Here is a 57671-nt window from a genome sequence, read left to right on the forward strand (position 1 = left end):
CGCCGGTGCGCTCTGGCGTTAAACGTCACAAGGAAGTATTCGTGGAATTTCTGTTAATACTGCTCATCCCACTTGGATTTATTGGAGTTTTCCTTGCGGCTCCCTTTTGGATCTCTCGGGTCACGAAAGCCGAGCATGAAGAGGTATTTATTGAAGCCCAAAACTATGAGGGAAAGTAGAGAGACGAGTTCATAGAAGCACAGCGAAAAGACAAACGCCTTGGCGAATACAGCAAGAGCCTCTCTGGAGGAGCGGTACTTATCTTCATAGCCGGATTTGCTCTGCTGTCAGGGGAGCTTTCGATTCGCGGAGGCGACCCAATAGTAAGCCAAGCTAATGGCGATGATCGATTCTTTGCTTTTGTAGGGATTATTTTGGTTTTGGGTGTTTTGCTTGCTGGATACGGGTTGATAGGGAAGTGGAAAAATGGAACGTTAAACAAGTCACGGAAGACGGACGCGTAGGACGCGCCGCTTTGCGACCGTCAGCTTGTCACACAGGCGGGCAGAAAACCTCTTTTTGAGCCACCTCACCTTCCGAAGCAAGTCCATCGCGCATGCGTTAGGCGTTACTTGTCGATAGAGACAGAGATTCGTTTAAGAACAGATAGCGTCGTTTCGAGCTCTGCCTGTGTGATGTCCGCTGAGCATTTCACTGCCCAACCAGATTGCTTTTCGCCCAATTTCGAATATGCAATTGCTCCAAATTCAGAAAGACTTACCAGCTTCGCACGTTTGTGGTCCGGATTTTCGTTAAACAGCAGTAACTCATCGTCATGCATAGCATCCACGAGTCTTTGTACCGCTTGTCTTGTCAGTCCCATTCTCCGTGCTATTTGCGGCACGGTTTGTGGCTCACCGGCGAGAGAAAGAGCCCCCAAGATTTTCCAGCGAGCGCTCGTAATCCCATATTCTGATCCCATCTGATCACCTTCGCTTACAAGGAGTCCTCCGAGCTTAAACACCTCAAGGACAATATCGGTAAACACTCGGCCTTTCTGAGAATCGGTCATCTGGCGCCCTTCTAAGTTGACAACGTGTTGACAACATGGGTTGTCGTATACAGAATGACAACATGTTACCAACTAGCCTTCCTGGGGGAAACCATGATGCTCACCCTTCATCGTCTTTCTGCGTCAATAGCAACTCTGTGCATAGCCATCTTTTTCTCGGTAACAGTTTTGGTCGAGCTCTTCGGCTCGCCAGGGTCCATCGCAACTGTGAAAAGCCTTATTGTATGGCCAGGTCTGTTCATTCTGGTGCCTTCCATTGCACTAGCTGGTGGTAGTGGTTTCACCTTGGCCAAAACCAGAAGTGGAAAGCTGGTTTCACAAAAGAAGACAAGAATGCCTGTCATTGGCATGAACGGAATTTTGATATTAATACCGTGCGCTGTATTTCTTGATAGATGGGCATCAGTAGGCGCTTTTGATGCGCGTTTTTATACAGTGCAAGGAATTGAACTGCTTGTGGGGGCAGTCAATTTAGTGTTGATGGGGTTGAACCTGAGAGATGGTTTAAAGTTGACCGGAAGATTTGGGCAATTGACGGCACGCAGCAGGTAAGAGCTCGTCAACTCTTGCTGTCAGACGGTTACGCTTGGCCTCAACTTAATGGGCGGAGGTCAGCGTGGATCAAATTTCGCGGACTATCAGGTATGGATTATTTATGGCCAAGCCGGATGGGGAATTATGATCACATCACTGCTCATCAACATGCCCGTATCGTCAAGAAGTGGATAACCAGTATTGGACTTGATCTTTCCGTCTATGCCACCCACTCAATGAGACGCAGCAAGGCAACACTAATCTACAAGAAGACCAAAAATCTTCGAGCAGTCCAGTTGCTATTGGGGCACACAAATATGTCCAGTACCGTGCGATAGCTTGGTGTCGAGGTGGAGGATGCTATGGAGATAGCTGAGAGTATTGAGATCTGATTGCTGTAAAGTGGCCCTTCAATTCGAACCACTGGGAATCGAAGCCGCTCTCTGAGTCAGTCGATAACCATATATCTGGTTTTCTCAGACATCCTCTGATGTCTAAACAAAAGTGAGCACTCGTGGCGCCTCCTCAGTGCAACGCGACCGAACTGGTGGCCTGGAATGTCAGGCCACGTCTCCGAAGGTCCTGCGCCAGTCTCGGGGGCTTACGTGGTGACGTTGCTTGAAATGCTGCCGGAAGGATGTTGCTGTGTGAAAGCCAATTCTTTCCGAGATGACCTCCACAGAAAGCGATGTGGATTCCAGCAGTTCCCGCCCGCGCCGTAATCGTTCACTCACCAACCACTCCATCACCGTCATGCCCGTTGCCTTCTGAAAGTGGCGGGTGAAGGTGCGCCGACTCATGGCGGTGCGGGCGGCCAGGTCATCGAGGGTGTGGCTTTCGGCCAGATGTTCCCGCAGGTAATCCAATAACCGATTGATGTGCGCGTCCTGGGTGGACATCGCGACTGGCTGTTCTATGAACTGAGCCTGTCCACCTTCCCGGTGTGGTGGGACCACCATAAGGCGGGCAAGGGTATTGGCGGTCTTGGCACCGTAATACTCCCGCACCAGAAACAGGCAGCAATCCAGCCCAGCAGCTGTACCAGCGGAGGTAACCAGCCGGTCATCCTCCACATAGAGGGCGTTGGTATCCAGGTTCACCTGCGGAAACCGCTTGAGAAAGTCCTGCTCTGCTAACCAGTGGGTTGAGGCCCGTTTGTTATCCAGCAAACCCGCATAGGCCAGTGCATAGGTGCCGTAACAAAGGCCCACCACATGGGCACCGTGCTTATGGCAACGGATGAGGGCTTCCGACAGTTCGGGAGGTGGCGCTTCAGTTAGATCGTGCCAACCGGGTACTACAGCAATATCAACCGCATCCAATAGATCCAGGCCTCCGTCCGGCTGCACGGTCATGGCCCGCTCGGATGCCAGGGGCTTCCCGTCCGGCGTGATTATCAGCAACTCGAACAAGGGGCCTTCGGGCAGGGCAATGCTGAACACCATGTAGGGTACGGAGAAATGGAAAGGGCTGAATTGCGGGTGAAGAACAAGCCCGACTTTCGGTAGCGCCACGGTGTCACTCCTGCGGTTTATTTAACCTGATAATACCTGCGTGGCCCGATTCTTTCGATCATTGTCTTTCAGGTCAATATTGGTGGTGATCAGATCTCCGTAGACTTTATTCCATCAACGAACACCTTGTTGGAGGATAAGCACCATGTTGATCAAAACCTTTTCTGGCGCCCTGATGCTGGCTTCGGCTGTTTTTGCTGGCGTTGCATTCGCCGAATCGGATTCCCGGGAATCCAGCCACCAGATACAGCAAATTCGTAATGCCACCATCAAAGTTACATACGGAGAGACCACCTTTCTGATCGACCCCATGCTGGCCGACCAGGGGGCTTACCCGGGCTTTCCGAACACGTACCGTAGTGAGCTGCGCAATCCTTTGGTGGGCTTGCCCATGGCCGCTGAGGATGTGATTGAGGGTACCGATGCGGTGATCGTGACCCATACCCACCTGGACCACTGGGATGATGCCGCCCAGAAGCTGTTGCCGAAGAGTATTCCCCTGTTTGTGCAGAATGCGGCGGATGCTGAGATGATCCGCTCACAAGGCTTCAAGGATGTGCGCATTCTGAATGGTGAAGCCGAATTTGGCGGTGTGACCATCCATAAAACCGCCGGACAACATGGCTCCAATACCCTTTATGCCATTCCAGAGCTGGCAAAGGTGCTTGGGGAAATCATGGGCGTGGTTTTTGAGGCAGAGGGGCAGAAAACCACTTATGTGGTAGGCGATACCGTGTGGCGCGATGAAGTTGTGCAAACACTGGAGCGCTTCCAGCCGAATGTGGTTGTGCTGAATGCCGGGGCGGCGGAACTAACAGGTTTTGAGGGCGACCCGATCATCATGGGCACAGAAGATACCCGGCGGGTGCACCGGGCTTTGCCGGACGCGGCCATCGTCGCCGTGCACATGGACGCGGTGAACCATATGACTCTGAGCCGTGAGGAATTGGCCGAATTCGTGCAAAACGAGGGAATTGAAGAGCAGGTTCTGATCCCGGCCGATGGTGAGATTCTTTCTTTCTGACCCAAACACACCTGAAACATATGACCCAATGAGGAGCCGTCTAATGCGTAAGCGAGCCGTTATTGTTGTGGATATTCAGAATGAGTACTTTGCTTCCGGCAAACTGCCGCTGGTGAACATTGAACAGGCAGCCGCCAACGCAGCAAAGGTGATTGACGCAGCGCGTCAGAACAAAGACCTGCTGGTGCATGTTCACCACGAGTTTCCGGACCCGAATGCGCCTGTGTTCACGCCGGGCTCAGACGGCATCAACATCCACGAATCCGTGGCACCGGAAGGTGATGAGCCGGTTATTCTCAAGAACTACCCCAACTCATTCCTGAAGACCAATCTGAAAGAGTTGCTCGATTCTAACAACATCGAGGAGGTTGTGGTGATTGGTGCCATGAGCCATATGTGCATCGAAGCCACCAGTCGTGCGGCCTCGGACTTTGGTTACAAGGTCACTGTGTTGGAAGATGCCTGCGCCACAATGGATCTGGAGTTCAACGGCGGGAAGGTGCCTGCGGCACAAGTTCATGCCACGGCTATGGCGGCGCTTGGGTTTGCCTATGCGAGTGTACTGTCGACTGGGGAATACCTGTGAGGATACTGCTCTTCGTATCTATACTGAAAAACCGGCGTCCAGTCTGTCTCGATATCAATGATTTGAGCCACACCCCAAATGTCGGCCATGAAATCGCAGATGCTGCTCGATAAAGCTCGAGATAAAGAAGTAGCTGTGGTCGTAGCCCTCCCGGAAATTGAGCTCCAGCGGGTAATTGCTGGTGCTGGCTGCGGCCTCAAGCGCCTCTGGCCGAAGTTGATCAGTCAGAAAGTTGTCCGCGTCCCCCTGGTCGACCAGTGCCGGTACGAACTGTGTTGCATCCCGCATCAGCAGGCTGGCGTCGTATTCGGCCCAACGCGAGCTGTCTTTGCCCAGGTAGGCAGTAAAGGCCTTTTTGCCCCATGGGCAGTTTACCGGGTTGCTGATCGGGCTGAAGGCCGACACGGACTGGTACCGCGCCGGGTTGCGCAGAGCCAGAACCAGGGCGCCATGACCACCCATTGAATGGCCCGCAATCGAGCGTTGATTCGTTACCGGGAAAACAGATTCGATCAGTGCAGGCAGCTCATTCAGAACATAGTCGTACATGCGGTAGTGGGGATGCCATGGGCTTTCGGTCGCGTTCACATAGAAGCCCGCTCCCTGGCCAAGATCGTAGCTTTCATCGTCGACAACGTGATCGCCCCGGGGGCTGGTATCCGGTGCCACGATGGCCATGCCCAGTTCTGCAGCCGCGCGATGGGCGCCGGCTTTCTGCATGAAGTTTTCGTCTGTGCAGGTGAGGCCGGAAAGCCAGTAAAGCACCGGCACTTTCTGTCCGTTGGCAACCTGCGGTGGCAGGTAGATGGCGAAGCGCATAGCGCAGCCAAGGCTTTCAGACGGATGGCTGTACTGTTTGTGCCAGCCACCAAAACTTTTGTTACTGCTCAGGTTTTCAAGGGTCATTGGACACTCCGTTGCGGGGCGGCCCGCCGAAGTGGCGGGCCGCCCTCACCATCACTTGTCGAAATGGATAACGCTGCGAATGCTCTTGCCTTCGTGCATCAACTCAAAGGCTTCGTTGATGTCATCGAGGCCCATGGTGTGGGTGATGAAATCATTCAGCTTGAACTCCCCTTGCAGGTAGCGTTCAACAATGCCGGGTAGCTCGGAACGGCCTTTGACCCCACCGAAGGCGGATCCTCTCCAGACGCGACCGGTAACGAGCTGGAACGGGCGGGTGGAAATTTCCTGGCCTGCCCCGGCAACGCCAATAATGACCGACTCGCCCCAGCCCTTGTGGCAACATTCCAGTGCGGACCGCATGACATCGACGTTGCCTATGCATTCGAAGGAATAGTCCACGCCACCGTCAGTCAGTTCAACGATCACTTCCTGAATCGGCTTGTCATAGTCTTTGGGATTGATGCAGTCGGTTGCGCCAAGCTGTCGTGCCAGGTCGAATTTGCTGTCATTGATATCGATGCCAATGATTCGGCTCGCCTTGGCCATGGTCGCGCCAATAATCGCAGACAGGCCGATGCCGCCGAGACCGAAAATGGCCACCGTAGCGCCTTCTTCCACCCTGGCGGTATTCATGACGGCGCCCATGCCGGTGGTTACGCCGCAACCCAGCAGGCACACCTCTTCCAGCGGGGCTTCCTTGTTGACCTTCGCCAGCGAAATCTCCGGCAGAACGGTGTACTCGGAGAAGGTCGAGCAACCCATGTAATGATGAATGGGCTGGCCGTCCTTGTAAAAACGGCTGGTGCCGTCGGGCATCAGCCCCTTGCCCTGGGTTTCGCGGATTTTCCCGCACAGGTTGGTTTTGCCGGACAGGCAGAATTTGCACTCGCCACATTCGGGGGTATACAGGGGAATAACGTGATCGCCGACGGCAACACTGGTAACGCCTTCACCAATCGCCTCTACAATGCCGCCGCCTTCATGGCCAAGGATGGCTGGAAAGTTGCCCTCGGGATCCTCACCCGAGAGGGTGAATGCATCGGTGTGGCATACACCGGTTGCGATCACTTTTACCCGTACTTCCCCCGTTTTCGGGGGCATCACGTCCACCTCTTCAACCGACAGTGGCTGACCCGGGCCCCAGGCAATTGCTGCTTTTGATTTGATCGTCTCAGCCATAACGTTCTCCATTGGTCATTCAGGAAGGGCGGGACGCCCAAACGAAGGCCATATTGTATTTATGGCCCTTTGATTGATAATCGCTGTTTTTATCAAATCAACTTTACGTGTGTGCAATAATCGGGTGGTGCAAAGCAAAAAGGGAAAACCATGTATCGCTGGGAAGGGGTAAACGAGTTTGTGGCGGTTGCCGAAACCGAGAGTTTCACGCGTGCCGCGAAGCGACTGGACGTGTCGACGGCACAGGTCAGTCGTCAGGTCAGTGCCTTGGAGGCCCGCTTAGCCACCCGGTTGTTCTACCGCACCACACGCCGGGTGTCGGTAACCGAGGCCGGACAGATCTTTTACCAGCACTGCCGGCAGGTACTAGACGCCCTGGAGCAGGCGGAACGCTCTATTACCAACATGCAGCTGGTCCCGCGAGGAAGACTAAGGCTGACTGCCCCGGTGACCTATGGAGAGAAATCCATTGCGCCGCTGGTCAATGACTTCGTTTTGCGATACCCCGAACTCGACGTGGACATGAAGCTTACTAACCAGACACTGGACCTGGTCGCTGAGGGGTACGATCTTGCCGTGCGCATGGGAAAGCTGCAGGATTCGACCTTGATGGCCCGGCGTCTCGCATCCCGAACCCTATACGTGTGTGCCTCGCCGGATTATCTCGCCACGCACGGCACGCCTCACTCGTTGTCCGAACTGGCGAACCACAACTGCCTGCTGGGAAACCTGGATTACTGGCGCTTCCAGGAATTGGGCCAGCCGCGCAACGTGCGGGTAACGGGGAACATCCGTTGCGACAGTGGCAGGGCCCTGCTTGATGCCGCCCTCAAGGGGATTGGCATTGTTCAGCTTCCGGATTACTACGTTCAGCGCGCACTGGATTCCAGGCTGTTGATTCCGGTGCTGACCCGTTATCAGGAAGACGATGACGGAATCTGGGCGGTGTATCCCCATAACCGTCATCTGTCGCCGAAGATAAGGCTGCTGCTGGATTTTCTTTCGGAATCCCTGAAACCTGGCGGTTCTCCGCCGGACGCAGCAAACGCGGATTATTAAGCAATGAACCGATGGAATTGTGTATTCAAAGAACGGCGCTTTGCGACCGTAGTTCCCGTCTGTACCTCCGCAAGCCAGCCTGAATTCCAAAGGGTGTCAGGAGCACCGACCAAGCTGTCGGCCACACCTCAGCGCCAACGGCCGGCCAAACTGTGGGTTCAAGAACACTTTTGTTATACTCGCCGGATTCGACAATAAACCGGGTCATGGAATGGGCCGAACACGATGATGACCAAAAAGGATCTTCCCCTCCGTCAGTTGCTGAAGCTGCGCAATTCCTGGATCGCCTGGGTGGTATTCCTGGTGTCTGTGGTTGCGACGGTATTGCTTTGGCAGGTCTCCATCCGGCTGGTTGAAGATCGCACCGAGGCCCGATTCCGCACTCAGTCCCTGCAGCTTAAAACCGCGATTGAAGAACGCCTGCTCAATTACGAACAGGTTCTTGCCGGCAGTGCCGGACTGTTTGCTGTCACCGGTAAAGTCACACGCGATCAGTGGAAAGAGTACGTCGACAACGTCGATATCAATCGTTATTACCCCGGTATTGAGGGTATTGGCTACGTTGAGCGTATTGGTGTCCGCGAAATGGCCGATCACATTGCCTCGGTTCGGGCGGAGGGGCTCTACAATTATCTGGTCAAGCCGCTGGGTACCGGGCCCTACTACTATCCCATGGTTTATCTGGAGCCGGGCACCGAGCGTAATCGCAAGGCGCTGGGTTATGACGCTTTCAGTGACCCCATCCACCGCACCGCCATGGAGCAGGCCCGGGATGACGCTATCCCGACGGTCACCGGCAAGGTTGTGCTGGTGCAGGAGTCTGTCGCCGAGGATCAGGCCGGTTTTCTGATGTACTACCCGGTGTTCCAGGGCGGCGAGATTCCGGAGATACGGGCCGAGCGCCGCATGATGCTGGCCGGGTACGTGTTCAGTGCCTTCCGGATGAACAACCTGATCGACGGTATTGTTGGCCTGATATCGCCATTTCTGGATGTGCGCATTTACGACAGCGGGGTGGTGGCACGAGATACGCTGATGTATGGCTCCAATCTCGGTTCGCTGGACAACGAATTCAGCTTTGAAATGAGCCAGACCATCAGACACGGTGGCCGGGAATGGTTGCTGCAGACCCGTTCTACACCAGCCTTTGATTATCTCGCCGCCGATCCACGGCCTCCTATTGTTCTCGGCTCTGGCCTGGCCATCAGTTTGCTGCTCTGGCTTTTTGTTCTGGCCCTGATTCGCTCCCGGCTGATTGCCCAGGTTAGTGCCGGCCGTTATCGCGCCATTACCGAGGGTGCAGCCAACGTTACCCTGGTCATGGATCGTCGAGGGCGCCCGCTCTATGCCAGCCCTTCCAGTCGTGACATCCTGGGATTCGATCCGGACAAGGTGGAAACACTGGAATTCGAGAAGCTGGTGCATATGGATGACTGGTCGCACCTGCAAAGAGGCTTTGAAGAGTCCATGGCCTCCCCGGGCAAACAGATGCCAGTGGTGCGTGCCCGGGTGCGCGATGCCGATGGCCAATGGCGTGATATGGAAGGCACCTTCACCGCGATGCTCTCGGTGCCTGGCGTCAACGGTGTGGTTCTGAGCCTTCGCGATCTTACCCAGCTCAAGGCGGCTCAGTCCGAACTGCACCGGCTGGCGTTCTACGATCCACTGACCGGGCTCGCCAACCGGCAGCTGTTCCGGGATCGGTTGAATCACGTGGTTCGTCGCAGTCGCCGAAGTGGCGAGGCGGCAGCCCTGATGTTCCTTGATCTGGACGGTTTCAAGCGGATCAACGATACCCTGGGGCACGATGCCGGTGACGAACTTCTGCGTCAGGTCGCGCAATGGCTGGAAGGCTGTGTCCGTGAGGAAGATTCCGTGGCCCGGCTCGGTGGCGACGAATTTGTGGTGTTGTTGTCCCGGATCAGCGGCTCTGAATCCGCCGGCAAAGTGGCGGAAAACATTTTGCGGCGCCTGTGCCAGCGTATTCGATTGAACGACCATGAGGTAGGTGTGACCGTCAGTATCGGGATCACCATGATCCCTCACGACAGTGAGGATGCAGGCGCGCTGATGAAATATGCCGACCTGGCTATGTACCGCGCCAAGGAACTGGGGCGCAATACCTATCAGTTCTTCACGCCGGCCATGAACATCCAGGCCGCTCGCCGTCTGCTACAACAGGAAGAGCTGGCCACGGCACTCGATGGCGACCGGTTCGTGCTGCACTACCAGCCAAAAGTGGATCTGGCCACTCAGCGGGTGATCGGTGTGGAGGCTTTCCTGCGCTGGCATCATCCGGAAAAAGGCCTGGTCTCGGCCCAGCAGTTCATCACCTTGGCGGAGGAAACCGGGTTGATTATCCGCCTGGGCGAGCTGGCGCTGCGGCAAGCCTGTATCCAGGTCCAGGCACTTGAGCGGGCCGGGTTCGAGTCGCTGAAGATGGCGGTGAACTTCTCGGTGCGGCAGCTGACGGACTCCGGCTTCCTGGACATGATCCGGCGGGTGATTACCGAGACGGGAGTCTCTCCCGAGCGGCTGGAGCTGGAAATGCCGGCGGAGTTGCTCAATGAAGACCCGAGAATGCTGCGGGAATTGCTGGTGTCCCTGAACGATCTGGGCGTGTGCCTGATTCTGGATGATTTCGGTACCGGCTCCTGCTCACTGGTGGCGCTGCAGCAGTTGCCGCTGGATGTGATCAAGATTGATCATCGCTTCATTCGCGACATTCCCTACAACGTCAGTGCCACCGATGTGGCGTCGGCGGTGATTGCCCTGGCTCACAAACTGCACCTGACGGTGGTGGCGGAAGGGGTGGAAACGCTGCAGCAGCTGACGTTCCTGAAATCCGCCGGTTGCGCCCAGTGCCAGGGCAATCTGTTCAGCTATCCGCTGGACGAAGATGCCCTGATCGGATTCCTGATCCGGCAGTACGAGAAGCCGCTTATTTCCTGATCATGGCAATGGCGGCCTGTAACCGGTAAAATCACGCCGTTCCCGGATCCCGGTAGCGGCCCCTCCGGGCTCAATCCTACGTCTTATATGAGTAATCATTGTCTGTGACTGAACTGAGCCGAATCCGTAACTTTTCCATTATTGCCCACATCGACCACGGTAAATCCACGCTGGCGGATCGTTTTATCCAGATCTGCGGTGGCCTGACAGACCGTGAAATGGCCGAACAGGTCCTGGACTCCATGGATCTGGAGCGGGAACGCGGGATCACCATCAAGGCCCAGAGCGTCACGCTCAACTACAAGGCAAAGGATGGGGAAACCTACAAACTGAATTTCATCGATACCCCGGGCCACGTGGATTTCTCCTACGAGGTGTCCCGCTCACTGTACGCCTGTGAAGGGGCGCTGCTGGTAGTGGATGCCGGTCAGGGTGTGGAAGCCCAGTCGGTGGCCAACTGCTACACCGCTATCGAACAAGGCCTTGAAGTGGTGCCGGTCCTGAACAAGATGGATCTGCCCCAGGCCGAGCCCGAGCGGGTTGCGGCGGAAATTGAAGACATTATCGGCATTGACGCTTCCGATGCCGTGCGCTGCAGTGCCAAAAGCGGACTGGGTGTTGAGGATGTACTCGAGGATCTGATCAAAAAGATTCCGCCCCCCAAGGGTGATCGCAGCGCGCCGTTGCAGGCACTGATTATTGATTCCTGGTTTGATAACTACCTGGGCGTGGTGTCACTGGTTCGGGTGACCGAAGGTGTACTGCGTAAAGGCGACAAGATCGTTATCAAGTCCACCAAGAAAGCCTGGAACGCCGACAAGGTTGGTGTCTTCAATCCCAAGCCGACCGACACCGATGTGCTTGAAGCCGGTGACGTCGGTTTTGTTGTTGCGGGAATCAAGGATATCCACGGTGCGCCGGTGGGTGACACCATCGTGCACCAGAAGTTTGCGGAAGAAACCCCGATGCTGCCGGGGTTCAAGAAGGTGAAACCCCAGGTTTACGCCGGTCTGTTCCCGGTCAGCGCCGACGATTATGACGATTTCCGGGATGCCCTGGAAAAGCTCACCCTCAACGACGCCTCGCTGTTCTTTGAGCCCGAGAACTCGGATGCTCTGGGCTTCGGTTTCCGCTGTGGTTTCCTGGGCATGCTGCACATGGAGATCATCCAGGAGCGGCTGGAGAGAGAGTACGACCTGGATCTGATTACCACGGCGCCGACGGTAATCTACGAAGTGGTCACCAAGCAGGGTGAGACTCTGTCGGTGGACAACCCCTCAAGGCTCCCGGATATTGGTTCCATCGAAGAAATGCGTGAGCCCATTGTCGAGGCCAACATCCTGGTACCCCAGGAGCACCTCGGTAATGTCATTGCCCTGTGTGAAGAAAAGCGCGGTGTGCAGAAGAACATGCACTTCATGTCCACACAGGTACAGCTCACCTACGAGCTGCCGATGGCGGAAGTGGTGATGGACTTCTTTGATCGGATCAAATCGGCCAGCCGTGGCTTTGCATCACTGGATTACCACTTTGTCCGTTTCCAGAGTGCCAACCTGGTTCGCCTGGATGTGCTGATCAACGGGGATCGTGTCGACGCCCTGGCGCTGATTGTGCACCGGGATCTGTCCCACCGCAAAGGGCGCCAGTTGATCGAGAAGATGAAAGAGCTGATCCCGCGTCAGATGTTTGATATTGCCATTCAGGCTGCCATTGGTACCCAGGTGGTCTCCCGGGTAACGGTCAAGGCCCTGCGCAAGAACGTAACGGCGAAGTGTTACGGTGGCGACGTCAGCCGTAAAAAGAAACTGCTTCAGAAGCAGAAGGAAGGTAAAAAACGCATGAAGCAGCTGGGTAATGTCGAGGTGCCTCAGGAAGCGTTTCTTGCTGTATTGAAAGTGGATAACTAAAAAGGCACCTGGATGGACATTGATTTTCCACTGGTACTGGTGGTTCTGACCTTCGTCACCGGAGCGGTCTGGCTGGCGGACATCGCGTTCCTGAGAAAGCGTCGGCTTGCCGGCGCAGAGCAGGGTGGCCAGGTAGACGAATCAGCCGATGAGTTCGAGGACCGGGAACCCTGGCTGGTGGATATCAGCCGCTCATTTTTCCCCGTGCTGGCGGTAGTCCTGGTGCTTCGGTCGTTCCTGATCGAGCCGTTCCAGATCCCCTCAGGCTCCATGTTGCCGACCCTCGAAGTGGGGGATTTTATCCTGGTCAACAAGTACGCCTATGGCCTGCGCCTGCCGGTGGCCGGTACCAAGATTGTTGAGATCGGCGATCCGGAGCGGGGTGATGTCATGGTGTTCCGCTATCCTGAGGATGGCACCACCAATTACATCAAGCGGGTTGTCGGCCTGCCGGGCGATCATATTCGTTACCGCAACAAGCAACTGTTCATCAATGATGAGCCGGTTCCCCGGGATTTCGTTGCGCGCTTGCCCCCCATGGAACGCTGGCGGGAACAGTTGGGTGAGGTTGAACATGATCTGTACCTGACCATGGGGCGGGTGAGCGGTTCCGGTGAGGGAGAATGGGTTGTTCCTGAAGGCCATTACTTTGTCATGGGCGATAACCGCGACAACAGTAACGACAGCCGTTTCTGGGGCACGGTGCCGGATGAGATGGTGGTGGGCAAGGCCTTTGCCATCTGGATGCACTGGAAATCACTGACAAGTCTGCCATCTTTTGATCGGGTGGGTGGCATCCAATAATTCTGATGGTTCCGGAGTATAAGACGATGAGAAGACACTATCCCGCAGGCCTGAACACGCAGCAGGGCGGCGCTTTGACGATGATGATCATGGCTCTGTTCTTTGGTGGCCTGCTGACTCTGGCGATCAAGATCGGGCCGGCCTACCTGGATGACTTTACCATCCAGGAAGCTCTGGAAAGCCTGGATGGTACCGACGGCCTGTCACAGATGGGTCCGGCACAGGTGCGCAGCCTGATTAACAAGCGCCTGAGTGTGAATAACGTTGACGGTTTTGATCCAAAGAACATCTCCGTTGAAAAAAATGGCGAACTGGTCGTAATCAAGGTGGATTACGAGGTTCGCAATAACATCTTCCGGAACGTGGACACCGTTGTGCACTTCCAGCACGAGTATGAGTTTCAGGGCCAGTGAGTTCACAACCAGACCTAGACCAACTTCAGCGCCGCATTGGCTACCAGTTCAAGGAACCGGAGCGGCTTCTGCTGGCGCTGACCCATCGCAGTTTTGGCAACCAGAATAACGAACGTCTTGAATTTCTGGGCGATTCTATCGTGAACATGGTGATCGCCGAGTATCTGTATCTTCATTTCGAGAAGGCCCGGGAAGGGCAGTTGAGCCGGCTTCGGGCCCGTATGGTCAAGGGGGTTACCCTCGCGGAGATCGGTCGTGAATTTCAGTTGGGCCAGTATCTGAGGCTCGGTTCGGGAGAGCTGAAAAGTGGTGGCTTCCGCCGTGAGTCCATTCTCGCCGATGCCGTGGAATCCATTATCGGGGCCATTTATCTGGACAGCGACTTTCATACCTGTCGGGCTCAGGTGTTACGCTGGTTTGAACAGCGCTTGGCAAACCTGGATATTCAGGACACCCAGAAAGATCCGAAAACCCGGTTGCAGGAGTACCTGCAGTCCAGGCAATTTCCGTTGCCGCGCTATGAAGTGATTTCCGTTGACGGCGAGGCCCACAACCAGACTTTTCATGTCTCCTGCGCCTTGCCCTCGCTGGACCGTAAAACCACCGGCACTGGCAGTAGTCGACGTGTTGCTGAACAGCAGGCCGCCCGAAATGCACTCAAGCAACTGGGTGTGGAGAATTCCTGATGACTGATATTACCCGCCCGGAAAACCCGGAAAGCCGCTGTGGTTTCGTCGCCATTGTCGGCCGGCCGAATGTGGGCAAGTCTACACTGCTCAATCACATTCTTGGCCAGAAGCTGAGCATCACCTCACGGAAGCCACAGACCACCAGGCATCAGGTGCTCGGTATCAAGACAGAGGGCCCGGTACAGGCCATTTATGTCGATACACCGGGCATGCATGAGGATGAGCCCCGTGCCCTGAACCGCTATATGAACAAGGCGGCCGCGTCCGCCCTTATCGACGTGGATGTGGTGGTCTTCGTGGTGGATCAGCTGGCGTGGACCAGCGCCGATGAGATGGTGCTGGAGAAGCTCAAGCGGGTGAAGTGCCCGGTTATCCTGGCGGTCAACAAAGTCGACAAGCTGGAGAAGCGGGAGCTGTTGTTGCCCCATCTGGAGGCTCTGTCCAAAAAGCGGGACTTTGCCGAGATCATTCCTCTTTCGGCACTGAAAGAGACCAATCTGGAGCCGCTGGAATCGGCTGTTGGCCGCTTCCTGCCCGAAAGTGTCCACTTCTACCCCGATGATCAGATCACAGACCGCAGTGAACGCTTTATGGCGGCCGAAATGGTCAGGGAGAAAATCACTCGTCAACTGGGCGCTGAACTGCCGTATTCCGTGGCAGTGGAGATTGAAGAGTTCAAGCACCAGGGCAATACCCTGCATGTTTCGGCACTGATTCTGGTCGAACGGGAAGGCCAGAAGAAAATCATCATTGGCGATAAGGGTGAGCGCCTGCGTAGTATCGGTCAGGAAGCCCGGGTTGATATGGAGCGGATGTTCGGATCCAAGGTGATGCTCCGGCTCTGGGTCAAGGTCAAGCGAGGCTGGGCTGACAGCGACAGGGCTCTGAAAAGCCTGGGCATGAGCGATTTCTGAGGCCGCCATGAAGGGCGCGGTGCAGCAAGAGCCCGCTTATGTGGTCCATCGGCGACCCTGGCGCGAAACCGCCTTGCTGGTGGATCTGTTTACTCTGAATCACGGCCGCATGAGTGTGGTTGCCCGAGGCGCCAACAGCACTAAGAGCCCGCTCAAGGCCCAGCTTCAGCCATTCCAGCCGTTATTAGTGGACTGGACCGGCAAAAGTGAGCTGAAAACCCTGGTGCAGCTGGAAGTGCGCAGTGCGCCAGCGGTCAGCCAACCCCGCGCGTTGTACAGTGGTTTCTACATTAATGAACTGGTTCAGCGGGTGTTACCGGTGGCCGATCCCTCCCCCGCGTTGTTTGCCAGCTACATTGAAACGCTGCAGGCCCTGGCGGATCTGTCTTCACAGGATGATGTGGAGCCGTTGCTGAGGCATTTTGAGCGCGCATTTGCCGCCTCGCTGGGCTACGATTTTGCCTGGGACGAAACCACGGATACAGGTATGCCTGTACAGGCAGGCGAGCTCTATGGCTACGATCCGGGCCAGGGCATCGTTTCCAATCTCGCGCCGGAGTTGCCATTGCGCCAATTGCCGGGTGAGGCATTGCTGGCACTGGCGGCCGGCGATTTCATGAGTGAAGCACCCCGTAAAACCGCCAAGCGCGTCATGCGGGTGCTGGTGGATTACCTTTTGCAGGGCCGGCCGCTGCACAGCCGTTCCCTGTTCAGTCATTCGAATCCGTCATCTGGGAGAGAATCATGAATACCCGAGTCCTGCTTGGAGTGAATATTGATCATGTGGCCACCTTGCGTCAGGCCCGGGGCACCCGTTACCCGGACCCCGTGCAGGCGGCGTTGGTGGCGGAAGAAGCAGGTGCTGATGGCATCACCATTCACCCCCGTGAGGATCGCCGGCATATCCAGGACCGGGATGTGCTGCTGTTGCGGGAAGTACTGCAGACCAAAATGAATCTGGAAATGGCGGTGACCGACGCCATGCTGGCGTTCGCCGAGCAGGTGCGCCCGGAATGTGTCTGCCTGGTGCCGGAAAAACGCGAGGAGCTCACCACCGAAGGTGGACTGGATGTGGATGGCCAGGAAGAGCGCGTGGCCAAGGCCTGTGATCGTCTGGCAAAAATCGGCGCCGAGGTTTCGTTGTTTATCGATCCGGACCCGGTACAGATCGACGCGGCGGTGCGCTGCGGTGCGCCGGTGGTTGAGTTGCATACCGGTGAATATGCCGAGGCCGGGGAACCCGAAGCGGTGGAAGCCTCATTCAAAGTGCTTGCCGATGCCGTGGCCTATGCCCGCAAGAAGGGGCTGATTGTGAATGCCGGCCATGGTCTGCATTACCACAACACAGAGCGGGTGGCCGCTATCCCGGGTATCAATGAACTGAACATCGGCCATGCGATCATCGCCCGTGCCGTCTTTACCGGCCTGAAAGATGCGGTCCGGGACATGAAGGCGATTCTTGACCGGGCCAGGGCCTGATCAACAGTCAGGTGGTTTCCGGCTGGCGCTGCTGTTCCCGGAACAGTTGCTGCCAGTCGGTCTGCTCACTCCAGATCTGCAGCCGCTCCATGGCCGAAATCAGTTGATCTTTTAACAGCTCTCGATCCGGAGCCTCGCACTTCAGGGCGGTCTCGAACCGGTTGGCGGCTGTGCGGAGTTCGGGAACGCCGCAGTAGCGGGTGGCCCCGTGAAGCTTATGCACGCACTCAAGCAGGGGCTCGTTGCCACCGGTCTGCCAAAGCGCCTGAATCCGGTCGATATCGGTGTGTAACTGCTCCAGCAACATACTGAACAGCTCCTCCGCCAGATCGGCCTTGCCCGCCGCCAGTTGAATGCTCTCCTCTACACTGACGCAGTCCTGCTGCATCCGGCGATTTGACGGCCGCAGTGTCCGGCGGGTATCCCGTACTTCGGAAATCCGGAAGCGGTCGGCGCTATTGGTGCAGTCGTAGCCGGTGTATTCGCGAATCAGTTCCACCAGTTGGCTGCTGCTGATCGGCTTGGGCATATAGCCGTCGAAGCCTTGTTGCGCCAGCCGTTCCTGTTCGTCCGCCAGAGCGTGGGCGGTCAGGGCAATAATGGGGGTGTGGTGTGAGCCGCTGTCCAGATCACGGATGCGGGCCGTGGTTTCCACGCCGTCCATCCCCGGCATCTGCAGGTCCATGAACACCAGGTCAAACGCCTTCTGACGCACCTTGGTCAATGCCTCGAATCCGCTGGAGGCGCCTTCGGCTTCCAGGCGGCAGTCATTGAGCAAGGTCATTACCAGTTTCAGGTTGGCTTCGTTATCGTCCACCGCCAGAATGCGGGGCGTGCCTGAGCCGCTGTTCTGCCTCAATGGTAGCGCGGCTTCCGGCGCGCTTCGGTTGCCCGACTGAATGCCATGGATCAGCAGCAGCAGTTCATCGTAGAGGGCGTCCCGGCAGACCGGTTTGGTCAGGTGGCCGCTGGCCAGGCCTGACAGCGGCGTGTCGTGGGTTTCCAGAGTGGGCGTCAGCAACAGGGTGCGGCAGTCGCGTTCCACTTCCAGGGAACGCACCAGGTTGCAGTACTGGCTGGAGTTGAGCAGGTGGCGGGTAATGCCGATGATGGCGCCGGCGTAGCCTTCCTGCCTCCGTTGCGCCTCTTCTATCTGTTCCTGCAGCGCTCCGGGTGAGGCAACCCGTTCAACGGCCACGCCCCAGTCCCTTAACAGGTGCTCCACCGCCAGCCCGGTGGTCTTCTGGTGTTCGAGATAGATGATCTTTTCGCCCCGGAGCGCCTCTTTGGGGCTGGAGCTGTCGCCGGTTGAGGACAGTTCCGGCGTCAGGGTAAACCAGAACGTGGAACCTTTGCCCAGCTCACTTTCCAGGCCGATCTTGCCGCCCATTTCTTCCACCAGCCGTTTGGAAATCGCCAGCCCCAGACCGGTACCGCCATACTGGCGGGCAGTGGAGGCATCGGCCTGGCTGAAGGCGTTAAACAGTGACTGCTGCTGGGCACGTGACAGACCAACGCCGGAATCGGTGATGCTCAGGCGCAGTGTGACCCGGTTATGCTCGGTATCTTCGTCTTCCAGACTCGCCCGTAATACCACTTCGCCGGTCTGGGTGAACTTGATGGCATTGTTCACCAGGTTGGTGATCACCTGCTTGACTCGCAGCGGATCCCCCATGATGTTGTCCGGTACATCGTTGTAGACCAGTGGCACCAGGTCCAGGTTTTTAGCGTGGGCAGCCGGTGCCAGCATGACCATCACTTCCTCAACGATATCCCGGAGCTGGAACGGCACGCGGTCCAGTATCAGTTTGCCGGCTTCGATCTTGGAGAAATCCAAAATGTCGTTAATGATGGTCAGCAGGATTTCCGAGGATTTGCGGATGGTGTTCAGGTGGTCGCGCTGCTGGCGGGGCAGTGGGCTTTTCAGCAACAGCTCGGTGAAGCCGATGATGCCGTTCAGCGGCGTCCGGATTTCATGGGACATGTTGGCCAGGAACTCGGATTTGATCCGGCTCGCTTCCAGTGCTTCCTTGCGGGCAAAGTCCAGTTCGATATTCTGGATTTCAATGGTCTCCAGGGTCTCCCGCAGGTCTTCGGTGGCCTGGTCAATGTTCTGTTGCATTTCGGCCTGGGCCTTACTCAATTCCGAGGCCATATCATTGAGCCCCGACTCCAGCTGTTCGAACTCCGGGCCGGCACTGGTGTAAACCCGGGTGTCGAGCTTGCCTTCCTTGAGTTTGGCTACGGCTTCGTTGAGCTGGAATACCGGGTCGGTGAAGGCACGGCTCAGCCGCAGCGCGATGGCAAGACTGAGCAGGACACCACCGATCACCAGCAGCAGCGAGATCAGCAGCGCCTTGTAGGTTTCCTTTTCCGTGCGCACGTGGGACATCTCTACGGCAACCCAGCCCAGCGGGGCCTGGCGTTCCGCCGCAGACTGGCGGGCGTCCGGGTCCAGCATGGTCTCGATCATCAGATCCTGAAGGTGAACCGGCGTGACAAAACGAGTGCTGCTATCGTGGGTCAACCGGATCGGCTGGTTGGGTTCCAGCGGTGCCATCGCCACGGTTTCAGCGCTGCCTGGGCCAGTATGAAGCATGCGCTGGCCATCGCTGCCATAGAAGGTGATGGAGCGAACATCCTGTTCTTCAAGAAGGGCGTTGGAGAGGCTGCTCAGCAGGCTGCGATTGGCCGTGAACAGGCCGTATTCAGAGCCTGCGGCAAGCTGTCGGGACAGGGACTCACCGCGATCCTTCAGCAGGTTCTCAATGTTGTTCACCCAGCTGTAGGTAAAGAATAGCCCTAACAACAGCGTGGTGAGCAGGGTGGGAACCAGAGTTACCACCAGTACTTTCTTGCGAATGCCCCAACGTCGCATACCGAGTTCCTGTAAAATTACCTTGTCCGCCGGCAGGGAGCGCCTGCTGGTGGATACTTCCATGTCAGCATAGCTGAACGGCAATGATATAACCGTGGCCGTTATCCCGGAAACAGACAGTTATAGCCGCAGGTCATGGATATAGCGACAAGCTGTATTGGGACAAGGCGGCCATAACGCGTATGATTCGAATCCGAAAGTGTATCACAGGGTATCAATATGATTTTCCCCACCATTGAAGATTATGTCGGCCATACACCCCTGGTGCGTCTGCAGCGTCTGCCGGGAGACACCAGTAACGTCATCCTGGCAAAACTGGAGGGGAACAACCCGGCAGGTTCGGTGAAAGACCGGCCGGCTTTGAGCATGATCCAGGAGGCTGAACGCCGGGGAGAGATCAAGCCCGGGGACACCCTGATTGAAGCCACCTCCGGCAATACCGGTATCGCGCTGGCCATGGCCGCGGCCATCAAGGGCTATCGAATGGTGCTGATCATGCCTGATAACCTGAGTGAGGAACGACGCGCCTCCATGCGTGCATACGGCGCCCAGGTGGTGAACGTTTCCCGTGAGCAGGGCATGGAAGGCGCCCGGGATCTGGCCATTCGAATGGAGGCCGAAGGTAAGGGCAAGGTTCTGGACCAGTTCAGCAATGCCGATAACCCTTCGGCCCACTATCACACCACGGGCCCGGAAATCTGGGAGCAGACCGCCGGGCGGGTTACGCACTTTGTCAGCTCCATGGGCACCACCGGTACCATCATGGGCGTGTCCCGTTACCTGAAAGAGCGCAATCCCGATATCCGTATTATCGGCCTGCAGCCAGAGGATGGGGCTTCGATTCCGGGTATTCGCCGCTGGCCGGAGGCTTACCTGCCGAAAATCTACGATGCCAGCCGGGTCGACCAGGTTCTGGATATTGGCCAGCAGGAAGCCGAGGACACCATGCGGGCACTGGCCGAGCGAGAGGGCATTTTCTGTGGTGTGTCCTCCGGCGGTGCCATTGCAGCGGCCCTGAAATTGTCCCGTGAGGTTGAAAACGCCGTGATCGTGGCCATTATCTGTGACCGCGGAGACCGTTACCTCTCCACCGGTGTGTTTCCCGGCGCCTGAGTGGCCCCCAATCAAGAGAATTCTATATGAGTAAGCGTCGCCGCAAGGTTCTGCCCAAGGAGCCCGTGCGTTGTGAAATCGAGACCCTGAGCCACGATGGCCGGGGCATTGCCCGCGCTGATGGCAAAACCCAGTTTGTTGACGGAGCCCTGCCGGGCGAAACCGTGATGGCCAAAATGGTCAGCACCCGCAGCCGGTTTGATGAGCTGCGCACAACCGAAGTGCTGGAAGCAGCCCCTGACCGCCAGCAGCCACCCTGTGAGTTTGCCGATCTTTGCGGTGGTTGCAGTCTTCAGCACATGAGCGCCGATGCCCAGATACGGTTCAAGGAAAATACCCTGCGCGAGCATTTTGCCCACTTTGGGGGCATTGAACCGGAGCAGTGGGTGGCTCCGATGCGTTCTCCGGATAGCCTCGGCTATCGTCGCAAGGCGCGGCTGGGCGTACGTTATGTGAAGGCCCGGGAGTCGGTGCTGGTTGGTTTCCGGGAGAAGCGCAATAGCTTTCTGACCGATATTGACCGCTGCGTGGTACTGGATCCCCGGATCGGTGAGCGAATCGAGCCTCTTCGGGAGTTGCTACATGGCATGGCGGCATTTGACCGGATTGCCCAGGTAGAAGTGGCCTGTGGCGATGATACGGCTGCCATGGTGTTCCGGAACATGGATGACCTGGTGCCGGACGACCGGGAAAAGCTGATCGCCTTTGGTCAGGCCCATGACTTGCATATCTATCTGCAGCCCAAGGGCCCGGACACCGTGCACCGGATCTGGCCGGAATCGGGCGGGCGGGACGATGAACGCCTGACCTATCGTATGGATGAGTTTGACCTCACCATGGCCTTCCATCCCATGGACTTTACCCAGGTGAACGCCGGCATCAACCGCAATATGGTACACCGTGCGGTCGAGTGGCTGGACGTCCAGCCCGGAGAGCGGGTACTGGATCTGTTCTGCGGCCTGGGCAACTTTACGCTGCCACTGGCCCGCAAGGGCGGGCAGGTTGTGGGTGTGGAAGGCGACGATGCCATGGTGGTTCGCGGCCGTGAAAACGCCCGCCTGAACGATCTCTCCAATGTGGAATTCCACGGGGCAGATCTGCACGGGGATTTCACCGGGCAATCCTGGGCAAAAGAGGGTTTTGACAAGATTCTGATCGATCCACCCCGTTCGGGCGCGGAGGAGATCTGTAAGTATCTGACTGCTTTCGGTGCCAACCGCATTGTTTACGTGTCCTGCAACCCCGCTACCCTGGCGCGGGATGCCGGGGTGATGGTGCGCAACGGTTATCGGCTGGTACAGGCCGGTGTGATGGATATGTTCCCCCATACCACCCACGTTGAGTCCATTGCGTTGTTTGAGCGTAGCGCAGACTGACCGGGTTTAGGGGGTATGCAACGGAACGGCCAGGATGGCCGTGAGAATAACCGAAAAACAAATGGGTAAAGCTCTGCCATGGTAAAAGTTCGGGAAGACTATTCGATCAGCGGTGATGGCGAGGTCGATATAGACCGCTGCGTGCAGCACATCGCTGAACAGACTCATCTCGAGGATCCGGATCAGCTTCGGCGGGCTTGTGAGAAAGCCGCCCAGATTGCCGTTCAGGCGTTCCGGGAAGACCGTTTGTGGGCGCCCGGAGCCAGCAGTTTCCGGACCGGTCTGGAAATGGCGCAGGTTTTGGCAGAGCTGCATCTTGATCAGGCCAGCCTGGTTGCCGCCGTGCTCTATCGGGCGGTGCGTGAAGAACGGGTGCCGCTTGAAGAGGTTCGCAAGGAATTCGGCGATGAAGTGGCGGGGCTGATTAACGGCGTGCAGCAGATGGCTGCGATTTCGTCCATCCATCATCCGCTCAAGGGCAATGTCCTGGGGCAGAGCGAAGGCCAGTTGGACAATGTCCGCAAGATGCTGGTCACCATGATTGATGACGTTCGGGTGGCGCTCATCAAACTGGCAGAGCGCACCTGCGCTATCCGCGCAGTGAAAGATGCGCCGGAAGAAAAACGCATGCGCGTGGCCCGGGAAGTCTTCGACATCTATGCTCCGTTGGCGCACAGGCTCGGTATCGGCCACATCAAATGGGAGCTGGAAGATCTCTCGTTCCGCTACTTGCATGGCTCCGCGTACAAGAAAATCGCCAAGTTGCTGGATGAGAAACGGCTAGACCGTGAAAGCTACATCCGCCGGGTGATTGATACCCTGCAAACCGAGCTCAAGGCTTCCGGTATCAAGGCCGAGCTCAGCGGGCGGGCCAAGCACATCTACAGTATCTGGCGGAAGATGCGTCGTAAGGGAATTGATTTTTCCCAGGTATACGATGTCCGTGCCGTGCGCATTCTGGTGCCGGAAGTACGTGATTGCTATGGCGCGCTGGGGATTGTTCACACCCTGTGGCGCCACATTCCCAACGAGTTCGATGACTACATTGCCAACCCCAAGGAGAACGGTTATCAGTCGCTTCACACGGCGGTGATCGGCCCGGAAGGCAAGGTCATGGAGGTGCAGATTCGCACCCATGCCATGCATGAAGAAGCGGAACTGGGCGTATGTGCCCACTGGCTGTACAAGGGCACCGATACCAGGAACAAATCCACCGGCTACGACGCCAAGATCAACTGGTTGCGCCAGGTTCTGGAGTGGCAGGAGGAGCTGGGCGACATTTCCGGACTGGCGGATCATCTGAAATCAGACGTGGCCTCAGACCGGGTGTATGTGTTTACGCCGGAAGGCCATGTGGTAGACCTGCCCCAGGGCGCCACGCCGGTGGATTTTGCCTACCGGGTGCATACCGAAATTGGTCATGCCTGCCGGGGTGCCAGGGTGAACAGCCGCATCGTTCCGCTGACTTACCCGCTCAAGACCGGGGATCAGGTATTTATTCTGACTTCCAACAATCCGGCTCCCAGCAGGGACTGGCTCAACCCGAGCCTGGGCTATATTCAGACGTCCAGGGCCCGGGCGAAGGTTACACACTGGTTCAAACAGCAGAACCGTGACCGCAATGTCATTGACGGCCGCGCTATTCTGGAAGACGAGTTCAAGCGCCTGTCGCTGTTTGATGTGGAGCTGGAACAACTGGCGGCCAAGGTCAACTACCACAGCATTGATGATATGTTTGCCGCCATCGGGGCGGGAGATCTGCGGCCTACTCATGTGGCCAATGTGGCTCAGCAACTGTTGGAGCCCCGGTCCGAACAGCTGGATCTTAAGCTGACCCCGAACCGGAAAAAGCCCTACGACACTGAATCCGATATCCAGATACTTGGTGTTGGCAAGCTGAAAACCCAGGTGGCCAAGTGCTGCAAACCGCTGCCCGGCGACCCGATCGGAGGCTATATCACCGTGGGCCGCGGCGTGACCGTGCATCGCCAGGACTGCCTCATGTTCCTGAACCTGCGGGAATTTGAACCGAACCGCATCATTGAAGTGAACTGGGGCGGGCAGCCGGCGGCGGTCTATCCAGTGGATATCGAAATCGAGGCCTATGATCGATCCGGTCTGCTGCGAGACATCACCCAGGTGCTGTCTTCGTCCCGCAGTGATGTGTTGTCTCTCAACACCGTGACCAACAAAGACGAAAACACGGCCACTATGCGGGTGACGGTGGAAATCTCCAGTCTGGAGCAGTTGGCGCGGCTGCTGGCCCAGATTCGGAACCTGCCGAACATCATCGACGTAAGGCGGAAACGCGGATGAGTTACAGCATCGAAGATCTGAAACACCTGATGGCCCGGCTCCGGGATCCGGACACCGGTTGCCCCTGGGACACCAAACAGACCTTTGCCAGCATCGTGCCTCACACGATTGAAGAAGCTTACGAAGTCGCTGACGCCATCGAGCAGGAGGATTTCCCACATCTGAAAGACGAACTGGGAGATCTTCTTTTCCAGGTCATCTTCTATGCCCGCATGGGAGAAGAAGCCGGCCACTTTGAGTTTGATGGCATTGTTGACCATTTGGTTCGCAAGCTGGTTCGGCGCCATCCCCACGTGTTTCCGGGGGGCACGCTGGAGAGTCGTATCGATCCGGATAATCGACCCGACGAAGCCTGGATCAAGGAAAGCTGGGAGCGCATCAAGGCCGAGGAGCGTGCTGAGAAGCCGGTGGCGGATACTCCGGCCAGCCGTCTGGACGGTATTGCCCGCACTCTGCCGGCCATGGCCCGGGCGGAAAAACTGCAACGGCGTGCGGCCCGGCATGGCTTCGACTGGCCGGATATCGGCCCGGTGTTCGACAAACTTCACGAAGAGATCGACGAGCTTAAGGAAGCCTGGCAAATGGCCGAGGCCGGTACCGGAGATCTGGATGCGGTTGAGGACGAGCTGGGTGACCTGCTGTTTGTTTGTGTAAATCTGGCACGTTTCCTGAAAGTAAATCCCGAGCAGGCCCTGAAGCGAACCAATCACAAGTTTGATGCCCGGTTCCGTGCCATTGAGCGGGTGCTGGAAAAAGAAGGTCGTAATCTGGATGAAGAAACCCTGGAAGCGCTGGATGCCGTGTGGCAGAGCGTGAAAGGGGTGGAAAAGGAGTAGGGAAGCGGAACTGGAAACCGTCACCGATAGGTACAATCCGTTACCAATTTTCCGTCACCGGCCTGTCATTCTTCGTCTACACTTCCGGGAACAGTCGCACTGAAAAAGTGCGTTGTGCCATCAAACAAGATGCAGGAGTGAAGGCACCATGAAGATCAAAGATCTGGTCAAGCACTGGGATAAACACGGCCGTGGAAGACTGACCCGGGATGCCGCCTATCTGTCTTTGGCTGACCAGCATCATGACCGTTTGCAGAAGCTTGCGGCACTGTATCCGATGAAGTCCACTCAGGATCTGATGCGGGATCTGATCTCCGCGGCTCTCGACGAGCTGGAAACCAGTTTCCCCTACGTTCAGGGTGAGAAGGTTGTGGCTTACGACGAGGATGGCTTTGAAATCTATGAGGACAAAGGCCTGACACCGCAATTCGTTGCCCTGAGCCAGAAACACATCAAGCGCCTCAAGGCCCGCCAGTTGGAGTCGGTTGCCTGACGGTTGCCAACACCCATTGCCATATTTTGTAACAACAACGCCGGGCTTAGCCCGGCGTTGTTGTTTGTATTACGACTTCTTCTGTTCTGCCAATCGATCTTTCAGCGGGCCCTGGCTGATCAGGTCGTCCAGAGCGGCGGCAATCATGTCGTTCAGGATCTCACTTTCGCTCCGGTCCGGGTAGAGTTCCGCCAGGGCCGCAATCCGTGCGGCATCTTCCAGAGGCAGGCGCAGGTTGTATTCATGGCTGCGCTCCTGGGCCTGTTTTTCCTTTTCCCAATGCTGGGGCAGTTCGGTCACTTTCATGTCAGCTCCTGAGCGAAGTGGTTGAATCGTCAATAGACTTTCTGCGTTGCTCCCTAGTATCGTAAGTTTAGATTGTTTCCGTCAATTCAGAAGGAACCTGCCGTGACCGAACTGCACCCGGATCTTCGAGAAAACGTACGTTTGCTGGGCGATCTGCTTGGCCAGAGCATACTCCGATTCCCCGGACAGGACTGCTACGACCGCATTGAAGAAATCCGCGCCGCCGCCAAGGCTGACCGGCGCCAGGAAAGTGGTTCCGGACAACGCCTGGTGAAACTCCTGGGCCAGCTCAGCGATGATGAGCTGCTGCCGGTGACCCGAGCCTTTAACCAGTTTCTCAACCTTGCCAACCTGGCTGAGCAGTACCATGGAATTCGTCGCAAGCAGGGGCATCCGTCAGATCTGATGGTGGAATCCCTGGGGGACGTGTTTGATCGGCTGAAGTCCGGGGGGATAGACCCGCAAGAGTTGCATCGGAAGGTTGCAGATTTACGCATAGAGTTTGTGCTCACCGCGCACCCCACCGAAGTGGCCCGGCGTACATTGATCCTCAAGTACGATGAAATGTCCGATTGCCTGTCGAGGCTGGATCATGACGACCTGATGCCCGGTGAACGGGAGGAAATCGTTGACCGGTTGTCGCTGTTGATTGCCGAGGCCTGGCATACCGACGAGATTCGGCATGAAAGGCCGACCGCCGTGGACGAGGCCAAGTGGGGCTTCGCCGTTATCGAGAACAGTCTCTGGCAGGCGCTGCCGAAATTTCTCCGTAGCCTGGATACCTCGTTGTCGGAGGCGACCGGTCAGGGGCTTCCGTTGCAGGTGTCGCCGATCCGTATTGCTTCGTGGATGGGGGGAGACCGGGATGGCAACCCCAATGTCACCCACGAAGTGACCCGGGAAGTGTTCCTGCTCGGTCGCTGGATGGCCGCAGATCTCTATCTGCGCGATATCCAGGCGCTGAGAGCAGAGCTTTCCATGTGGCAGGCAAGCGATGAATTGCGGGCCGAGGTAGGAGATTCCCGGGAGCCGTATCGCCAGGTGCTGGCCCAATTGAGGGAGCGCCTGATCAAGACCCGGGACTGGGCCGAAGCCAGCGTCAAGGGCGAGCCGGCAGACGATTCGGGCATTCTGTTCGAGAATGAGGATCTCACCGGGCCGTTGGAATTGTGCTATCGCTCCCTGATGGAGTGCGGGCTGGAAGCCATTGCCAATGGTCCGCTGCTGGATACCATTCGCCGGGCTCATACCTTCGGACTGCCACTGATCCGACTGGATATCCGCCAGGAGGCCTCACGCCACGCCGAGGCGGTAGCAGAGATGGTGAACTACCTGGGGTTGGGTGACTATCTGTCCTGGTCGGAACAGGAGCGCCAGGCGTTTCTGGTCAAGGAACTGAAAGGGCGGCGCCCCCTGGTGCCCCGGAATTGGCAACCCTCCGAGCCGGTGCGCGAGGTGCTGGCAACCTGCGAGGTGGTCGCTGGCCAGACACCGGAAGCCCTGGGTTCCTATGTGATTTCCATGGCCAGCAAGCCCTCGGATGTTTTAAACGTGATTTTGCTGCTGCGGGAAGCGGGGATGGCGTTCCCCATGCGCGTCGTACCGCTGTTCGAAACGTTGGATGATCTCAAGGGGGCACCCGACAGTATGGCGGCCCTGTACGAGGTGGACTGGTATCGGGAATACTGCAGCGGACGCCAGGAAGTCATGATCGGCTATTCAGACTCCTCCAAAGATGCCGGCCAGTTGATGGCGGCCTGGGCCCAGTACCAGGCCCAGGAGAAGCTGACCGAAGTGGCCAATCGATATGGAGTGCATCTGACTCTGTTTCATGGCCGCGGCGGCACCGTGGGCCGGGGCGGTGGTCCGGCGAATCGGGCGATTCTGTCCCAGCCGCCGGGCTCGGTGAACGGCAGCTTCCGGATTACCGAGCAGGGCGAGATGATCCGCTTTAAATTTGGTCTGCCGAGGCTGGCGGTGCAGAGTCTGACCCTCTACACCACCGCGGTGATTGAGGCGACCCTGGCGCCACCACCTGTGCCAAAGGATGAGTGGCGCGAGGTGATGGACTGGCTGACCGAGCGTTCGCTGCGGTCCTACCGTGAGGTGGTCCGTGAGAATCCCGATTTTGTGCCTTACTTCCGCCAGGTCACACCGGAAACGGCTCTGGGTAAACTAGCCCTTGGCAGCCGGCCGGCCCGGCGCAAGGCCACAGGGGGCGTTGAAAGCCTGAGAGCCATTCCGTGGATTTTTGCCTGGACCCAGATGCGGTTGATGCTGCCCAGCTGGCTGGGCAGTGATGTTGCCCTCGAAGAGGCGGCCCAGGCGGACCGCCTGCCCGAGCTGCGGGAGATGATGCAGGGCTGGCCGTTCTTCCGCACCTACGTGGATATGCTGGAAATGGTCCTCGCCAAGGCAGATTTGCGTATTGCCAGCTATTACGAGCAGACCCTGGTTGAGGACGAGCGCTTGCTGGCGCTTGGCCAGAGCCTGAGGCAGCGTTTGCAGGGCTGCATTGAGCGCCTGCTGGAGCTCAAGCAGCAACAGACTCTGCTGGAGCAGGAACCGGTGTTTGCCCATTCGATGAAAGTCCGGAATCCCTACACCGATCCGCTGCATTATCTGCAGGCAGAATTGCTCCGGCGTGACCGGGAAAGCGAAGGGGCAGGTAAGGTGCCGGAAATGGTCGAGAGAGCGCTGAAGGTGACAATGGCCGGAATTTCTGCCGGTATGCGAAATACCGGTTAAGGTGCATAATAAGGCCGGGGCGGGACAGCCCCGGCCCATTGGATTTAAGGAGTTACCCCCGTTGGCATTGTCGGAGAGGCTTTCGCGTTTTCTGGCCCGCAAGGGCATTACCTACCAGCAACTGGAAACCGAGCCCGTTGCCAATCTGGACGCGGCGGTGCTTGCTTCGGGTAAACCCCAGCATGACTTTATCAAGGCGACCCTGCTGATCGATATCAATGGCGTGGTTATGGCGGTACACCGTTTTGACAGCACGCTTGATATGGACGCAGTGCATCAGTTTACCGGTCGGCGCCTACAGCCGCTGACGGCACGCCAGACTTCCCGGTTGTTCGGGGATTGTCATCCCGGGTTTGTGCCACCGATTGGCGCTGCCTGGGAGCTGCCGGTTCTGGTGGATGAAGATGTGGTGGTTGCCGAGCGTGTGATCTTCTCCGGCGGCACGGACCACAGTCTGGTTGAGATGGACGGCCGGGCGTTCCGGCTGGCCCAGGCTGGAGCCCGGCAGGGGCATCTGGTCATCCGTGGTCAGGGTGTGGAAGATCGCGAAGCACTGACTCTGGAAGACGTGGCAGATAAACTGCAAAAGCTTTATCGGCTGCCGCCGATGCCGGCGCTGGCATTGCGAATCCTGCGGCTGACCGCCAACACCGAAGCGACGGCCAAAGAGCTGGCCGAGCTGATCGAATTCGACCCCAGTATGACCGCTCAGATCATGCGCTATGCCCGTTCTGCGCTGTTCAATTATCCTGGCCAGATCAATTCTGTGCAGGAGGCGGTCACCCGGGTTCTCGGCTTTGACCGGGTTGCCCACATTGCCCTGGGTATTGCCTCGGTGCGCGCGTTCGATGTGCCCCGGGGGGGCATGCTCGGCATGGATAACTTCTGGCGACACTCCCTGTATTGCGCGTTCCTGTGCCAGAACCTGGCCGCCTATTCCGGCCGCGACAAGGGGCTGGCCTACCTGTGCGGGTTGCTGCACAACTTCGGCCTGCTGCTGGTGGGGCACCTGTTTCCGTCTGAGTTTGAAGAACTGAATGCACTGCGGGAAATCAACCCGGAGGCGAGCATGCATTCACTGGAACAGGAAGTGTTTGGCCACAGTGAACGGCAGGACATTCTGGCCGTTGGCCATGGCGCCATTGGCGGTATTCTGCACCGGCTGTGGCAGCTGCCGGAAGCGGTGATCAAAGCCGCCGGTATGCACCAGCACCTCGGTTACCATGGCGAGCATGAGGAATACGTCCAGATGGTGCAACTGGCCAATGCCCTGCTCAAGGAGCGTGGTATCGGTGACGAATTCAACCCCGACGACCTGCCGGCACTGGTTGAGAGCCTCGGGCTCCGGGCTGATGTGCTGGAGCGGGTTCAGAGCGACATCGACCAGGTGGCTTCCGATCTGGACGTGCTGGCTTCCTCGCTCGCTTCCTGATTATCTTCAGCCCTGCAACCGCCCTCTGAGGCAGCTGACAGCCCGGCTTTCGGACAATGATACAGAGGTCGACTTTCTCTGCCGGGTGTGAGTTCGTATAATGCTGCCTCGTTTTTGTGCGTGCGCGCCGGATTCACGGTCCGGAGCCGGCGAGAGGTTGTCGCAAAGGCAAGGGTCTTTGCCATAACTTTTCAAACGATAATATAAAGCAATGGGAGCACAACGTTATGCGAATCATTATGTTAGGCGCGCCAGGCGCAGGTAAGGGCACCCAGGCCCAATTTATTACCGAGCGTTTCGAGATCCCCCAGATTTCCACGGGTGATATGCTCCGTGCCGCGGTTAAGGCTGAATCCGAGCTGGGCCTTCAGGTTAAAGAGGTTATGGCATCTGGTGGCCTGGTGTCTGACGACATCATCATTGCCCTGATTGAAGAGCGCATCCAGCAGCCGGATTGCAAGAACGGCTTCCTGCTGGACGGCTTCCCGCGCACCATTCCCCAGGCTGAGGCCCTGAAAGATCAGGGTATCGCCATCGACTACGTGGTCGAGATCTCGGTTGAAGACGAAGAAATCGTCAGCCGCCTGTCTGGCCGTCGCGTACACGAGGGCAGTGGCCGCATTTATCACGTTAAATACGATCCGCCCAAGGTGGAAGGCAAAGACGATGAGACCGGCGACCCGCTCATCCAGCGCGAAGACGACAAGGAAGAGACCGTTCGCAAGCGTCTGAAAATCTATCACGAGCAGACAGCGCCGCTGGTGGGCTTCTACCAGAGCTGGGCAGAGAAAGCCCCGGCCGATGCACCCAAGTATGTGCGTGTTGAGGGCGTTGGCAGCCTCGACAGCATTCGCGATCAGATTCTTTCCCAGCTGAAGTGATCGAAACCGGCGCAGCCCCGGAGGCGTAATTCTGTGAAACTTCTGGCACTGGATACCTCATCTGAGGGCTGTTCCGCGGCACTCTGGCTGGATGGCCGGGTGACCGAGCGATTCGAGGTGGCCCCACGGGGGCACACCCGCCTGTTGATGCCCATGGTTCGCGAATTGTGCGCGGAGCAGGGCTTGTCCCCCTCCGATCTCGATGCACTGGCGTTCGCCCGGGGCCCGGGGTCTTTCACCGGTCTGCGGATCGCAACCGGTGTTGTACAGGGGCTGGCCTGGGGGCTGGATATCCCCGTGGTTCCGGTGTCGTCCCTGGCGGCGGTGGCGCTCGCGGCGATCGAAACCCATGCCCTGCAAGAGGGCGACAGCGTTGCGGTGGCCTTTGACGCCCGCATGGGGGAGGTGTACTGGGGCGCGTTCCGCTGTGAGGCAGGGCTTCCGGTGTTGCTTGGCGAGGAGCGCGTTTGCCCGCCAGACGCCGTGACTCTGCCCACGGAGGCCAGCGGCAACTGGTACGGCGCTGGCCAGGGCTGGACGCTGAAAGAGCAGATGCCCGGTGAGCTCGTAGAGCGACTGTCGGCTATTGACGAGACTCTGCTGCCCGCGGCCGCCCAGGTGGCTAAACTGGCCGAACAGGGTATGGCGAACGGGCTGGCGGTGCCGGCAGAGCAGGCCCAGCCGGTGTATATACGGGACGAAGTCGCCTGGAAGAAGTTGCCCGGGCGGGAGTAAGCCTCGTTCCAACGGTCGTCTTTGCATTCTGCAACAGATCCTCCATAATGCGATGACGACTCTGAATTCTCACCCCGGTGGTGCGTTATGATTGGCGGCATCAATCCCTCAAATCCCTCGTTGTACCAGGCTGGTAATAACTCCCCGGCCCGGGAGCGTACGGATGTCTCCCGCACTCCTGCGGCGGACCCCCAGGCACTTGCCACGGGTGATGTTCGCAACCAGCTCAATACCGCCCGTCAGGATCGGGATACCGCCCCCGGTAATCCGGCACAGCCCGGTGGTACCGGGCCGGAACTAGACAGCCGGCGTGTCGAAGCCCGGCGCGCGGCAGAAGATGCCCGGCTTGAACGCTTCCGCGCAGACGAATTACCGCTTCCTGCCGCCCGCGCGCTGTCGGCTTTTGCCGGCGTTGCCGCTGCCGGGCAGGAATTTGAGAGCGGCAGCGTGCTGAGCGGAATTGATATTCTGGTCTGATGCCGTCGTCTTCCTCTCACACCGAGCTTCCGGATTCCTCGTCTCTCCGTCACATCCTGGCCGTTGCTCATAGCCCCTTGGCTGAACCAGGCGTAGCCCGTGCGCTGGCCACCGAGCTGGTGCTTGACTGGCTGGGCGTGGTCGCCCCCAAACAGGTTCGGGACTACGGTCTTCTATTGTTCATGGACGAGCATGGGCTGGCGTTGCAGCAAACCGGTAAAGGTGCGCCCGGGCCGGTCAGGGCGGAATTTGTCAGTGGCAAGATGGGCTACCGGCGCGAGCACGGTGGTGGCGCTGGCCAGTTGGTGGCGCGCGCCGTGGGTCTGCAGAAAACCCGGGCTCCGCTGCAGGTGCTTGATGCCACCGCCGGCCTCGGCCAGGACGCCTTTGTACTGGCCTCGCTGGGGTGCCAGATGACACTGTTCGAGCGTAACCCGATTATTCATGCGCTGCTGGCCGATGGCCTGTACCGGGCCACCCTGAATGAGGCTTGTGCACCGATTGTGGCGCGAATGACACTGCACTCTGGCAACTCACTGGACTGGATGCACCAGGCAGGACCCGAGGCCGTCGATGTGGTCTATCTGGACCCGATGTTTCCGCATCGGGACAAGTCTGCGCTGGTCAAGAAGGAAATGCAGGTGTTCCGGCAGGTGGTGGGTGACGACGACGATGCCAGCCAGTTGCTGGAAGCCGCGCTCGCCTGTGCCCGTTATCGGGTTGTGGTCAAGCGCCCCCGAAAAGCACCCGCGATCTCTGGACCGGAGCCGGCTGCTCGGGTTGAGGGTAAAAGCAGCCGCTACGACATCTATCCGATCCGGGCGCTGCCGGCCTGACAGTGTCGCAGCGATCCGTCAGGCGTCGAGCATGGTGACCTGCTGGATAGCCTGGCGCTTCTCCACACTCAGAACCAGACGGGCATCTTCAGCCACTTCATCCAGACCCTCGCCGTAGCATAGCCGGCCGTCTTCATCGGTTGTGAGCACGCCGTTTTTCTGCATGTTGGCGATGAAGTTCCGGAACAGGGTCTTGTCGAAGAACTCCGGTGCGTTCAGGCCGAATAGAATCGACATCCGTTCCGCCAGCAGGGTGCTCTGTTCTTCCAGTTCCGCCGCGGTCAGATTACCTGAGCCGTATTTTCTCAGTATGCCCAGGGTGATGTGGTAGCGTTCCAGGGTCTGGATGATGAAGCGGGACAGGATCCGCGACCGCAGCATCGCTTCGGTACCTTCCTCCGGACGTCCCAGGCGTTCATCGTCGAGCCTGATCAGCAGGCCCTGGTCCACCAGCACGTCAATCCACTGATTGATCACCGCGTCTACCTGTTCCTGGTCATACTGCAGGAACAGCTCTGACTGCAGATAGGGGTATGCGACGCTGGTGAGGAAAACGATCTTTTCCCGGCTCAGGCTGGTCTTGTTCTCGAACAGGCTGGCAATGAGCGCAGGCAGGGCAAACAGATGCTGGATGTTGTTGCGGTAGTAAGTCATCAGGATGGCGTTTGAGCCTTCCAGGGCAATAATGTCGCCCAGTTTCTGGGGCTGACGGGTGACCAGCCCCATGTTCTCGCAATAGGCAATCCAGTCCCGGCCGCTGCCCTCCGGCAGGGTGATGGTTTCGGCATAGGGATAGGCGCGCAGCAGGTCGGCATACTTGTCCAGAAGGCGGATCAACTGGCCCTCGTCCATCGCCAGCCGCTCGGTACCCAGCAGGACGGTGGCGGTCATGCCAATCGGGTTCACGGCTACCGAGGCATTGATGTTGCTGGCCACGCGCTGGGACAGATTGTCAACCGCCTGGTTCAGCCAGGAGGGGCGGTATTCGGCGTCATAGGCTTCGTGGCGCCAGCTTTCGTGAACATCGTCCAGCACCTTGTCCAGATGGATCGGATCACCGAAGTTGACGGCAACGCGGCCAAAGGAGTTGGTCAGTTTGCGGGCGGTCTTGGCCAGGCCGAAAATACTTTCTTTCTGTTTCTTTTTCCCGCGCAGCTCGCCGAGATAGGAGCGCCCTTCCATAACCTTCTCGTAGCCGATGTACACCGGCACAAAAACGATGGGTTTGCGGTGATCCCGCAGGAAGCTGCGAACGGTCATCGACAGCATGCCCGGGCGTGGCGGCAGCATGCGGCCGGTCCGGGAGCGGCCACCCTCGACGAAATACTCCACCGAGTAGCCCCGCGTGAACATCACGTGCATGTACTCGTTGAACACGGTGGCATAGAGCGGGTTGTCCTTGAAGCTGCGGCGCATGAAAAACGCGCCGCCACGGCGCAGGATTGGGCCCACGATGGGCATGTTCAGGTTGATGCCCGCCGCAATGTGGGGCGGCATCAGGCCGTTTTTGTAGAGCACATAAGACAGCAGCAGATAATCGATGTGGGAGCGGTGGCAGGGTACGTAGACTACGGCGTTGTCCTGTGCCGCTTCTTTGGCCACCCCAATGTTGTGGATGGCGATGCCGTTGTAGATCCGGTTCCAGAGCCAGGCCAATACCAGCTCCAGGAAGCGAATAGTGACAATCGACATGCTGGCGGCGATCTCGTCCGCGTACTTGTAAGCTTTGGCGCGGACTTTCTCCGGCGGGATATCGTCCTTCGCCGCGGTCTCACGGATGGCTTCCTTGACCGCCTGGGTGCGTACCAGCCCCTCCACAAGGGTGCGCCGGTGGGACAAATCCGGCCCCAGCACGGCCTGGCGTACACGACGGAAGTGGGTTCGCAGAATTCGCGCCAGCTTGCGGTTGGCCTTCTGTTCGTTGTCTCGATACTCGTCCACCACCTGCCTGAGTGACAGCGGCTGGTTGAACTGCACGTAGGTGTTGCGGCCATGCACAAGAATAATCAGAAATTTCTGCAGGCGGCCCGCGACCGACCAGGTGTCTGAGAGCAGCAGCTTGACCAGGGACTTTTCCTTGTCGGGTGAGCGACCCCAGAACAGCGAGACGGGCACAATCTGGACGTCCTGATCCGGATGTTCCAGCCCGAAGTGGACCAGATCAGTAAATTCCCGGGTAGGCACCGGCTTGTGCCGGCCGCCCCGGAACAGGCCGCCAATGCGTTTGTAGAGGAAGAAAAACGAATGCGAGGGCCCATTCTTCACCGGCAAGGTGTCGGTGGCGCCGGGCAACCGTGCCCGGATGACTTCCTGCTCCAGCACCAGCCGGCTCGACAGCGAGCTGTACTGGAGCACGTAACAGACGGGCTTGTCCGGGTCCAGCCCGAGGGCTTCCAGGGTATTGCCACTGACATCAGTCCTGACCCATAAAAACAGGATCTTTCGGAAAAGAGACAGGATCAGGCTGCGAATGCCCTGATAAAGTCGCATAAATGTTTACTCCGGTCCTGGAAACAGGCGCCAAGTTTAACGGGTTGGGGCGGTAGCGGAAAGTCGCGCACCAATTCTTGGTGATGAATGTGATGTGGTACATTTCGGAACTGGCATTCAGGTAGCAGGAAAGGCAGGGCATGGCAGACAACAAGGCACAGTGGACACCCGGGTGGAGTGAGGCTTTGCCGAAGCAGGGCGATCTGCTGCTGGCGTTCTCAGGCAACAGTATCCTGAAGCCGGCTGATGGCTGGTTCCTTCGCTGGGGTGGCCCGGAAATGGGTGGAAGCCGGCCGGAGGCGCTGTCACTGGGCGCCTGGGAGGGGCGCCCTCTGTATGTCACCATGCTGCCGGACACCGGTGTGCCGGGCATGCAAACCCTGTCCCTGCGTGAGGCTATGCTGGTTACGCCGGGGGCGCCGGCGGATCTGCTCAGTACCGGTTATCAGGTCTGGCAGTGGTGGCAGGACCATCGTTACTGCGGCCGCTGTGGAGAGAAAACCGGAGCTCATCCCCGCGAACGGGCGCGCTGGTGCAACCGGTGTGGCATCCCCTGGTACCCGCGTATTGCCCCTTGCATCATTACCGTTATTCGCCGGGGCGACCGCTTCCTGCTGGCAAAATCCTCACGGGCTACCCGCAACTTCTACAGTCTGATCGCTGGTTTTGTGGAGCCGGGCGAGAATCTGGAGCAGGCGGTGGCCCGGGAGGTGATGGAGGAAACCGGTTTGGCGGTGACCAACATTCGCTATCAGGGGTCGCAGCCCTGGCCATTTCCTCACCAGTTGATGCTGGGCTTCTTTGCCGACTACGAGAGTGGTGAATTGCGGTTGCAGGAAGACGAACTGGCGGATGCTGGCTGGTTTACGGTGGATGAACATCCTCCGGTTCCGCCAGAAACCACCATAGCAGGGCGATTGATCAATGCCCTGAAAGCAGAGATTGCTGCCGGCAATGGCGGTAGCCACCATGACTGACCGTCGCCCAAGGGTGCTGGTGTTTGATTCCGGGGTCGGTGGCCTGAGTGTCGCCGCCTGTATTCACCAGACGTTGCCCGGTGTGGAGCTGGTTTACCTGGCAGATAATGCCGGCTTTCCCTATGGCGACAAGCCCGAACAGGTGGTGATCGAGCGCTGTTGCACGCTTATACGGCAATGTCTGGCTGAGTTGCCGTGCGATGTGGTGGTGGTGGCCTGTAATACCGCCAGTACCGTTGTCTTGCCCGAGCTCAGGGCCACTATTGCTGTGCCGGTGGTCGGGGTGGTGCCGGCCGTCAAACCGGCGGCAGCCTGTTCCGTCAATCGCCGCATTGGCCTGTTGGCGACACCGGCGACGGTCAAACGTGCCTATCTGGATGATCTGATTGAGAAGTATGCCCGGAATTGTGAGGTAGTCCGCCTTGGTCATCCGGCCCTGGTGCGCTGGGCTGAGGAGCTGGTTGGCGGCTCTGCGCCGGATCAGGTGGAGGTGGATGACGCCATGGTGCCGCTGCGCGAAGCCGGTGTCGACACCGTGGTTCTGGGCTGCACTCATTACCCGCTATTGATGCCCTGGTTACGCAAGGCGTTGCCGGAGGTGATGCACTGGGTGGAGTCCGGCGAGGCGATAGCCCGCCGCGTGGCCTGGTGGTTTGAACAGGCCGGTGACCTGGCCCGTGCGCAGACACCGCCGAACCAGTCCGGGGCTGTGGTGACCAGTGCCTGCTTTTCTGGTGATGCGCCGGAAGACCTGGGCCCGTTCATGTCGGAAATGGGCATCCCGGTGGGGATGGTGGCCGGTCACTGGCCCGGCGTTACAGCAACCGGGTCAGTTTGAACATGGCGAGGAATTCCAGCGCCGGGATCGCCCGCTTGTGGCAGCAGTAGGTTTTGAAGCCATCGCCGCGGAAACGTGATTTGGTGAACTCCAGCCCCTTGAAGTTGTACAGGAAGTTTCCTTTCTCATAGATGCCGTGGAGCATCTTCTTGAGCAGTCGGCTTTCCTGGTGTTCCGTGGCCTTGTCCAGGGACAGGGGAATCAGGCCCAGGTCCAGAAATGGCACACCCTCGGCCTTGAACACATCCATGGCGTGGGCCATCAGGGTATAGAAGATACCCTGACGGAAATCCGCGTTGGCGCGGGAGATGTTGGGCACATAACTGATAATTTCGTTGTTGCGATAGATCGGGTCGAAGTAGATAAAGCCGACGGCCTTGCCATCCTGATAGGCGTAGAAATGGCGTTCGTTTTCCCGATAATCCATTTCCATTGGGCGAATCAGGAAACGGATTTCGTTGCTCTTGCATTTTCGGGTGCGAATCCACGCTTCCGATATTTCCCGCGTGTGGTCATCACTGAAACGCTCTTTCACCGTGATCCCGTTCTTTTCGGCCTGGTTCAGGGCGGTTCTCAGAATCTGCTTTTTCTTGCCGCTGAGGGACCATTTGCGCAGGTCGATGCGGGATTCGCTGCCAAACTGGGTGCCGTAGAGCCCGAAGCGTAGATGCAGGAAATCCACCACCGGTTTGGAGACCTGGATGTAGCAGGCATTCGGGAACTTCTGGTGGAAGCGCTCCAGAATCACCGGGAAGTTCTCGGGTGCGCAAACCGGGTCTGACAGCACAAAGGTGCCGCCCCATTTACGCATGTAGGCCACGTAGCCCATCCCTTCAACATCGAAGTACTGCATGCCCGGCTGCAGAGTCGAGAAGGATTGTGAGTGCACGCCGAACTGCTTGAGGTAGTTCACCCGCTCTGAAAACGTAAACTGTCCGTCGGTGAGTCCCTGGGTACGGTCCAGTGCAAGAATCTGGTCTGACATGATGACGCTCCCGATAACCTGTTGTTGTTTTTGGTGTCAGGGGTTCAGGCCTGTTTTCGGCCGAGGATGGACCAGTAGCAGTCCATGTTCAGAAGCTTGAAGTGCTTCTTCTCGGTTACCTGCAGGCCCAGGCGCTGCATGTGCTCGGGGTAGTTGTAGATCTTGTGGAAGGCGTTGTTGGCAAACAGCCAGAAAATGAACACCGCCATGTACCAGTAGAGTTTCTTGAACATGCGGGACAGGATGTTGCCCGTCGGGTAGCAGAAGTCGCCGACAACCACTCTGGCATCGGCCTTGCCCAGGCGAATCAGGTGCTCGAGCACTTTGACCATCATGTCTTCGTCAAACACGTTCAGGAAAAAGTTGGCGACTACCATGTCGTATTGCTCGAACTCATCCACCTTCATAATGTCGCTGTGGATGCGGCGTATGGTCAGATGAGGCGCTTCTTTATGCTGGGCATCGGCGAATTTGCGCAGCATGGTCTCGGACAGATCGACCACCGTTACCTCCGCTCCCAGCTCTGCGGCTCGGATAGCGTCCCGGCCGTGGCCGACGCCGGCAAAGAGAATGCGGTCTCCGGGTTTTACCGTTTCCACATCCAGCATGGCGGTCTTGCAGCGATGGATGTTCTTGCCGCTGTAGAGATTGCTGAGAAAATCGTATACGGGGCCAATATACTTGTACTTGTCGCGCATGATGACTGCTGCCTTCTTCTTGTTCCCTGGTTGTCCGCCACCGTTATTGTGATTGTTGCTCCGACAGCCTGTCGGACATTCCGGTGATCGGTTACTGATAAACCGAGCTTAGAGAAGGGGTAGGTTGAAAGATGTGCAGTACTGCGCATTTCCGGATACACAAAGTAACGTAAGGATACACTTTGCAAACCGGGTCAATGTTTTGGTTCAGAGTGTCAGACAATCGATAATCGTTTTAGCCGGTGTATGCGAAGGCCAGCCCATCTTTGGCCAGCAACCGTGTAATGTCGGCGGCGGGTCGGGCGGGGCCGTAGAAGAAGCCCTGAACCTGGTGACAGCCGAGGCTTTTCAGGTAAGCAAGTTGGTCGTCCGTTTCCACACCTTCGGCCACAATCTCAAGTTTCAGGCCGTGAGCCATGGCGATAATGGCGTTGACGATGCAGGCTCCGTCTTCGCCACTGCGTATGGCTTTAACAAAGGACTGGTCCACTTTCAGAGTGTGAATCGGTAGACGATGCAGGTAATTGAGCGAGGAATAGCCGGTACCGAAATCGTCGATGGCGATGCGCACGCCGGTGGCGGCCAGCTCCTTGAGCTTGCGGCTGATCTGTTCAAGATCATTCATGATCACATTTTCTGTGATTTCGATTTCCAGGTTATCGGCCGGGAAGTTGTGGGCGGCCACCCGGTTCATCAGGGTTTCGACGAATCTGGGGTGCTCCACCTGGCTGGGGGAGAGGTTAACCGCCAGGCGCAGGTCGGAATGTCCACTGCTGATCCAGCGGCCCACGTCGCGGCAGGCCTGATCGATAACCTGTTCACTGAGTTTGCCAACCAGCCTGGTTTCTTCTGCCAGGGGTAGGAAATCCCCGGGGTAGAGCAGTCCCCGTTCCGGGTGCTGCCAGCGCACCAGGGCCTCCAGGCCCACCACCCGGTTGGAACGGGAGCATACCTGTGGCTGGTAAAACACCCGGAGCTCGTTGCGTTCCAGTGCCAGCCGAAGATCCCGTTCCAGGCTCAGCCGGTTGGCGGTGTTGATGCTCATGCTGTCGGAATAGAAGCGATAGCCATCCTTGCCTCGCGCTTTCACGTGGTACATGGCGATATCGGCGTTCTGTATCAGCAGATCCATGGTCTCGCCGGCTTCGGGGAATACTGAAATCCCGATACTGACCCCTACAAAGACCTCGTGGTCTCCCAGCTGGAACGGCGCTTTCAGAGCGTTGATCAGTTTACGGGCAATGTTCCTTGCGTCGTCGTTGCCGTGAATGCTCGGCAATAACAGGGTGAATTCATCGCCCCCGAAGCGGGACAGGGTGTCTCCCCGGCGCAGGCACTTTTCCAGTCGATGCGTGACCGCCTGCAACAGGCGATCTCCCATGGCGTGTCCGAGCGTGTCGTTAACCACCTTGAAGCGGTCCAGATCCAGAAACATCACGGCAAGTTTCTGCTGGCTGCGTCGTGCATGGGTGATGGCCAGTTCCAGCCGATCTTTGAACAGGGCCCGGTTCGGCAGCCGTGTCAGCAGGTCGTGGTAAGCCTGGAAATTGATGAAGGCTTCGGCCTCCTTGCGCTCGGTGACATCGCGGGCGATGCCATAATACCGCGCTGGCTGGCCGGTGCAGCCGCCCTGGGTCTTGCCGGTCTGGGGCCAGGTTTGTGGATCTACCGGAAAGGCGGTGATCTCGAAATGACGGGTGGCCTTGCGGCTGCCCCGGGTTTTCAGGCGGACCTCCAGCACCCGGGGATTATCGGCAGAGATATTGGGGCCCTGCATAGCATAGGTGCCACGGGCCACATCCCGGTCATCCAGTATATGGCGGAAATGCTGCCCGCAGAGCTCTGAGGGCTGATAGCCGAGCAGGCTTTCGACCTTGTTGTTGATGAAGCAGATATGCCCGGTTTCATCGAGCATGAACACGATGTCCGGCGAGCTGTTGACGATATAGCGGTGCAGAGCCTCGGATTTCTCCAGCCGGGACTGAACCATCTCATGGGCACGAATAAGCGACTGCTTGCCCAGCACACCTTCCACAGTTGCCAGCAATTCTTCCGGGTCAAAGGGTTTACGGATGTAATCCAGTGCGCCCCGGCGCAGAGCCCGACTGACGGTGCTGAAAGACGACTCTCCGCTGACCACAATGACACCGCAATCCGGCTGCAGCCGGCCGGTTTCAGCCATTACCTGAAAACCGTCCAGCTCTGGCATGTTCAGATCCAGCAGGGCCAGATCAAAGGCTTGCCGGTGAAGCTGTTCACAGGCCTGTCGCCCACCGTGGGCTTCTGACACCTCAAAACCCCGGCTCCGCAGGAGGTCGGCCAGGGTTTTGAGCAGGCGTGGCTCGTCGTCTGCCACCAGGATACTGGGGCGTCGTGAAAGGCTGGAGGACTCTGTGGTCTGTTCGCTTGCCATGGCTGTGTGTCCGTGGTTTCGTCGTCAGTCGGTGTCGTTATCGTTATGACTTGCCGCCGGCAGCAGTATCCGGAAGGCCGTGCCCTCCTGTCCGGTGTGGCAAGCAATGATGCCCTCCATGTCATCAATCAGTTGTTTAACAATGCTCAGCCCCAGGCCGCTATGGCCATCTCCCTTGGTGCTGTTGACCGGTTCAAACAGTCGGCGTTGCAATGGCTCCGGAATGCCGGGACCGTTATCGGTGACCTGCAACTCAACCCAGCGACGTCGGTTCTGAAACAGGGGTGCCGTGGTTTTCAGAGTGACGGTTCCGGGCCGCTCTCCAAAACCCTCAACTGCGTTTCTGACCAGATTAAGGACGATCTGGCGGACCGCAGAGGGGGCTGCCTGTACTTGAGTGTCCGCTTTGCAGAGGTGCAGGTGAAGCTCCCGGTGATCGTCATGGAACAGGCTGTCCCGAAGGATTCTGCCCAGACCGGTCAGTTCCTCGTTCAGATCGGTTTCGGAGCCTGTTGCTTCGGCAGCGTGCTGGCTGATCTGCAACAACAGGTTGCCGGCCCGCTCGAGTTCTTCCTGAATGATGTTCAGCTCATCCTGAAGATCTGGATCCTGGAGCCGGCTGCGCAGCTGAAACAGATACTGGCGGATAATGGTGAGCGGGTTGCTGACCTCGTGTACCTGTCGGCGCAGACGATCGTTCACCATTTGCTGGTCCGAGCCAAGGCGATCGGCAGATGACAGCTCGAGAACCGCTGAGAGTTCCCGGGTGAACAACTCTCCGAGGTTGCGCGCACCCGCCACTGTCTGGTCGTCGATGCCAATCACGAACACACTGTCCCCGGTTGCAACCGGGAGCGCCAGTAGTGAGGGTGCGGCCAGCAAGGAGCACAGCTGTTGATCAAGCACGGTGGGTTCGGTCTGATCCATGGTTGTGGTGGTGCCGGTTCTCAGAGCAGTGGTTAGCGCGCTGTCGCCGTAGGCTGGATTAACGGACATCTCCGGCAGTTGCCGGCAGGTGCCTGAACGCAGCGTAAGATCCTCACCCTCCCGGCTGAAGCAGAGCACGGGCAGACCGGTGATCAGTGCCAGGCTGCTGGCGGCTTCCGACACCAGTGTGGAGAGGTTTTCCGGGCCAGAGGCTGGCAACGCCAGCGCGGTTCGCACCATGGTGTGTTCCAGCAGCCGCTGGTTCAGCTGACGTCTGGCCTCGCGGGCATCGTAATCAGTATCCAGAGGGATACCGAGGGAGGCAGCCACGCTGGCAACCTCTTCGCCGATCTTCTTGTTGATCTCACGGGTAAGATCTTCCTGCAACCCGAAGATGGTGGCCGCTGCCCCTACGCCTACGGCATCAGACAGAGCTAGCCGGGTAGAGAGACTGACCACCTTGACCAGGTGCCCGGCATCCCTCAGTTGTCCGGGCAAGGCCTGTTGATAGCGCATGGCATCGACAGCCATTGTGCCCAGCCCCCAGGAGGACACCAGCCCGGCGGCGATGTCGTTCTGCTGGTTCAGTATCTGTTGCTTGCGTTCGGGGCAGGGTGTTTTGATCGCAATGAGCTCGCCAATGTTATGCATCATCCCCAGAAGAAAGGCCTCTTCCGGTTCCGGGTAGCGGGTCAGCGTAGCCAGCGTCTTGGCCGTCAGTGCGGTGGTCAGGGAGTGCCGCCAGAAGTCCCTCAGTTGTTGCCACTCGTCGCCTCCAAGTTCAAACATCAGCTGTCGCAGCGCGGACGTCAGCAGCAGTGTCTGGAACTTGCGGGTGCCCAGTCGTAACAGGGCCTGCTCGACCGAATGGCTGGGCGTCGCGCGATGGTAGAGTGCAGAGCTGGTAAGGGCGAGTAGCCGGGTAACCAGGGCGGTGTCGGCAGCGACGATACGGCTGATTTCCCGATAGCTCTGACCGGAATGACAGGCATCCAGAGCGCGCAGGATAACCTCCGGTAGGCTCGGCAGCTGTAAGTCTGACGCAATGTCCGTCGCTGTAGTCATGGCACGCCCCTATAGTCCTGCGCGGTTGGCTGATGGCCGTGCGCAAGCTTCCCTGTTCTGTATTGAAGTAATATGACAGGGTGTTCATTCTTCTTGTTGGTCCCTGAGCTTAGACAATAATCCGTCACTATTAAATACTTATTGGTGCTTTTTTAAGCAATCTATCATCCGGTCTGTGATATGTGTACCCTTTTTACAGGTTAAAATGTCGCTTATAGTGACAAGTTTAAGCGTCCAGGCTGTTTTTCATGGAAGTCCCCAAGCAGACACAAAGCCAGAACCCAGCGCAAAAATCGCGCCAGACCCGAACCATTGCCATTACGGGTGGAAAGGGCGGTGTTGGCAAGACCACGGTGGCGCTGAATCTGGCCATTGCCCTGTCCGAGCAGGGCCAGAAGGTGCTTCTGCTGGATGGCGATACCGACCTTGCCAACGTCAGCATTATGGTAGGTGCCTACCCTCAGCGCACGCTTGCCGATGTGGTGGCGGGGCGATGCGTCATGCAGGATATTATCATGACCACTTACGGCGGGCTGGATCTGATCCCAGGTGCATCCGGTGTGCAGAGCTGTATGGAGATGTCGGAGCAGGGTGGTCTGGCTGTTCTGCGGGCACTGCATGAGCTTGAGAACCGCTACGACACCGTTATTATCGATACGGCGTCGGGTTTACAGTCGGTGGGATTGCACATGATTGCTGCTGCCGAGCTGGCCTGTCTGGTTGTCACGCCTGATCCGGCCTCACTAACCGACGCTTTTTCTCTGATGAAGGTACTCAAACGCCGCGGCTACCGCCGGACTCCGGCAGTGATCGTTAATATGGCGCAGGGGGCCAGTCAGGCGCGCTCTGTGTTTCAGCGTTTTAATGGTGCCTGTCAGCGCCATCTGCAGTGGTCGCTTCATTATCTGGGCGGGCTCTGGCGTGATGAAACTCTGCGTCAGTCAGTGCTGGACCAGATGCCGGTGACGGTGCTGCCGGCTTCGGACCCCTCCTGTCGGCAGTTTCACTCCCTGGCCGAGATGCTGAAGGTTCATGTTGGCCGACTTCCCCCAAGAAAGGCGGGGATCGCCGCTTATTGGTACCGGGCCGCCAAACGCGCCACTGAGTCGGACGCAGGTAATGGTCAGAACAGTGGGGCGGATAAAAGCAGCCGGCAGCATTGTCTGGATCTGATCGCACAATTAGAGAAGGCCATGATATCGATACCCGATGATGTCATGCTCAGATATGAAGCATTTACCCGGCTGTTTGCACTGTTGGGGCGCAGTCCCGATGCCGACACGGTGGAGATCATTCAGACCAGTCTCGCCGCCATGAACTGGGATAAGCTGCCGACTCGCGATCGCGCCAGTCTTGCTCGTCATTTGCGGCATTTGTCAGATGAGTTGGCGCCACCGCCGAGTGACCAGCCCCCCTCTCAGGCGGTTCATCACAGCCTTGAGGGGCCTCTGTATGACCGGGTCAGTTTCGGTGAGCAGGAGCAACTGGTACGCGCCCTGCGGGAAAAACCGGCCAATGTCTCACTGGACGACCTGCTGCGGGCGCTGGCGGGCAAAGACCGAACGGGCTCATGAGGCAGCCGTTTCAGGGTCGATCCATGTGCCTTTTTAATTGTCATTTTATTAGCGTTTTTTGTGTCGTAATTTTGCAGTCTGTCACCGTGCTGTCACGTTCGTTGTGTGAGAATTGACCGATATCGTGGCTCGTGGCCCGCAATATGCAGGCACTCTGACAGGCGGTTGCAACAGGGAATCAGTGACGACGGGGAAAGGGATGTGCCCCGCCCGCACAGTACTGGCCGGCGTCAGATCGGCATTAGTGATCTCAGAGAAGGAGTTCTATCATGGCAATACAGCAGGTACATCACGCTGACACTTCATCATCAAAGGTGCTCGGACAGCTACGCGGCAAGCGGGTTCTGATCACCGGTACCACCGGCTTTCTGGGCAAGGTGGTCCTCGAAAAGCTGATTCGGGCGGTGCCTGATATCGGCGCTATTTACCTGCTGATCCGGGGCAATAAACGGCACCCGGATGCTCGTTCCCGTTTCCTGGAAGAAATTGCCACGTCCTCGGTGTTTGACCGTCTTCGCGAGGCCGATTCAGAGGCATTTGATGCCTTTCTGGAAGAGCGCATTCACTGCGTGACCGGTGAGGTGACCGAAGCGGGTTTCGGGATAGGGCAGGAAGACTATCGCAAACTCGCCACCGAACTGGATGCGGTGATCAACTCCGCCGCGAGCGTGAATTTCCGTGAAGAGCTCGACAAGGCTCTGGCCATCAACACCCTGTGCCTTCGGAATATTGCCGGCCTGGTGGATTTGAACCCGAAGCTTGCGGTCCTGCAGGTCTCCACCTGCTATGTCAATGGCATGAACTCGGGGCAGGTCACCGAATCGGTGATCAAGCCGGCAGGCGAGGCCGTGCCGCGTTCCCCGGACGGCTTCTATGAGATAGAAGAGCTCGTTCGCCTGCTGCAGGATAAAATTGAAGACGTTCAGGCCCGTTATTCCGGCAAGGTGCTGGAGAAGAAGCTGGTGGACCTGGGAATTCGGGAAGCCAACCGCTATGGCTGGAGCGATACCTACACCTTTACCAAGTGGCTGGGCGAACAGTTGCTGATGAAGGCGTTAAACGGGCGCACCCTGACCATTCTGCGTCCTTCGATTATCGAAAGTGCCCTGGAGGAGCCGGCGCCCGGCTGGATTGAGGGGGTGAAGGTGGCAGATGCCATCATCCTGGCTTACGCACGGGAAAAAGTGACCCTGTTCCCGGGCAAACGCTCCGGTATCATCGATGTGATTCCAGTGGACCTGGTGGCCAACTCCATCATCCTTTCCCTGGCGGAAGCTCTTGGAGAACCCGGTCGGCGACGCATCTATCAATGTTGCAGCGGGGGCGGCAATCCAATCTCCCTGGGTGAGTTCATCGACCATCTCATGGCGGAATCAAAAGCCAATTACGCTGCCTACGATCACCTGTTCTACCGGCAGCCCAGCAAGCCGTTTCTGGCGGTTAACCGGGCGCTGTTTGATTTGGTGATCAGTGGTGTTCGCTTACCGCTCTCCCTGACCGACCGTGTGCTCAAATTACTGGGAAATTCCCGGGACCTGAAAATGCTCAGGAACCTGGATACCACCCAGTCGCTGGCAACCATTTTTGGTTTCTACACCGCGCCGGATTATATCTTCCGCAACGATGAGCTGATGGCGCTGGCGAACCGGATGGGTGAGGTCGATAAAGGGCTGTTCCCGGTGGATGCCCGCCTGATTGACTGGGAACTCTACCTGCGCAAGATTCACCTGGCCGGGCTCAATCGCTATGCCCTGAAAGAACGAAAGGTGTACAGCCTGAAAACCGCGCGCCAGCGTAAAAAAGCAGCCTGAAAATCTTCTCCGGGGCAGGAAAGCGTTTCTGCCCCGGATTCTTCCTTCTGTTTTGGCCATTTCCTGCGGGCCAACTATCCTTGAGAGTGTTACCTGGTAGTGGCCCGTCCCTGCCCTTATCGCTGCATTTCTGAGCAGGTTGCCCCTAATTGCCGGGCATCTTAGGACGTTAGTCTAATTCATTGTGCGGTGGCACACATGTTGAACTACAGGCATCTGTCTTGCGGGCGAAAAACGCCCGACCACCCTGAATTTAAAAACCGACAATGACAACAGACTCAGATCAAGGGGGAGCACAATGACTGACAAGCAGGTATATCCGGTAAGTCCGGAGGTCGCCGAGCGCGCACTGGTCAGCAAATCGCAATATGAGGAAATGTATCGCCAGTCCGTAGAGGACCCGAATACCTTCTGGGGCGAGCATGGCAAGCGTATTGACTGGATCAAGCCGTTCACCAAGGTCAAGAACAGTACCTACGATTACAATAACTTGTCCATCAAATGGTTCGAGGACGGTGTCCTGAACGCTTCGGCCAACTGCCTGGACCGTCACCTGGAACAGCGGGGCGATCAGACCGCGATCATCTTTGAGGGGGACGATCCCTCGGTATCCCGGAATGTCACCTACCGGGAGCTCTACGAAGAGACCTGCAAGTTTGCCAACGTGCTCAAGGATCAGGGTGTCAAAAAGGGTGATGTGGTTACCATCTACATGCCCATGATTGTTGAAACTGCCGTTGCCATGCTGGCCTGCGCACGTATTGGTGCGATCCACTCTGTGGTGTTTGGTGGCTTCTCTCCGGAAGCTCTGGCCGCACGGATTGTGAACGGCAAATCCCGTTTTGTAATTACCGCAGATGAAGGTCTGCGTGGTGGCCGTGCCATCCCACTGAAGAAGAACGTGGATTCCGCCCTCAAGCATGAGGACGACGCCAAGGTCGACAAGGTGATCGTGGTGTCTCGCACCGGTAACGATCAGGTGCCCTGGACCGAAGGCCGCGACCTGCGTTACGAAGACCTGATGAAGAACGCCTCGGCCGAGTGTCAGCCAGAGCCAATGAATGCGGAAGACCCGCTGTTCATGCTGTACACCTCGGGCTCTACCGGCGCGCCAAAAGGCGTTCTGCACACCACCGGTGGCTACATGGTCTATGCCTCCATGACCCACCAGTACGTGTTTGACTATCACGATGGTGATGTTTACTGGTGTACCGCTGACTTCGGTTGGGTAACCGGCCACAGCTACATTCTCTATGGCCCGCTGGCAAACGGTGCCATCACTCTGCTGTTCGAGGGTGTGCCCAACTATCCGGACAGTTCCCGCATGGGGCAGGTGGTCGACAAGCACAAGGTCAACATCCTGTATACTGCACCGACCGCTATCCGCGCATTGATGGCGCAGGGTGAGTCCTGCATGGACGGCACCACCCGTAGCAGCCTGAAACTGCTGGGCTCTGTGGGTGAGCCAATCAACCCGGAAGCCTGGGAGTGGTATCACCGCGTAATCGGTAACAGCAAGTGCCCGATCGTAGATACCTGGTGGCAGACTGAAACCGGCGGCATCCTGATTTCTCCGCTGCCTGGCGCGGTGGACCTGAAGCCGGGTTCCGCGACGCTGCCGTTCTTCGGCGTTCAGCCGGCATTGGTTGATAACGAGGGCAACATTCTGGAAGGCAAGACCGAAGGCAACCTGGTGATCCTCGACAGCTGGCCGGGCCAGATGCGCACCATCTACGGTGATCACGAGCGTTTCGTTCAGACTTACTTCAGCACCTACAAGGGTATGTACTTCACCGGTGACGGTGCCCGTCGGGACGAGGACGGTTACTACTGGATTACCGGTCGGGTGGATGACGTTCTGAACGTCTCTGGCCATCGACTGGGGACTGCGGAAGTTGAGAGTGCGCTGGTTGCCCACGATAAGGTGGCTGAAGCTGCCGTGGTGGGTTACCCGCATGACATCAAGGGGCAGGGCATCTACGTGTACGTAACCCTGGTGCAGGGCGAGGAGCCCAGCGACGAGCTCAAGAAGGAGCTGGTACAGTGGGTGCGTAAGGAAATCGGCCCGATTGCCTCGCCGGATGTGATTCAGTGGGCACCTGGACTGCCCAAGACCCGGTCTGGCAAGATTATGCGCAGGATTTTGCGTAAAATTGCCGCTAATGAGCATGATCAGCTTGGAGATACATCCACTCTGGCTGATCCGGGCGTAGTGGATGAGCTGATCAGCAGTCGGGCGTTCAAGTAACGCCTCGCTGCTGGCACTAACCTGTGAGGAATCTGTTGAATGACACAAACAATTATCGTCGCTGATGATCACCCGCTGTTTCGGGCAGCACTGAAACAGGCGGTTAATCAGGCGGTGCCGGATGCCGAGACGGTGGAGGTCGACAGCATCAAGGCGCTGCAGGCGGCGGTAGAGTCGCACCCGGACGCGGACCTGATCCTGCTGGATCTGAACATGCCGGGTGCCCATGGCTTTTCGGGTCTGGTGTTCATGCGAGGCCAGTACCCGGGTTTGCCGGTGGTGGTTGTGTCCGGTTCAGAGGATCTGCAGGTGATGCGCCGTTCGATTGATTACGGTGCTTCCGGCTTTATTCCCAAATCGGCACCTTTGCCGACCATTACCGAGGCGATACAGGCGGTGCTGGAGGGGGATGTCTGGCTGCCGGAGGGTGTCGCCGACAAGATTGAGCGGATGCAGGCTGAGACCACGGATTTCTCTGAGCGTCTGGCGTCGCTGACACCGCAGCAGTTCCGGGTGTTGGGGATGCTGGCCGAGGGGCTTCTGAACAAGCAGATCGCTTACGATCTGGATGTTTCGGAGGCGACGATCAAAGCTCACATCACGGCGGTGTTCCGCAAGCTTGGGGTTCGTAACCGGACTCAGGCGGTGATTGCCATTCAGCAGATGGAGCTGGATCCTTCGGAGCAGTCGCTTTCGGGGAGTTGAGGTTTTAGCTTTTAAGTTTGTTTCAAAACGGGAGCCTTTGGGCTCCCGTTTTTGTTTTCGGCTTATGGGTGACTCCCGGCTCTCGGCGTCGGTGCTGTGCCGCAGATGGGGAAGCCCTCCCTGGGACCGCTACGAGCACTTCCATGTGCGCTTCTCTTTGGCCATCCATGGCCAAAGACATCCCAGGGAGGGCTTCCCCACCTGCGTCATCATGCTTTGGTGATTGCTTATCGGGATACGCTTGTTATCCATTTTATGGGCGGGTTCCCTTTCTCGTTCTTTGGCCATTGTTTTATTGGGTTTTCTGTTGTAGTTTTCGGCTAACAAGTGTGCGCTGAAAGTTTGGTGCATGGTGCGTGTATTCAACCGTAAATGTGGACAGGTAAAAGATGAACGCAGCAGTGAAACCCGAAACAAGCGTGAGTGCGGTTTTCGGAAAACCGGACGAACGGGAACTCCGGGATCGCATGAAAAAGGAACTTCCCGCTGACACGTTCAAGCCGCAGACCTGGCGGGTAATCTGGTTTCTGCCTCTGCAGGCCATTATCTGGGGTGGGCTGGCCGTTATCCTGATGGCGGGTTTGCCGTGGTACGCCAATCTGGGGCTGGCGTTGCTGGTGGGGCATACTATAGGTTGCCAGGCACTGCTAGCCCATGAGGTGCTGCATGGTGCTCTGGGCATGAGCCGGCGCTGGCAGAATGTGTTTGGCTGGCTGGGGTTTGGGCCGTTGTTGGTGCCGCCGGAGTTCTGGCGCAAGTGGCACAATGTCGTGCATCACGGTAACACCAATACCGGCGATACGGACCCGGACAGCTTCGGCACGCTGCGTCGTTACAAGACCAACCCGGGCCAGAAGAAGTTTCACAAGCTGGCTCCGGGTTCGGGTACCTGGTACAGCTATCTGTTCCTGACCTATTCCTTCACCTTCCACGCCCAGCTGGTGCTGTGGATTCAGGCGAAACGCCGCAAGCAGTTCAAGGGGTTTGATCGCCGGAAGGCCATCGCGCAGGTGTTTCTGTGCCTGGGGGGCTGGCTGGCGCTGGCTGTGGTTTCTGGCTCGCTCGCGCTGTTTACGGTGCTGATTCCGTTCATGGTGGCCAATGCGCTGGGGCAGGGCTATATCCTCACCAATCACTTCCTGCGGCCGCAGACAGCCACCAATAACCCGCTGGATAATTCCATGAGCCTGCGCAGCCATCCGGTGCTGGACCGACTGCATTTCCGCTTCAGCCACCACATCGAACACCACTTCTTTCCGAAAATGGCCCACAACATGGCGCCGAGGGTTCGCAAGTGGCTGGAGGAAAACGAGCCGGAGCGCTACATGGCCATGCCTCATGGCACGGCGCTCAGGATGCTGTACACCACCCCGCGGGTCTATAAATCTCCGACGGAGTTGGTGGATCCTAATGATGAAAGCCGGGTGTTTGATTTGCTGCCGTTACAGGTACAGTTCTCTGCAGCTAGTCGCTATCAGGTCTAGTGAGTAAGGCGGCATATTCGTAGGAGCGGATGACCGGTAGGGCTTTCCAAAACTGTGCGGAGCCAGGGATGGCGGAGCTCAAGCGTCACATGGATGTGCCGAAGGAGCGTGTTTTGGAAAGCCCTACCGGTTAGCCGATCCGGTGTCAGACAAAGGAATCCGAGCACTAACTCCCGGCGTAGCCAAGCTCTTTGTTCACCAGGTTAAACAGCTCGCCCCGCTTGTGCCACCGATCAAAGTTCTCCAGGAACTGATCGGTGAGCGCCCGCTTCCAGCCGATAAAATCACCGGCCATATGGGCGGTCATGATCACGTTTTCCCGCTGCCAGAGCGGGTGATCCGAGGGCAGGGGCTCCTCCTCAAAAACATCCAGTCCGGCGCCGGCAATCTCGCCATCGTCGAGTGCCTTGAGCAGGGCTTCGGTATTGACGATCGGGCCGCGGCCGATGTTGATCAGGCGCGCGGTCTTTTTCATGGCGGCAAAGGCTTTGGCATCAAACAGGCCTTCGGTTTGTGGCGTCAACGGTGCTGCAATCACCACGAAATCTGCATGTGAGAGCTGCTCGTAGAGCTCGTCGTTGCCATGCACCGCCACGAAATCCGGGTCATCACGCCTCGGAGTGCGGGCGATACCGTGGGCGTGCAGGCCGATGGCATTTACCAGCCGGCCAATCTGCCGGCCGATGGAGCCAGCGCCGACTACCAGTATCTGTTTGCCCTCGGCCCGTTCGGTATCCCGGTGTTTCCACTCCTGATTCATCTGCAGCCGGATGGAGCGGGGGAAATCCTTGGCGAACATCAGGATGGTACAGAGCACGTATTCGGCGATGGTGCGGTCGAAAATGCCACGGGCGTTGGTGACCACCACATCGCTCTTGATCAGGGCGGGAAACATCAGCGCATCCACCCCCGCGCTGGTGGCGTGAATCCATTGCAGCTTGTCAGCACAGGGCCACGCCGCTTCAAGGGCTTCGGTACGGAAGTCCGTGACCATCATGACATCGGTACCGGGCAGGCTTTCACGCAGGGTGGGTTCGTCGCAGGCAAAGCGCACTTCAGCCCGGGCCTTGACCGCCTCTATGCCCGGCGGTGCCGGTTCTCCCGGTGCTGTCAGAACGGTAACGACCGGTTTGCGTGAATCTGTCATGTAACCTCCGGTGATGGTGCACTCAAATAACGACTGTCTTACTAGTCTGGTTGGCGGTTGTGGGCTGGTCAACCTGAGGCAGCCGGAACCGGTTTTTCAGGGGTTCGGTTATCCTTTAGTCCCGCTTGCTTGTACCCCCCCTCTTTCCTGACTAACCTGCAAAGGTACGCTTTTATTTGCCCTGTCCCCCAGGAGGTGCTTATGGCGGAATCCGCGAACAAGGACACCGGCCAGACCAAGCCGCGTAAAGTGAAGTACCGGAAGACCAAGGCCAGTTGGAACCCTGCCATGCAGGCCATTCCTGTTTCGGGGATTCGCCGCCTGGTGAATATGGCATCCACCATGAAGGATGTGATTCATCTGTCGATCGGCCAGCCAGATCTGCCAACGCCCAAACATGTTATCGATGCCTACATTGATGCGCTCAATGCCGGCCAGACCGGTTACACCATGGATGCCGGCCTGCCAGAGCTTCTGGTTGCACTGCGGGATTACTACGGCAAGCGCTACAACCGCAAGCTCACCCGTGACAATATCCTGGTGACCAGCGGCGCTACTGAAGCCATGTATCTGGCCATTTCGGCCACCTCGGCGCCCGGGCGGCAGTTCATCGTGACCGACCCATCGTTTCTGCTATATGCACCGTTGATCCGGATGACCGGGGGTGAGGTGAAGTTTGTGCCCACGAGGGCCGAGAACAACCACCAGCTGGATCCGGACGATGTAATTCGGGCCATGGGCTCCCGCACCTTTGCGCTGATCCTGAACAACCCGAACAACCCCACCGGGGCGGTGTATCCCCGCAGTACCGTGGAGACCATTCTGGAAGAGTGCGCCTATCGTGGCATCCAGGTATACGCCGATGAAGTGTATGACCACCTGATTTTTGATGACGATGATTTTGCCAGTGTCCTCAATTGCTCCATGGACCTGGACAACATCATGTGCATCAGCAGTTTCTCCAAAACCTACAGTATGGCCGGCCTGCGCGTGGGCTGGGTCATTTCCAGCCAGGCGGCGATCAAGTCCCTGCGCCGGTACCATATGTTCACCACCTCAGTGGCCAATACCCCATCCCAGTTTGCCGGCGTGGCGGCGCTGACGGCCGACCAGCAATGCGTTCAGGACATGGTGGATATTTACCGGGAGCGTCGGGACAAGGTTGTCGAGTTGATTGATCAAACCCCTTACCTGACCGGCTACAAGCCCGGTGGTGCCTTTTTCGCCTTCCCGGACTTGCCGCCCCACGTGGATGGTTCGGATCTGGCCTTGCGCATGCTGAAGGAAACCGGTGTCTGCGTGGTGCCGGGGGACGCCTTTGGTGAACACTGCACCAACGCCTTGCGGTTCAGCTTCTCCACTACCTGCGAGCGTATGGAAGAGGCCTTTGACCGGATCATCCCCTGGATGGCCAAACAGCAGTTCTGAGGCCTGACATGTCGGCTCTGGAATCCGTCCTGATTCAATGTCCTTACTGTTGGGAGACGCTGGATATCAGCGTCGACCCGACCGTGCCTGAGCAGGAATATGTCGAGGACTGCCAGGTGTGCTGTCAGCCCATTGTTCTGACTGTCCAGTTGGAAGAGGGGCGAGTCGTCAGCGTGGATGCCCGCCCAGAAAACGAGTAAGCGCATGACCAATCGTTAATGCCAGTCAGTTGCGGTGCAGGGCGCTCTGGCGCAGGATAAAAGCCGACCAATTTGCAGGGAATCCAATCATGTTGAATCACGCCAAAGCCTGGCTGCTGTCTCTGTTCGTTGTGCTGACGGCTAGCGGCTGCGCAAGCCTTTCGCCCTACGCCATCTCCGAGGGTGAGATTGAGGGTCACCTGAAGGATGTGGTGGCGGAGTTTGATCGAAAACAGCTGCAGAGTGGGTCGCCTCTCAGTCTCAGCCTGGATGACGCGGATATTACCCTTGGACCTGATGGTCGGGACGTAGCGGTGATCGACCTGCGTGGACAGGTAGCCCTGAATGCGTTGATGGCCAAGTTACCCGTGGACCTCGCTTTGAAAGTGGAGGGCGCGCCGGTATACGACCGCCAGGAGAAAGCGGTGTATATCCGCCGCTTGCAGTTGCTGGAGAGCTCGATTGACTCGCCCTTCTTCAAAGGGGATCTGGCACCCATCACCGACAATGTCATGCGGGCGGTGGCCCAGATGCTGGAAACCATGCCGGTGTATCGTCTGGATGAAACCGATTTCGCCCAGCGTATGTTCGGGATGGTACCGATGGATGTGCGGGTAGCCCCGGGACGACTGGAGTTTGTGATGGCGGATCAGTAAGACCGAATCCTGCCTTCTGGTCAGTGGAAGCAACAAGGCCGGGTGGATGACGTTCCTCCCGGCCTTTCTGCTTGCTGGTACCGGCCTATGGCTCAGGCCGTGGCTTTCAGTGCCTCTTCGAAGATGCCGGTGGCTTCGTCAATCTGTTGCTGGTTGACGATCAGCGGCGGCAGCCAGCGCACTATCTCCTGGTATGGGCCACACCGCAGCATCAGCAGCCCCCGCTTTTCACATTCTTTCAGGATCTTGCCGGCGCGTTCTCCGTCCGGGCAGTCTCCGCGGCGCATCTCCACGCCAACCATCAGGCCTTTGCCCCGAACATCTGCCATTTCCGGGTAGTCTTTTTTCAAACTGTGCAGGTTGTCCCACAGGCGTTCGCCCATCGCATCGGCATTCTGCACCAGGCCCTCTTCCTGAATCACGTCGATGGTGGCTATGGCGGCAGCCGCCGCTACAGCGTTGCCGCCATAGGTGCCGCCCTGAGAACCCGGCCAGCCCTTGGCCATGGTTTCTTCTGAAGCCGCCAGAGCAGAAATGGGGAAGCCGCTGGCCAGGCCTTTGGCGATCATGATGGCGTCGGGTGTTACCCCGAAGTGTTCGTGGGCCCAGAACTTGCCGCTGCGGCCGAACCCGGCCTGTACTTCGTCGAACACCAGCATGATGCCGTGCTTGTCGCAGCGCTCCCGCAACCCCTGCATAAAACGAGGGTTGGCCGGCACATAGCCACCCTCGCCCTGAACCGGCTCAATCAGCATGGCCGCGGTTTCCTTGGGGGCGGAATAGGTCACGAAGATGCGATCCAACTCTCTCAGGCAGAAGTCCGTGGCCTCATCCAGGCTCCAGCCGTAATGGAAGGCGTGGGGGAATGGCGCGACGACCACACCCCCCATCATCGGGCTGACACCGGCTCGCAGGCCCACGCTGGAGGTGGTCATGGACAGTGAGCCCATGGTGCGACCATGAAAGCCGCCATGGAATACGATCACATTGGGGCGGCCGGTGGCCTGGCGCACCAGGCGGATGGCACCTTCGGCCACTTCGGTGCCGGCATTGGAAAAGAAAAAGGCATTCAGTGGGTCCGGAGTCAGGGCGCCGAGCTTTTCTGCCAGTTCCGGTAGTCTCGGGTTCATGACCGTGGTGGCCTGGGCATGGATCATGGTGGCCACCTGCTTCTGGGCCGCTTCCACCACTTTCGGGTGACAGTGCCCGGTACTGGTGACACCAATGCCGGAGGTAAAGTCCAGGTAACGGCGACCTTCCGGGTCAATAATATAGGCACCTTCGCCTTTGGCGGCGGTGATGCCGGTAGCCTGCTTGAGCAGGGGAGACAGTTTGCCTTTATGGTCGGTCATGGACACCTCCCGAAGTGAATGGAATACCTCTTTTGCAGCCTAGTCAGGCCCCAAGGCGTTTACAAATAGCATCCCCGATTTCCCGGGTGCTGCGTTGTTCAGAGCCTTTCTCTGCGAGATCCGCGGCCACCGCATCAAACAGTTCCTGCCCGGCCTGGGCCAGCAACGGATCTTTTCGGCCTAGCCAGTCCAGCATGCGGGCGGTGGTAAACAGCATGGCGGTTGGATCAGCGATGCCCTGGCCGGCGATATCCGGCGCGCTACCGTGGGTGGGTTCAAACATGGAGGGCATGTCCGGGTCGGTCGGGTTCAGGTTGCAGGACGGAGCTACCCCCATGCCCCCCGAGATCACGGCGGCCAGATCGGTCAGAATATCGCCCTGGAGGTTGCTGGCTACGACTACGTCAAAGGCCCAGGGGCTGGAGACAAATTTCATGCAGGCGGCATCCACCAGTTCGTGATGGGTGGCTACATCCGGGAATTCCCGGCTGATTTCCTCAAACACTTCGGTATACATATCACCCCAGTAACGCAGGGCATTGCGTTTGGTGATCAGACACACCTGGCTTTCGCAGGTTTTGCCATCCAGTGTCCGGAAGCTGCGGGTGCGACCTTGCTGAATACGGTCGCCGGCCCGTTTACGAGCCTGTTCAAAGCCGTACCGGATAATCCGCTCGGTGGCCCGGCGCGTGAACACCTCCATCTGGGTGGCCACTTCATCGGGCGATCCCTGGCGCAGACGGCCGCCCTGGCTGACGTACTCGCCTTCGCTGTTCTCGCGGATCACCAGCATATCGATGTCCTTGGCGCGCTCATCCTTCAGATACTGGCGTGCCCCGGGCAGCAGCCGTGCCGGGCGTTCACACACCCACTGGTCGAAGCCCTTACGCATCTCCAGCAGGGGGGCGAGCGAAATGCTGTCCGGTAACAGATAGCGCTCCGGGTCGTGCATGGGGCCCGGATCTCCCAGCGCGCCCAGCAATATGGCGTCGTAAGCCTTGAGCTGCTCCAGGGCATCTGATGGCCAGGACTCGCCGTGTTCTTCATGCCAGGCGTGGGACGGCCACGGGAAACGGGTCCATTCCAGCGGCAGGCTGTGCTTCGCCCGCAGCGTCTCCAGGCAGCGCACGGCTTCTGCGACCACCTCCGGGCCAATACCATCTCCGGGTGTTACTGCAATGCGGGTGGTCTGGGCCATTCACGAACCTCCTTCCTGTGCGGCTTGGCTGATTGAATACAACAAAACCAGTGTAGACCCGCAGCCCGCAGATGCC

Annotated in this window: 48 protein-coding genes; 34 read left to right on the forward strand and 14 right to left on the reverse strand. The window is 58.0% G+C overall.

Annotated features, from left to right (window positions below):
- Window positions 1-568: 568 nt before the first annotated feature.
- A complete protein-coding gene (locus tag Q674_RS23495) occupies window positions 569-1012 on the reverse strand; it encodes a MarR family winged helix-turn-helix transcriptional regulator (RefSeq protein WP_023007915.1) in 444 nt (147 codons plus the stop codon).
- Between the two features lie 93 nt (window positions 1013-1105).
- On the opposite strand from Q674_RS23495, the gene Q674_RS23500 reads away from it, so the two are divergent.
- Both Q674_RS23500 and Q674_RS40775 read left to right on the forward strand, forming a co-directional pair.
- A complete protein-coding gene (locus tag Q674_RS23500) occupies window positions 1106-1564 on the forward strand; it encodes a hypothetical protein (protein WP_023007916.1) in 459 nt (152 codons plus the stop codon).
- 92 nt (window positions 1565-1656) lie between these two features.
- Entirely contained in the window at window positions 1657-1884 is a 228-nt protein-coding gene (locus tag Q674_RS40775; RefSeq protein ID WP_081698907.1) for a tyrosine-type recombinase/integrase, read from the forward strand.
- Window positions 1885-2106: 222 nt separating this feature from the next.
- Here Q674_RS40775 and Q674_RS23505 read toward each other — a convergent pair whose 3' ends face one another.
- Window positions 2107-3060, reverse strand: a complete 954-nt coding sequence (locus Q674_RS23505) for a GlxA family transcriptional regulator (protein ID WP_023007917.1) — start codon at window positions 3058-3060, stop codon at window positions 2107-2109.
- Between the two features lie 145 nt (window positions 3061-3205).
- On the opposite strand from Q674_RS23505, the gene Q674_RS23510 reads away from it, so the two are divergent.
- Both Q674_RS23510 and Q674_RS23515 read left to right on the forward strand, forming a co-directional pair.
- Window positions 3206-4084 (forward strand): MBL fold metallo-hydrolase, encoded by an 879-nt coding sequence (locus Q674_RS23510; protein WP_023007918.1) that lies wholly within the window; start codon window positions 3206-3208, stop codon window positions 4082-4084.
- A 43-nt stretch (window positions 4085-4127) separates the two neighbouring features.
- On the forward strand, window positions 4128-4670 hold the full coding sequence (locus Q674_RS23515; protein ID WP_023007919.1) for a cysteine hydrolase family protein: 543 nt from the start codon (window positions 4128-4130) through the stop codon (window positions 4668-4670).
- Between the two features lie 54 nt (window positions 4671-4724).
- Here Q674_RS23515 and fghA read toward each other — a convergent pair whose 3' ends face one another.
- Both fghA and Q674_RS23525 read right to left on the reverse strand, forming a co-directional pair.
- Window positions 4725-5576, reverse strand: coding sequence for an S-formylglutathione hydrolase (fghA, locus tag Q674_RS23520; protein ID WP_023007920.1), 852 nt, complete (start codon window positions 5574-5576; stop codon window positions 4725-4727).
- A gap of 51 nt (window positions 5577-5627) precedes the next feature.
- Window positions 5628-6755, reverse strand: coding sequence for an S-(hydroxymethyl)glutathione dehydrogenase/class III alcohol dehydrogenase (locus tag Q674_RS23525; RefSeq protein WP_152526049.1), 1128 nt, complete (start codon window positions 6753-6755; stop codon window positions 5628-5630).
- A gap of 150 nt (window positions 6756-6905) precedes the next feature.
- Here Q674_RS23525 and Q674_RS23530 point away from each other — a divergent pair, with 150 nt between their 5' ends.
- The 9 genes from Q674_RS23530 to pdxJ all read left to right on the forward strand — a co-directional run bounded on the left by Q674_RS23530 (window position 6906) and on the right by pdxJ (window position 16972).
- Complete coding sequence (locus Q674_RS23530; RefSeq protein ID WP_023007922.1) at window positions 6906-7814, forward strand: LysR substrate-binding domain-containing protein; 909 nt, start codon at window positions 6906-6908, stop codon at window positions 7812-7814.
- A 225-nt stretch (window positions 7815-8039) separates the two neighbouring features.
- Window positions 8040-10766 carry an EAL domain-containing protein gene (locus Q674_RS23535; protein ID WP_023007923.1) on the forward strand — a complete coding sequence of 909 codons (2727 nt, stop codon included), beginning with the start codon at window positions 8040-8042 and terminating at the stop codon, window positions 10764-10766.
- A gap of 104 nt (window positions 10767-10870) precedes the next feature.
- Window positions 10871-12673 carry a translation elongation factor 4 gene (lepA, locus tag Q674_RS23540; protein ID WP_011785715.1) on the forward strand — a complete coding sequence of 601 codons (1803 nt, stop codon included), beginning with the start codon at window positions 10871-10873 and terminating at the stop codon, window positions 12671-12673.
- 12 nt (window positions 12674-12685) lie between these two features.
- Entirely contained in the window at window positions 12686-13477 is a 792-nt protein-coding gene (gene lepB, locus Q674_RS23545; RefSeq protein WP_023007924.1) for a signal peptidase I, read from the forward strand.
- Between the two features lie 26 nt (window positions 13478-13503).
- Entirely contained in the window at window positions 13504-13890 is a 387-nt protein-coding gene (locus tag Q674_RS23550) for a DUF4845 domain-containing protein (RefSeq protein WP_023007925.1), read from the forward strand.
- The gene (gene rnc / locus Q674_RS23555; RefSeq protein WP_011785712.1) at window positions 13887-14576 is read left to right on the forward strand and encodes a ribonuclease III; all 690 of its coding nucleotides are present in this window, start codon (window positions 13887-13889) and stop codon (window positions 14574-14576) included. The genes Q674_RS23550 and rnc overlap by 4 nt, the downstream gene beginning before the upstream one ends.
- Window positions 14576-15493, forward strand: a complete 918-nt coding sequence (era, locus tag Q674_RS23560) for a GTPase Era (protein ID WP_011785711.1) — start codon at window positions 14576-14578, stop codon at window positions 15491-15493. Before rnc ends, era begins: the two co-directional genes overlap by 1 nt.
- A 7-nt stretch (window positions 15494-15500) precedes the next feature.
- The gene (gene recO / locus Q674_RS23565) at window positions 15501-16241 is read left to right on the forward strand and encodes a DNA repair protein RecO (protein ID WP_023007926.1); all 741 of its coding nucleotides are present in this window, start codon (window positions 15501-15503) and stop codon (window positions 16239-16241) included.
- Window positions 16238-16972: a pyridoxine 5'-phosphate synthase gene (gene pdxJ, locus Q674_RS23570; protein ID WP_014420775.1), complete on the forward strand. Its 735-nt coding sequence runs from the start codon at window positions 16238-16240 to the stop codon at window positions 16970-16972. The genes recO and pdxJ overlap by 4 nt, the downstream gene beginning before the upstream one ends.
- Window positions 16973-16979: 7 nt before the next feature.
- On the opposite strand, the gene Q674_RS23575 is transcribed toward pdxJ, so the two are convergent.
- Complete coding sequence (locus Q674_RS23575) at window positions 16980-19850, reverse strand: ATP-binding protein (RefSeq protein WP_031209676.1); 2871 nt, start codon at window positions 19848-19850, stop codon at window positions 16980-16982.
- 219 nt (window positions 19851-20069) lie between these two features.
- Here Q674_RS23575 and cysM point away from each other — a divergent pair, with 219 nt between their 5' ends.
- The 5 genes from cysM to Q674_RS23600 all read left to right on the forward strand — a co-directional run bounded on the left by cysM (window position 20070) and on the right by Q674_RS23600 (window position 25984).
- Window positions 20070-20963 (forward strand): cysteine synthase CysM, encoded by an 894-nt coding sequence (gene cysM, locus Q674_RS23580; RefSeq protein WP_011785707.1) that lies wholly within the window; start codon window positions 20070-20072, stop codon window positions 20961-20963.
- A 26-nt stretch (window positions 20964-20989) separates the two neighbouring features.
- A complete protein-coding gene (rlmD, locus tag Q674_RS23585; protein WP_014420778.1) occupies window positions 20990-22339 on the forward strand; it encodes a 23S rRNA (uracil(1939)-C(5))-methyltransferase RlmD in 1350 nt (449 codons plus the stop codon).
- 78 nt (window positions 22340-22417) lie between these two features.
- The gene (gene relA, locus Q674_RS23590) at window positions 22418-24655 is read left to right on the forward strand and encodes a GTP diphosphokinase (protein ID WP_023007928.1); all 2238 of its coding nucleotides are present in this window, start codon (window positions 22418-22420) and stop codon (window positions 24653-24655) included.
- A complete protein-coding gene (gene mazG / locus Q674_RS23595; RefSeq protein ID WP_023007929.1) occupies window positions 24652-25491 on the forward strand; it encodes a nucleoside triphosphate pyrophosphohydrolase in 840 nt (279 codons plus the stop codon). Before relA ends, mazG begins: the two co-directional genes overlap by 4 nt.
- A gap of 148 nt (window positions 25492-25639) precedes the next feature.
- A complete protein-coding gene (locus Q674_RS23600; protein WP_011785703.1) occupies window positions 25640-25984 on the forward strand; it encodes a hypothetical protein in 345 nt (114 codons plus the stop codon).
- A 69-nt stretch (window positions 25985-26053) separates the two neighbouring features.
- On the opposite strand, the gene Q674_RS23605 is transcribed toward Q674_RS23600, so the two are convergent.
- Window positions 26054-26290 (reverse strand): hypothetical protein, encoded by a 237-nt coding sequence (locus Q674_RS23605; RefSeq protein WP_011785702.1) that lies wholly within the window; start codon window positions 26288-26290, stop codon window positions 26054-26056.
- A 102-nt stretch (window positions 26291-26392) separates the two neighbouring features.
- Between Q674_RS23605 and ppc the strand changes: the two genes are divergently transcribed.
- From ppc to Q674_RS23635, 6 genes are all read left to right on the forward strand, one after another.
- Window positions 26393-29038, forward strand: coding sequence for a phosphoenolpyruvate carboxylase (ppc, locus tag Q674_RS23610; protein ID WP_023007930.1), 2646 nt, complete (start codon window positions 26393-26395; stop codon window positions 29036-29038).
- A gap of 61 nt (window positions 29039-29099) precedes the next feature.
- The gene (locus Q674_RS23615; RefSeq protein ID WP_023007931.1) at window positions 29100-30470 is read left to right on the forward strand and encodes an HDOD domain-containing protein; all 1371 of its coding nucleotides are present in this window, start codon (window positions 29100-29102) and stop codon (window positions 30468-30470) included.
- Window positions 30471-30697: 227 nt separating this feature from the next.
- Entirely contained in the window at window positions 30698-31351 is a 654-nt protein-coding gene (gene adk / locus Q674_RS23620) for an adenylate kinase (RefSeq protein ID WP_023007932.1), read from the forward strand.
- A gap of 33 nt (window positions 31352-31384) precedes the next feature.
- Entirely contained in the window at window positions 31385-32086 is a 702-nt protein-coding gene (gene tsaB / locus Q674_RS23625) for a tRNA (adenosine(37)-N6)-threonylcarbamoyltransferase complex dimerization subunit type 1 TsaB (RefSeq protein WP_023007933.1), read from the forward strand.
- Window positions 32087-32173: 87 nt separating this feature from the next.
- On the forward strand, window positions 32174-32563 hold the full coding sequence (locus tag Q674_RS23630) for a hypothetical protein (RefSeq protein ID WP_011785697.1): 390 nt from the start codon (window positions 32174-32176) through the stop codon (window positions 32561-32563).
- On the forward strand, window positions 32563-33399 hold the full coding sequence (locus Q674_RS23635) for a class I SAM-dependent methyltransferase (RefSeq protein ID WP_023007934.1): 837 nt from the start codon (window positions 32563-32565) through the stop codon (window positions 33397-33399). The genes Q674_RS23630 and Q674_RS23635 overlap by 1 nt, the downstream gene beginning before the upstream one ends.
- Window positions 33400-33417: 18 nt before the next feature.
- Here the strand turns inward: Q674_RS23635 and plsB are convergent, their stop codons facing one another.
- On the reverse strand, window positions 33418-35889 hold the full coding sequence (gene plsB, locus Q674_RS23640; protein WP_023007935.1) for a glycerol-3-phosphate 1-O-acyltransferase PlsB: 2472 nt from the start codon (window positions 35887-35889) through the stop codon (window positions 33418-33420).
- 140 nt (window positions 35890-36029) lie between these two features.
- Between plsB and nudC the strand changes: the two genes are divergently transcribed.
- Together nudC and murI are read left to right on the forward strand one after the other, a co-directional pair.
- Window positions 36030-36866, forward strand: coding sequence for an NAD(+) diphosphatase (gene nudC, locus Q674_RS23645; protein WP_023007936.1), 837 nt, complete (start codon window positions 36030-36032; stop codon window positions 36864-36866).
- Window positions 36859-37704 carry a glutamate racemase gene (murI, locus tag Q674_RS23650; RefSeq protein WP_031209683.1) on the forward strand — a complete coding sequence of 282 codons (846 nt, stop codon included), beginning with the start codon at window positions 36859-36861 and terminating at the stop codon, window positions 37702-37704. The genes nudC and murI overlap by 8 nt, the downstream gene beginning before the upstream one ends.
- Here the strand turns inward: murI and Q674_RS23655 are convergent.
- From Q674_RS23655 to Q674_RS23670, 4 genes are all read right to left on the reverse strand, one after another.
- Complete coding sequence (locus Q674_RS23655) at window positions 37682-38689, reverse strand: DUF2156 domain-containing protein (RefSeq protein ID WP_014420787.1); 1008 nt, start codon at window positions 38687-38689, stop codon at window positions 37682-37684. The two genes, murI and Q674_RS23655, sit on opposite strands and share 23 nt — an antisense overlap.
- A 44-nt stretch (window positions 38690-38733) precedes the next feature.
- Window positions 38734-39387 carry a class I SAM-dependent methyltransferase gene (locus Q674_RS23660; RefSeq protein WP_011785691.1) on the reverse strand — a complete coding sequence of 218 codons (654 nt, stop codon included), beginning with the start codon at window positions 39385-39387 and terminating at the stop codon, window positions 38734-38736.
- Window positions 39388-39622: 235 nt separating this feature from the next.
- On the reverse strand, window positions 39623-41800 hold the full coding sequence (locus Q674_RS23665; RefSeq protein ID WP_023007938.1) for a putative bifunctional diguanylate cyclase/phosphodiesterase: 2178 nt from the start codon (window positions 41798-41800) through the stop codon (window positions 39623-39625).
- A gap of 24 nt (window positions 41801-41824) precedes the next feature.
- A complete protein-coding gene (locus Q674_RS23670; RefSeq protein WP_023007939.1) occupies window positions 41825-43792 on the reverse strand; it encodes an HDOD domain-containing protein in 1968 nt (655 codons plus the stop codon).
- Between the two features lie 248 nt (window positions 43793-44040).
- Here Q674_RS23670 and Q674_RS23675 point away from each other — a divergent pair, with 248 nt between their 5' ends.
- The 5 genes from Q674_RS23675 (at window position 44041) to Q674_RS23695 (ending at window position 51614) form a co-directional block, all read left to right on the forward strand.
- Entirely contained in the window at window positions 44041-45366 is a 1326-nt protein-coding gene (locus Q674_RS23675) for a MinD/ParA family protein (RefSeq protein WP_023007940.1), read from the forward strand.
- A 269-nt stretch (window positions 45367-45635) separates the two neighbouring features.
- Complete coding sequence (locus tag Q674_RS23680; RefSeq protein ID WP_023007941.1) at window positions 45636-47177, forward strand: fatty acyl-CoA reductase; 1542 nt, start codon at window positions 45636-45638, stop codon at window positions 47175-47177.
- A gap of 298 nt (window positions 47178-47475) precedes the next feature.
- A complete protein-coding gene (gene acs / locus Q674_RS23685) occupies window positions 47476-49425 on the forward strand; it encodes an acetate--CoA ligase (protein WP_023007942.1) in 1950 nt (649 codons plus the stop codon).
- Between the two features lie 39 nt (window positions 49426-49464).
- The gene (locus Q674_RS23690; RefSeq protein ID WP_011785685.1) at window positions 49465-50130 is read left to right on the forward strand and encodes a response regulator; all 666 of its coding nucleotides are present in this window, start codon (window positions 49465-49467) and stop codon (window positions 50128-50130) included.
- A 389-nt stretch (window positions 50131-50519) separates the two neighbouring features.
- Window positions 50520-51614 carry a fatty acid desaturase family protein gene (locus tag Q674_RS23695; protein ID WP_023007943.1) on the forward strand — a complete coding sequence of 365 codons (1095 nt, stop codon included), beginning with the start codon at window positions 50520-50522 and terminating at the stop codon, window positions 51612-51614.
- 166 nt (window positions 51615-51780) lie between these two features.
- Here the strand turns inward: Q674_RS23695 and Q674_RS23700 are convergent, their stop codons facing one another.
- Complete coding sequence (locus Q674_RS23700) at window positions 51781-52761, reverse strand: D-2-hydroxyacid dehydrogenase (protein WP_023007944.1); 981 nt, start codon at window positions 52759-52761, stop codon at window positions 51781-51783.
- A 201-nt stretch (window positions 52762-52962) separates the two neighbouring features.
- On the opposite strand from Q674_RS23700, the gene Q674_RS23705 reads away from it, so the two are divergent.
- The 3 genes from Q674_RS23705 to Q674_RS23715 all read left to right on the forward strand — a co-directional run bounded on the left by Q674_RS23705 (window position 52963) and on the right by Q674_RS23715 (window position 55045).
- Entirely contained in the window at window positions 52963-54189 is a 1227-nt protein-coding gene (locus Q674_RS23705) for a pyridoxal phosphate-dependent aminotransferase (RefSeq protein WP_011785682.1), read from the forward strand.
- Window positions 54190-54197: 8 nt separating this feature from the next.
- A complete protein-coding gene (locus tag Q674_RS23710) occupies window positions 54198-54389 on the forward strand; it encodes a CPXCG motif-containing cysteine-rich protein (protein ID WP_022990918.1) in 192 nt (63 codons plus the stop codon).
- 89 nt (window positions 54390-54478) lie between these two features.
- A complete protein-coding gene (locus Q674_RS23715) occupies window positions 54479-55045 on the forward strand; it encodes a DUF1439 domain-containing protein (RefSeq protein WP_022990919.1) in 567 nt (188 codons plus the stop codon).
- Window positions 55046-55137: 92 nt separating this feature from the next.
- Here the strand turns inward: Q674_RS23715 and Q674_RS23720 are convergent, their stop codons facing one another.
- On the reverse strand, window positions 55138-56397 hold the full coding sequence (locus tag Q674_RS23720) for an aspartate aminotransferase family protein (RefSeq protein ID WP_023007945.1): 1260 nt from the start codon (window positions 56395-56397) through the stop codon (window positions 55138-55140).
- 43 nt (window positions 56398-56440) lie between these two features.
- Window positions 56441-57595 carry an isocitrate/isopropylmalate dehydrogenase family protein gene (locus Q674_RS23725; RefSeq protein WP_023007946.1) on the reverse strand — a complete coding sequence of 385 codons (1155 nt, stop codon included), beginning with the start codon at window positions 57593-57595 and terminating at the stop codon, window positions 56441-56443.
- Between the last annotated feature and the right edge of the window lie 76 nt (window positions 57596-57671).

Origin of the sequence: Marinobacter sp. EVN1, assembly GCF_000475375.1 — a bacterium.
Classification (GTDB): Bacteria; Pseudomonadota; Gammaproteobacteria; order Pseudomonadales; family Oleiphilaceae; genus Marinobacter; species Marinobacter nauticus.

What these genes read in the sequence shown, in the direction of transcription:
- Q674_RS23495 (WP_023007915.1), bottom strand. Translation starts at nt 1,012, where the DNA reads ATGACCGATTCTCAGAAAGGCCGAGTGTTTACCGATATTGTCCTTGAG.
- Q674_RS23500 (WP_023007916.1), top strand. Translation starts at nt 1,106, where the DNA reads ATGATGCTCACCCTTCATCGTCTTTCTGCGTCAATAGCAACTCTGTGC.
- Q674_RS40775 (WP_081698907.1), top strand. Translation starts at nt 1,657, where the DNA reads ATGGATTATTTATGGCCAAGCCGGATGGGGAATTATGATCACATCACT.
- Q674_RS23510 (WP_023007918.1), top strand. Translation starts at nt 3,206, where the DNA reads ATGTTGATCAAAACCTTTTCTGGCGCCCTGATGCTGGCTTCGGCTGTT.
- Q674_RS23515 (WP_023007919.1), top strand. Translation starts at nt 4,128, where the DNA reads ATGCGTAAGCGAGCCGTTATTGTTGTGGATATTCAGAATGAGTACTTT.
- fghA (WP_023007920.1), bottom strand. Translation starts at nt 5,576, where the DNA reads ATGACCCTTGAAAACCTGAGCAGTAACAAAAGTTTTGGTGGCTGGCAC.
- Q674_RS23525 (WP_152526049.1), bottom strand. Translation starts at nt 6,755, where the DNA reads ATGGCTGAGACGATCAAATCAAAAGCAGCAATTGCCTGGGGCCCGGGT.
- Q674_RS23530 (WP_023007922.1), top strand. Translation starts at nt 6,906, where the DNA reads ATGTATCGCTGGGAAGGGGTAAACGAGTTTGTGGCGGTTGCCGAAACC.
- Q674_RS23535 (WP_023007923.1), top strand. Translation starts at nt 8,040, where the DNA reads ATGATGACCAAAAAGGATCTTCCCCTCCGTCAGTTGCTGAAGCTGCGC.
- lepB (WP_023007924.1), top strand. Translation starts at nt 12,686, where the DNA reads ATGGACATTGATTTTCCACTGGTACTGGTGGTTCTGACCTTCGTCACC.
- Q674_RS23550 (WP_023007925.1), top strand. Translation starts at nt 13,504, where the DNA reads ATGAGAAGACACTATCCCGCAGGCCTGAACACGCAGCAGGGCGGCGCT.
- era (WP_011785711.1), top strand. Translation starts at nt 14,576, where the DNA reads ATGACTGATATTACCCGCCCGGAAAACCCGGAAAGCCGCTGTGGTTTC.
- recO (WP_023007926.1), top strand. Translation starts at nt 15,501, where the DNA reads ATGAAGGGCGCGGTGCAGCAAGAGCCCGCTTATGTGGTCCATCGGCGA.
- pdxJ (WP_014420775.1), top strand. Translation starts at nt 16,238, where the DNA reads ATGAATACCCGAGTCCTGCTTGGAGTGAATATTGATCATGTGGCCACC.
- Q674_RS23575 (WP_031209676.1), bottom strand. Translation starts at nt 19,850, where the DNA reads ATGCGACGTTGGGGCATTCGCAAGAAAGTACTGGTGGTAACTCTGGTT.
- cysM (WP_011785707.1), top strand. Translation starts at nt 20,070, where the DNA reads ATGATTTTCCCCACCATTGAAGATTATGTCGGCCATACACCCCTGGTG.
- rlmD (WP_014420778.1), top strand. Translation starts at nt 20,990, where the DNA reads ATGAGTAAGCGTCGCCGCAAGGTTCTGCCCAAGGAGCCCGTGCGTTGT.
- relA (WP_023007928.1), top strand. Translation starts at nt 22,418, where the DNA reads ATGGTAAAAGTTCGGGAAGACTATTCGATCAGCGGTGATGGCGAGGTC.
- mazG (WP_023007929.1), top strand. Translation starts at nt 24,652, where the DNA reads ATGAGTTACAGCATCGAAGATCTGAAACACCTGATGGCCCGGCTCCGG.
- Q674_RS23600 (WP_011785703.1), top strand. Translation starts at nt 25,640, where the DNA reads ATGAAGATCAAAGATCTGGTCAAGCACTGGGATAAACACGGCCGTGGA.
- Q674_RS23605 (WP_011785702.1), bottom strand. Translation starts at nt 26,290, where the DNA reads ATGAAAGTGACCGAACTGCCCCAGCATTGGGAAAAGGAAAAACAGGCC.
- adk (WP_023007932.1), top strand. Translation starts at nt 30,698, where the DNA reads ATGCGAATCATTATGTTAGGCGCGCCAGGCGCAGGTAAGGGCACCCAG.
- Q674_RS23630 (WP_011785697.1), top strand. Translation starts at nt 32,174, where the DNA reads ATGATTGGCGGCATCAATCCCTCAAATCCCTCGTTGTACCAGGCTGGT.
- Q674_RS23635 (WP_023007934.1), top strand. Translation starts at nt 32,563, where the DNA reads ATGCCGTCGTCTTCCTCTCACACCGAGCTTCCGGATTCCTCGTCTCTC.
- plsB (WP_023007935.1), bottom strand. Translation starts at nt 35,889, where the DNA reads ATGCGACTTTATCAGGGCATTCGCAGCCTGATCCTGTCTCTTTTCCGA.
- nudC (WP_023007936.1), top strand. Translation starts at nt 36,030, where the DNA reads ATGGCAGACAACAAGGCACAGTGGACACCCGGGTGGAGTGAGGCTTTG.
- murI (WP_031209683.1), top strand. Translation starts at nt 36,859, where the DNA reads ATGACTGACCGTCGCCCAAGGGTGCTGGTGTTTGATTCCGGGGTCGGT.
- Q674_RS23655 (WP_014420787.1), bottom strand. Translation starts at nt 38,689, where the DNA reads ATGTCAGACCAGATTCTTGCACTGGACCGTACCCAGGGACTCACCGAC.
- Q674_RS23660 (WP_011785691.1), bottom strand. Translation starts at nt 39,387, where the DNA reads ATGCGCGACAAGTACAAGTATATTGGCCCCGTATACGATTTTCTCAGC.
- Q674_RS23665 (WP_023007938.1), bottom strand. Translation starts at nt 41,800, where the DNA reads ATGGCAAGCGAACAGACCACAGAGTCCTCCAGCCTTTCACGACGCCCC.
- Q674_RS23670 (WP_023007939.1), bottom strand. Translation starts at nt 43,792, where the DNA reads ATGACTACAGCGACGGACATTGCGTCAGACTTACAGCTGCCGAGCCTA.
- Q674_RS23675 (WP_023007940.1), top strand. Translation starts at nt 44,041, where the DNA reads ATGGAAGTCCCCAAGCAGACACAAAGCCAGAACCCAGCGCAAAAATCG.
- Q674_RS23680 (WP_023007941.1), top strand. Translation starts at nt 45,636, where the DNA reads ATGGCAATACAGCAGGTACATCACGCTGACACTTCATCATCAAAGGTG.
- acs (WP_023007942.1), top strand. Translation starts at nt 47,476, where the DNA reads ATGACTGACAAGCAGGTATATCCGGTAAGTCCGGAGGTCGCCGAGCGC.
- Q674_RS23690 (WP_011785685.1), top strand. Translation starts at nt 49,465, where the DNA reads ATGACACAAACAATTATCGTCGCTGATGATCACCCGCTGTTTCGGGCA.
- Q674_RS23695 (WP_023007943.1), top strand. Translation starts at nt 50,520, where the DNA reads ATGAACGCAGCAGTGAAACCCGAAACAAGCGTGAGTGCGGTTTTCGGA.
- Q674_RS23700 (WP_023007944.1), bottom strand. Translation starts at nt 52,761, where the DNA reads ATGACAGATTCACGCAAACCGGTCGTTACCGTTCTGACAGCACCGGGA.
- Q674_RS23705 (WP_011785682.1), top strand. Translation starts at nt 52,963, where the DNA reads ATGGCGGAATCCGCGAACAAGGACACCGGCCAGACCAAGCCGCGTAAA.
- Q674_RS23710 (WP_022990918.1), top strand. Translation starts at nt 54,198, where the DNA reads ATGTCGGCTCTGGAATCCGTCCTGATTCAATGTCCTTACTGTTGGGAG.
- Q674_RS23715 (WP_022990919.1), top strand. Translation starts at nt 54,479, where the DNA reads ATGTTGAATCACGCCAAAGCCTGGCTGCTGTCTCTGTTCGTTGTGCTG.
- Q674_RS23720 (WP_023007945.1), bottom strand. Translation starts at nt 56,397, where the DNA reads ATGACCGACCATAAAGGCAAACTGTCTCCCCTGCTCAAGCAGGCTACC.
- Q674_RS23725 (WP_023007946.1), bottom strand. Translation starts at nt 57,595, where the DNA reads ATGGCCCAGACCACCCGCATTGCAGTAACACCCGGAGATGGTATTGGC.